We start from the raw sequence: 57,671 nt of genomic DNA on the forward strand, positions 1-57,671 counted from the left end.
GTCTGCGTGATGTTAGCCACATCCGCCAGGAGTAGTCAGCACCCTGGACGAGACCTTTCCGTGACCTCCTCGGCGGGGTGGCCGATAAACGACGGGCCCTGACCGCCGTATACAGCGGTCAGGGCCTCGAAACTCCCGGTCGGGGGGACTATCGCGTCGCGCGGTTGACGGCGGAGACGACCGCCTTCAGCGAGGCACGCGTCGTGTTCGCGTCGATGCCGATGCCCCACAGAACCTTGTCGCCGATCGCGCATTCGATGTACGAGGCGGCCTGCGCGGAGGCTCCCTCGCTCATCGTGTGCTCCTGGTAGTCCAGCAGGCGTACGTCGACGCCGATGGACTGCAGGGCGTCGAAGAAGGCCGAGATCGGACCATTGCCGGAGCCGGACAGGACGGTGTCGGCGCCGTCGACCGTCGCCTCGACCGTGAGGGTGTCCACGCCGTCGGTGTCGGTCGTCGACTGGCCCGTGCGGACCTGGATGCGGCCCCAGGGGTTCTCCGGGTTCGGCAGGTACTCGTCCTGGAAGACCGACCAGATGGCGGAGCCGGTGACCTCGCCGCCCTCGGCGTCGGTCTTGGCCTGGATCAGCTTCGAGAACTCGATCTGCATCCGGCGCGGCAGGTCCAGCTTGTGGTCGTTCTTCAGGACGTACGCGATACCGCCCTTGCCGGACTGCGAGTTGACCCGGATGACGGCCTCGTAGGAGCGGCCGACGTCCTTGGGGTCGATCGGCAGGTACGGGACCGCCCACTCGATGTCGTCGACGGTGACGCCCCTGGCGGCCGCGTCGGCCTCCATCGCGTCGAAGCCCTTCTTGATGGCGTCCTGGTGGGAGCCGGAGAAGGACGTGTAGACCAGGTCGCCCACGTACGGGTGGCGCGGGTGGACCTCCATCTGGTTGCAGTACTCCCACGTACGACGGATCTCGTCGATGTCGGAGAAGTCGATCTGCGGGTCGACGCCCTGCGAGAACAGGTTCATGCCCAGGGTGACCAGGTCGACGTTGCCGGTGCGCTCGCCCTGGCCGAACAGGCAGCCCTCGACGCGGTCGGCGCCGGCCATCAGGGCCAGCTCGGCGGCGGCGACGGCGGTGCCGCGGTCGTTGTGCGGGTGGACGGAGATCACGACGTGCTCGCGGCGCGAGAGGTTGCGGCTCATCCACTCGAAGCGGTCGGCGTGGGTGGACGGGGTGGAGCGCTCGACCGTGGCCGGCAGGTTCAGGATGATCTCGCGGCCCGGTCCGGGCTGGTAGACGTCCATCACCGCCTCGCAGACCTCCAGGGCGAAGTCCAGCTCGGTGTCGGTGAAGATCTCGGGGCTGTACTGGTAGCCGAACTCCGTCTCGGGGCCCAGCAGCTTCTCGGCGTACTCCATCACCAGGCGGGTGCCGTCGACGGCGATCTGCTTGATGTCGTCCTTCGAGCCGCGGAAGACCACCCGGCGGAAGACCGGGGCGGTGGCGTTGTACAGGTGGACGGTCGCCCGCCTGGCGCCCTTCAGGGACTCCACGGTCCGCTCGATCAGGTCCTCGCGGGCCTGGGTCAGTACGGAGATGGTGACATCGTCCGGGATCGCGCCCTCTTCCTCGATGATCGAGCGCACGAAGTCGAAGTCGGTCTGGCCGGAGGCGGGGAAGCCGACCTCGATCTCCTTGTAGCCCATCTTGACCAGCTGGTCGAACATCCGGCGCTTGCGCTCGGGCGACATGGGGTCGATCAGGGCCTGGTTCCCGTCCCGCAGGTCGGTGGAGAGCCAGCGCGGGGCGACGGTGATCCGGTTGCTCGGCCACGTGCGGTCGGCGATGTCGACCTGGTCGTACTGTCCGTACTTGTGGATCGGCATACGGCTGGGCTGCTGGCGGTTCGCCATGATTGCGGGGCTCCTCAGGATGTCCGGAAGGACGGCCGACGACGCAACACGAAGCTCCGCGGGGAGGGAGTCGACCTGGCTTACAGGCCCTCGCCGCGGCAGCTAAGGAGAAGCAGCCCGAAACGCATAGTGCTCCGCACTCTAGCCGAGCCGCCTGTGCCGCGCGGGTCCGTATCAGTATGCGGGACCGTCGTGAGCAACCCCAGCAAAAGGGGCAAAACGTGTGCCATACCACTCGGCCCGGCGAATCGGGTCCCTATGTCACCGTTTTTCACCAATCATGGTTGCGGGTGGTGACAGCGGGATAACACAGTGCAAGGGTGCCGGGCATGACGACGCACGGGGGCTTCGAGCCCGTCTTCTGCACGGTCGTTCCGCCGCATGTCCTGGACAGGCTGGCCAGGAACGACGACCCCGCACTCTCCGGTCCCGCCCGGCGCACCCTGGTGCGGGACAGCGAACTGCGCGCCAGGCGCCGGGTGACCACCGAGTTCAGCCTGGCGGCGGCCCCGGCGGTGAAGGCACCGTCGGACCAGCCGCTGCGCACCATCTACGACGCCGGGCACGGCACGGAACTGCCCGGCACCGAGGTCCGCGCCGAGGGCCGGGACCCCGGCCAGGACGCCACCGTCAACCGCGCCTATTCCGGGCTCGGCGCCACCTTCGACCTGTTCCTCAAGGCCTACCGGCGCCACTCGATCGACGGCGACGGACTGCCGCTGGACGCCACGGTCCACTACGACGAGGGCTACAACAACGCCTTCTGGAACGGCGAACAGATGGTGTTCGGGGACGGCGACGGCGAGATCTTCGTCGACTTCACCAACTCCATCGACGTCATCGGCCACGAGCTGACCCACGGCGTCACCCAGTACACGGCCAACCTGACCTACTACGGCCAGCCGGGCGCCCTCAACGAGTCGATGTCCGACGTCTTCGGCGCGCTCATCAAGCAGTACTCGCTCGGCCAGACGGCCGCCGAGGCCGACTGGCTGATCGGCGCCGGGATCCTCGCCCCGGACGTCACCGGCACCGCCCTGCGCTCCATGAAGGCCCCGGGCACCGCGTACGACGACGACGTCCTCGGCAAGGACCCGCAGCCCGCGACCATGGACGACTACGTCCGCACCGGCCGCGACAACGGCGGCGTCCACATCAACTCCGGCATCCCCAACCACGCGTTCTACCTGGCCGCCACCGCCCTCGGCGGCTACGCCTGGGAGAAGGCGGGCCTGATCTGGTACGACGTCCTGACCGGCGGCGAACTCTCCCCGAAGGCGTTCTTCACCGACTTCGCCGGGCTCACCGTCAAGGCCGCCCGCGAGCGCTTCGGCGACGGCGGGGACGAGTTCCAGGCCGTGGAGAAGGCCTGGGAGCAGGTGGGGGTGCGGATCCTGTAGTTCCGTACTACACAGAGACCCATGCGGATTCAGGTGAGGCGCACGGGCGGGTTCGCGGGCATCGAGCGGCACGCCGAGGTGGACACCTCGGGGCGGGCCGACGCGCCCGAGTGGCACGCCCTGGCCGAGCGGGTGCTCTCCGCCGGCCGGGGCGCGCCCCCGGCCGGCGTCCCGGACGGCTTCAGCTACGAGATCACGGTGGACGGCAGGGCGGTGTACGCGGCCGACCCCCGGCTCACCGAGGACCAGCGGAGGCTGGTGTCCAGGGTGCTCAAGGAAGGGGCGTAACTTCCGGTTCGCGCTTGGGCGTTGACTTCCTTACCAGCCGGTAAGGATGATCCCGCCCATGGCGACTGATCCGCGTGACGCGACGAACCCGATCCCCCGGTTCCCGGCCGGCTTCCTGTGGGGTGTGTCCACCTCCGCCCATCAGATCGAGGGTGCGGTGGACGAGCGCGAGCCGTCCGTGTGGGACACCTTCACCGCCGAGCCGGGACGGGTGAAGGACGGCTCGACCGCGGCGGTGGCCTGCGACCACTACCACCGCTACCGCGAGGACGTGGCGCTGCTGGCGGGCCTGGGCGTGGACGCGTACCGCTTCTCGATCTCGTGGCCCCGGGTGATGTCCCCCGGCGGTCTCGACTTCTACGACCGGCTGGTGGACGAACTGGGCGCGGCGGGCGTCCGCCCGGTGCCCACCCTCTTCCACTGGGACCTGCCGGCCGGCCTGGACTGGCTGGAGCGGGACACCGCGTCCCGGTTCGCCGACCACGTGTCCGTCGTCGTGGACCGCCTCGGCGACCGGGTGAACAAGTGGATCACTCTCAACGAGCCCGCCGAGCACACCCTCCTGGGCCATGCGCTCGGCACCCACGCCCCCGGCAGGCAGCTCCTCTTCGACGCGCTCCCGGTCGCCCACCACCAGCTCCTGGCCCACGGTCTCGCGGTACGGGCCCTGCGCGCGGCCGGTGCCGCGGACATCGGGGTCGCCAACTCCCACGGCCCGACCTGGCCCGCCTCGAAGGAGCCGGCCGACCTGGAGGCGGCGGCTTTCTACGACGTCCTGCTGAACCGCCTGTTCGCCGAGCCGCTGCTGCTGGGCGAGTACCCGGAGGGCCTGGGCGAGCTGATGCCGGGGGACGTGGCGTCCGACCTGAAGGTGATCTCCGAGCCCCTCGACTGGTACGGCGTCAACTACTACGCGCCGACCCGGGTGGGCGCCCCGCAGGGCACCGAGATCGAGTTCGGCGGGATCACCATGCCGGCCGAACTCCCCTTCTCCGTTCGGGAGATCGAGGGCGTACCGGTCACCGACTTCGGCTGGCCGGTGGTCCCCGAGGGCCTCACGGAGCTCCTGACGACCTTCAAGGACCGCTACGGCGACCGGCTCCCGCCGGTGGTGATCACCGAGAACGGCTGCTCCTACGAGGGGCTGGACGACCAGCAGCGGATCGCCTACCTGGACGGCCACATCCGCGCCCTGCACCGTGCGGTGCAGGCGGGCGTCGACGTCCGCGGCTACTTCGTCTGGTCGCTGCTGGACAACTTCGAGTGGGCGGAGGGCTACGCGCGCCGCTTCGGCCTGGTCCACGTCGACTTCGCGACGCAGGCGCGGACCCCGAAGGCGTCGTACGCCTGGCTGGCGGACGTGCTGCGGGCACAGGGATGACGACGGCGGACCGGCTCCCGGCCCACGCGCTGGCCGAGCCCGTCGAACGGGTGGGCCGGGGCTGGACGTCGGCCCTGTCACTGGCCAACGGGGCGATCTGGGTGGGCTGGTACGGCCCGCTCCAGATCCTGCTGGCCTCCCAGGCCGAGGACTTCGCGCCCGGCTCCGGCATGTCCAAGGAGACGATGCTGGCCTGGGTGACGGGAGTGGGCGCGGCGGTGTCGCTGGCCGCGAACCCGGTCTTCGGCGCCCTGTCCGACCGTACGACGTCCCGGCGGGGCCGGCGGACGCCGTGGATCGTGGCCGGGGCGGCGGGCGGGGCGCTGTCGTTGCTGCTGCTCGCGGGCGCCCGCGGGGTGTGGACGATGGCGCTTGGCTGGTGCCTGGTCCAGCTGACCCTGAACGCGGCCTTCGCGGCCGTCACGGCGGCCGTGCCGGACCGGGTGCCCCGGCTCCAGCGCGGCTCGGTGGGCGGCTGGCTGGGGGCCGCCCAGGTGCTGGGCGTGGTCGGCGGGACGGGCCTCGCCACGGCCGCCGGGGGCATCGGGGCGGGGTATGCGGCGTGCGCGGCGTTCACGGCGCTGGGTGTGCTGCCGTACGTGCTGCGCCACGAGGATCTGCGGCTGGCGGTGGAGGACCGGCCCCCGTGGTCCCGGCGGGGCTTCCTGAGGGGCTTCTGGCTCAGCCCGCGCACCTACCCGGACCTGGGGTGGGCCTGGCTGACCCGGTTCCTGATGAACCTGAGCAACGCGCTGGTGCTGCTCTACCTCCTGTACTACCTGCGCGACCGCCTCCACTACGACGACCCCGACGAGGGCGTGCTGATCCTGACCGCCGTCAACGGGCTGACGCTGCTCGCCACCGTCGTCGTCGGGGGCGCCTGGTCGGACCGGACGGGCCGGCGCAAACCGTTCGTGATCTGGTCGGGCGTGCTGATGGCGGTGGCGACGGCCATGCTCGCCGTCTGGCAGACCTGGCCGGGCGCGATCGTCGCGGCGGCGGTCCTGGGCATCGGCTTCGGCGTGTTCACCTCCGTGGACTTCGCCCTGATGACGGACGTCCTTCCGAAGGCCCTGGACCGGGGCAAGGACCTCGGCGTGATCAACGTGGCCAACGCCCTGCCCCAGGTCGCGGCACCGGCCCTCGCCGCGCCGATCGTGACGTATCTCGGCGGCTACCGGGTGCTGTACCTGGTGGCGGCGGTGATCGGGCTCGCCGGGGCGGTGCTGGTGGGGCGGATCCGCGGCGTGGAGTGAGGGCGGACGACAGCGGGAGGAAAGCCGGGTGAAAGATTTACGAAAGCTGCGATGGTAAATCGCGATCGAGGGTTCCGTGAGCTTCCGCACAGACAGGTGACAGTCGGCACACATAGTGTGACCGGCGACCAATTGGTCCTGAACAGGGGGAAGTTCACGTGCAGAATCGTCTGATGACGTTCAAGCGCAAGTCTGCCGTGGTGGCCGCGGTGGCCGCCTTCGCGGTGGCCGTTCCGACCGTCAGCGCGCTGGCGGCGGAGATCAACGGCAGCCGTTTGCCCTTCGCGATCGCCACGGCTGGCAGTGCCGAGGACAGCAACCGCTGGTCCGGCCCGGGCTCCGGCCACGTCAAGGCGTGCGGCGATGTCCCGGTCAACGACACGCGGACGTTCACCGCCTCCGTCTGGCGGGACATCTCGTGGTCTCCCGACAGCCAGATCACCACGGCGTCCCGCAGCTACTCGCAGGGCTACGGCTGCGGCGCGTACAAGGGCACCAGCACGTCCAACAAGTACTACACGAAGGTGAGCTGGGCCGCCGTCCCGGGCAGCCGCGGCGTCGGTTTCGCGGCCGCCGAGAACTGATCCGGCCACCACGGTTCACCGGCCGGGGCGCCCCGGCCGGTGAACCGGTAGAAGAGACGCACAGAAGAAACCGCACCGACGGAACCAGGAACACCGTGTCCCTTGGCAACGACCCCGCCGCAGTCGCGGCGGTCGAGCAGGTCACTGTCCGCTACGGCTCCCTGACGGCCCTCGACGGGGTCTCGCTCGGCTTCCCGACCGGCGTGACCGGGCTGCTCGGGCCCAACGGGGCCGGCAAGAGCACCCTGCTGTCCCTGCTCAGCACCGCCAACCGCCCGGACGAGGGCACCGTCACCCTGCTGGGCGAGACGGTCGGCGCCGGCGGCCGCAGAGCCGTGCGCTCGGTGCGCGAGCGGATCGGCGTACTCCCGCAGTCCTTCGGCCACTACCCGCGCTTCACCGCCCTGGAGTTCGTCGAGTACGCCGCCTGGCTGCGCAAGGTCCCCTCGCGCGAGCGCCGGGACCGGGCCCGTGAGGCGCTGCGCCAGGTCGCCATGGAGAAGCACGCCGGCCGGCGGATGGGGGACCTCTCCGGCGGCATGCTGCGCCGCGTCGGCATCGCCCAGGCCATGGTCAACCGGCCCGCGCTGGTACTGCTCGACGAGCCGACCGTCGGCCTCGACCCGGCCCAGCGCGTCGGCTTCCGCGATCTCATCAAGGGACTCGGGGAACACTCCGCCGTCGTGATGAGCACCCACCTCGCCGAGGACGTCGCCCACACCTGCGACCGGATCTCGGTGCTGCTGGAGGGCCGGGTCCGCTTCACCGGCACCCTGGCCGAACTCTGCGCGCTGCCCGGCGAGGACGGCACCGTGGAGTCGGGCTATCTGCACCTGGTCGGCCCCGAGGGGGCCGTGCTGTGATCCGCATGCTGTGGACCGAGATGCGGCGCGGCGAGTCCCGGTGGATCGCCGCCCTGATGACACTGATCGGCGCCTGGTACTTCCTCGGCGAGGACGCCGCGACCAGCGACTGGATCGGCTGGTGGACGCAGAGCTCCGTCGAGGTCCAGATCTTCGCCGTGATGGTGATGGGCCCGCTGGTGAGCACCGGCGCCGCCTGGACCGCGGGCCGCGTGCGCCGCCACCGCACCCTGGCCTGGGCGGAGACGACCGCCCGCAGCGGCTGGGAGCAGAGCGTCATGGTCTGGCTCTCCGCCATGGCGTGGGCGCTGCCCGTGTACGCGCTCTTCACCGCCATGGCCTTCTCCCGCACCGCCGGGGTCAGCGCGGTCACCGCGCCCGTGTGGTCGCCGCTGCTGACCGGCGCGGCCATGGTCGGCCTCCAGACCGCGGTCGGGGTCGTCGTCGGCGTCCTGTCGCCGTCCCGGATCGCCGTCCCCTTCGTCGGCCTCGGCTGGTACGCCACGCTGGTGGGCATCGCGCTGCTCTCCGACGAGCGGTCGGCGCTGCCCTGGGCGCTGGTGCCGGCGCTCGACGTGCACTGGGACATGGCGTTCCAGCCGAACAGCGGCCGGCTGCTGACCGCCGCCGTGTGGTGCCTGGCCTGCGGCCTGCTGGTCCTGGCCCTGCCGGGCCTGCTGCGCGGACGGGCCGTGCGCCCCGCCCTTCGCATCCTGCTGCCGGTGGCGCTGGCGGCGGTCGTCGCCGCCGGGGCGCTGTTCTCCTTCCGCGCCCCGCTGCCCGAGCTGTACTGGGCCGTGCGGACCCCGCAGCCCCAGCGGCCGGTGTGCGCCGTCGAGGGCGGCACCAAGGCCTGTCTGTGGCCCGACGACCGGCATCTGCTGCCCGAGGTCCGCATCGCGCTGCGCCGGGTCGAGCGCACCGTCGGCACCGTGCCCGGCCTGACGCGCACCTACTACGAGCGCGGGCTCGGCACACCGTCCGGGGCCGCGCCGACCGCCGAACTGCCCGTGTACACCCCGGGGATCGACCGGGAGGGGCTGACCCAGGACATGCTCGCCGCGTCCCTGCCGCAGCCGCCGCTGAACTGCGCGCCGCATCTGATGAAGGAGATCGGGGACTACCCGGACACCTTCCTCTTCGAGGCCGTGGTCCGCAGCCGCGCGCAGGTCCAGAACAGCTACTGGAGCGACGAGTTCGCCGCCGCGCTGGACCGCTTCCTGAAGACGCCCGTGACCGAGCAGGACCGCTGGCTGGCGGCCGCCGCCGACGACATCCGGTCCTGCCGCCCCGTCCCCGCGCCGCCGCGGTGAAGGGCCCCGACGGCGTGAAGCGCGTGTTCGCGTACTCCCCCGCGTCACCGGGACTGCGCGCGCTCCTCGGCTACGCCCGCAGCCGCAACGTGCCGCGCGCCGCACTGGTCGCGCTGGTCGTGGCGCTCGCCGCCACGGTGTACGCCGGGCAGCAGGTGCCGCTGCCCCAGCTGCGTCAGCTGACGGACTACAGCGTGCCGTTGGCGGCCGTGGTGCCCGTGGTGCACGCGGTGGTGCTGGCCACCACGACGTTCTCGCCGATGGCCGACCTGGAGCACACGGCCGCGCAGCCGATGCACCGGCACCGGGCGGTGCAGATGGCCGCCGTGCTGGTGTACGCGACGCTGCTGGCCGTGCTGCCGATGGCGGCCGGGGCGTCCGCGGAGGTCACCGTGGCCGCCGTCCGCAATGTCGCGGGGTATCTCGGGCTCGCCATGATCGGCGCCCGGCTGTTCGGCAGCGGGCTGGCCTGGCTGCCGCCGCTGGCGGTGTTCGGGCCCACGCTGCTGGCCGGGGTGCGGTGGGACAACACGCCGGAGCCCTGGGCGTGGTCCATCCACGGCCCGCACAGCGTCCCGGCCGCCGTGACGGCGACCGTGCTGTGCGCGGTGGGCCTGGTCCTGGCGGCCACGACGACACCACGCCGCGCGGAACGCGACGAGCAGGGCTGACGGCGGGGGGCGGCGACCGCTGACGGCGGGGGGCCGGCCCCCCGCCGTCGGTGCCTCAGAATCCCAGCTTGCGCAGCTGCTTGGGGTCGCGCTGCCAGTCCTTGGCGACCTTCACATGCAGGTCGAGGAAGACGGGCGTGCCGAGCAGCGCCTCGATCTGCTTGCGGGACTTGATGCCCACGTCCTTCAGCCGCTTGCCCTTGGGGCCGATGATGATGCCCTTCTGGCTGGGCCGCTCGATGTAGATGTTGGCGTGGATGTCGAGCAGCGGCCGCTCCGCGGGGCGGTCCTCACGCGGCAGCATCTCCTCGACGACGACGGCGATGGAGTGCGGCAGCTCGTCCCGGACGCCCTCCAGCGCGGCCTCGCGGATCAGCTCGGCCACCATCACCTGCTCGGGCTCGTCCGTGAGGTCGCCCTCGGGGTACAGGGCGGGGCTCTCCGGGAGCATCGGGACGAGCAGGTCCGCCAGCAGCTCGACCTGCTGGTCGCCGACCGCCGAGACCGGCACGATCTCCGCCCATTCGAAGCCCAGCTCCTTGCCGAGCTGGTCGATCGCGATGAGCTGCTCGGCGAGCGTCTTGGAGTCCACGAGGTCGGTCTTCGTCACGACCGCGACCTTCGGCGTCCGCTTGATCCCGGCCAGCTCCTTGGCGATGAACCGGTCGCCGGGGCCCAGCTTCTCGTTGGCCGGCAGGCAGAAGCCGATCACGTCGACCTCGGCCCAGGTGGTGCGCACGACGTCGTTCAGCCGCTCGCCCAGGAGGGTGCGCGGCTTGTGCAGCCCCGGCGTGTCCACCAGGATCAGCTGCGCGTCCGGCCGGTGCACGATGCCCCGCACCGTGTGCCGGGTGGTCTGGGGGCGGTTGGAGGTGATCGCCACCTTCTTCCCGACCAGAGCGTTCGTGAGGGTGGACTTACCCGCGTTGGGGCGGCCCACGAAGCAGGCGAAGCCGGCACGGTGCAGGGTCCCGGCCGGCTGCTCGGATGACTGGTTACGAACGCTCATGCCGCCCATTCTCCCTGATCCACCAACCCCTGCCGTACACACGAGCGCCCCCACTTGTCACCGTGAGCTTCCGGAAACCCGGACGCAACGAAACGTCACCGAAACACACCCGTACGCAACCGGAAACTCCCACCGGTGAATCTCTGACGAGCCCCCACCCCGTTGGAGACCCCGTGACGACTCTCGCCGCCGCACGCGTCGACACCGGCGACACCGCCTGGCTGCTCGCCGCCACCGCCCTCGTCCTGCTGATGACCCCGGGTCTGGCGCTGTTCTACGGCGGTATGGTCCGCACGAAGAGCGTCCTGAACATGCTCATGATGAGCTTTGTGTCGATCGCCCTGGTCACGGTGGTCTGGCTGGCCGCCGGCTACTCCCTGGCCTTCGGCGACGACGCGTTCGGCGGCCTGATCGGCACCCTGGACCACGCCGGGATGGCGGGACTCGGACCGGACAGCGTCCGGGGCACGGTCCCCACCCTGCTCTTCGCCACCTTCCAGCTGACCTTCGCGATCATCACGGCCGCCCTGGTCACCGGCGCGATCGCGGACCGGGCGAAGTTCGCGGCCTGGCTGGTCTTCGTGCCCGTCTGGGCGCTCCTGGTATACGTTCCCGTCGCCCACTGGGTCTGGGGCCCCGGCGGCTGGATCCTGACGGAACTGGGCGCCCTCGACTTCGCGGGCGGCCTCCCCGTCGAGATCGTCTCGGGCGCCTCGGGACTGGCGTTGTGCCTGGTCCTCGGCCCGCGGCTGGGCTTCAAGAAGGACGCGATGCGTCCGCACAACCTGCCCATGGTGATGCTGGGCGCCGGCCTTCTCTGGTTCGGCTGGTTCGGCTTCAACGCGGGCTCGGCGCTCGGCGCGAACGGCCTCGCCGCCGCCGCGTTCCTCAACACCCTCGCCGCCGGCAGCACCGGCCTGCTGGGCTGGCTCTTCGTCGAGCAGCGGCGCGACGGCCACCCGACCACGCTCGGCGCGGCGTCCGGCGCGGTCGCGGGCCTGGTCGCCATCACCCCGTCCTGCGGCTCGGTCTCCCTGCTGGGCGCGCTGGCCGTCGGGCTCGCCGCCGGTGTCGTCTGCTCGTACGCCGTGGGCTGGAAGTTCCGGCTGAACTACGACGACTCCCTCGACGTCGTCGGCGTCCATCTCGTCGGCGGTGTGATCGGCACGCTGCTCATCGGCGTCTTCGCGGTCGAGGAGATGACCGGCGGCCCCGAGGGCCTCCTGTACGGCGGCGGTCTCACCCAGCTCGGCAGGCAGCTGGCGGCCGTGGTCGTCGTGGCGGTCTACGCCTTCGGGGTCACGTACGGCATCGGCAGGCTGCTGGACCGCACGATCGGTTTCCGGGCGGACGAGGAGCACGAGCACACCGGCCTGGACCTTACGGTGCACGCCGAGACCGCATACGATCACGGCGTCCTGGGCCACGGCGCCCCGGTCAGCGCGTCCGTCCTGCCCTCCGCCCAGAAGGTCAAGCCCCAGGAATGAAGCTCATCACCGCGATCGTCAAGCCCTACCGCCTCGACGAGGTCAAGACGGCCCTTCAGGAGCTGGGTGTGCACGGCCTGACCGTGACCGAGGCCAGCGGTTACGGCCGCCAGCGCGGCCACACCGAGGTGTACCGGGGCGCCGAGTACCAGGTCGACCTCGTGCCCAAGGTCCGGATCGAGGTCGTCGTCGAGGACGCGGCCTCCGACGCCGTGATCGACGCGATCGTCCGCGCCGCCCACACCGGCAAGATCGGCGACGGCAAGGTCTGGGCCCTGCCGGTCGAGACCGTCGTACGGGTGCGGACGGGCGAGCGCGGGCCGGACGCGCTCTAGGCTCCGCCGGAAGCGCGGGTCGTCGTCCGCGGGTCCGCTGTGGCTGGTCGCGCCCCGCGGCGGAGCCGCAGAATGTCGGCGCCCCGCGTCCCTTCGGGGCGCGGCCGCACCGCACCCTTCCTGGCTCGGTGCCGCCTGATCAGCAGCCATGCCCCGGCGGCGAGGCCGGTCGCCACGACCGCCGTCACCAGCCACGGCACCGCGACGAAGGACGTACTCGCCGACTCCTTCGTGTCCTTGGCGCTGGCCGTCAGCTTCACGTCCGCCCAGTCGAGTTGGGGTGCGCCCTGCCAATGCTCGGTGAGGCGGACGCGCTGCCCGGGCAGCAGTTCCGAGGGGACCTTCGTCAGGTCGCGCGACAACAGGGTCCGGCCGAACAGGCCTCGCGCCTTCAGTTCCACCTTCGGGTCGAGGGTGACGTTCCCGGTGTTGTGCAGGGTGTAGGAGATCGTCGCCGTGCTGTCGCCGAGGCCGGGCACGAGCGGCTGGTGGTGGCTGATCCGGACGTCCTCCACGGCCAGCGCGGGCAGGGTGGGCCCGCCGACCTGGAGGTAGACGCGGGCCCCGACGGCCCGCTGCACACCGAGCGCGACCCCGCCGCCGCCCTCCTCGACCCGCTCGTCCAGGGCCACGATCGCCCCGGGATGGTCGCCGGGCTCGGCGTCCTCGGGTACCCGGATGGTGACCGGCACGGTGACCTTCCCGCGGGCCGGCACGGTGATCCGGTCCTTCGCGGGCTTCGCCCACGCGCCCACGCCGCGCATCCGCTCCCCCACCGACCGGACGGCGAACCCGCCGTCGCGCGCGGTGTTGTAGGCGTCGGCGGCGTACAGCCGGAAGGTGAGCGGTTCGCCGGTCCGGTTGGCGACGACGACCTTGTCCTCGATCGTCTGCCCGGGATCGGCGGTGACGTAGAAGTACGGCCGTGCGGCGACGGCCGTGGAGACGGGGTAGACGGACCAGCTGCCGTTGTCGGCGGCCCGGGCGGGCGCGGCGAACGGCAGAGACAGGAGAAGGGGCAGGAGAAGGGGCAGGAGGAGGACGTACGGCTTGCGCATGGGTGCGGACCCCCCGCGGGCGTCAGGGCACGGCGGGGTGGACGGGCGGGTGCGGACCCGCGGGGCGGGCGCCCGGCCACCGGTGGACGTGGATCAGGTGAGCGTGAGGGTCAGGACGCCGGAGTACGTGCCCGGAGGCGTGAACGCCGGTACGTCGAGGGAGAGGCGGGCGTCCGTGGTGAACTCGCCGCCGGTGAGCGTGCCGTCGGGGGTGGACGCGAGGGTCGCCCCCGCGCTGCCGACGGTGCCGGCCGACCCGGCCTGGCAGGTGCTGGGGCTGCCCGCCTTGGTCGAGCACTGCGGTGTCCAGCTCAGCTTCCCGCCGTCGATCTTGGCGCCGGGGCCGCTGAAGTCGGTGACCTTGCCGGTCAGGGACCAGCCCGCGGGTCCGCCGCGGAAGTCCTTGACGGTCACCGTGCGCAGATCACCGGTGGCGGCCCCGCCCTGGCCGAAGTCGACGGCCGACAGCTGGACCGCGTCCCCGGCCTGGGACATCGACAGGGTGCCGGCCTTCACGGTGGCCGTCAGTTTCTGACTGCCCTCGGGTACGGGCTGGTCGTCGAGGACGATGTACGCGACGGGCCCGGCGCCCAGGTCCGAGCTCCACGCGCCGCCCTCGTACGCCACCACACCGGTCGTGGTGAGGTCGTTGACGACGAGCGAGCCCGAGACGGCTCCCTGCGCGTTCGCGGTCACGGTCGCGGTGTCCGCGGTCTGGGTGGTCCCGGACCGTCCGGCCAGGGTGACCGTGGCGCCCGGCGTGAAGCCGGTGCCGGTGACCGTGACGCTCGCGCCCGGGCTGCCGGAGGCCGAACCCAGGCTGATGGCGCGGGTGTTGGCCGGCGGGTTGTCCGCGGCGGTGACCGTCTCGGACACCGGGGCGGGCGGGTTGGTCACCGTGCAGGGGGTGTCCAGTTCCAGGATGTAGCTGGTGTGGATGTTGTAGTCGCCGGGCGAGAGGGTGATCGCGCCGGGGGTGGTGACCGTGAAGGTGCCGGTCATGGAGAACGACGGGAAGACGCCCTTGCCGGGCACCGGGTCGTTCTTCTTCGGTCCCGCGACGGTGACGCTGCCGGTCTGCGCGCCGCCGAGGGTGACCTTGCCCGTCGGCGTCATGATGTCGGCCGGCAGGGCCAGGTCGGTGGGGTTGCTGGCGGCGGGCGCGACCACCGTGTAGGTCACGGTGACGGTGTCGCCGACCTTGGGGCCGGCGTTGTCCACCGTGATCTTCGCGGTGGTGGTGCCGTCGATCGGCGGGATGCCCGCGATCGGCGGCGGGACACAGTGCGTGGGGAAGTCCACGTTCACCGACGCGGCGCCGGCCGGGACCGCCAGCGCTCCGCCCGCGGTGACCGCGAGCGCGGTCGCCCCGAGCAGCGACGCCCAGCGCCGTCTCCGGGATCTTCGGGGTGTCGAACCCATGGTGCCCCCTCCTCAAGGGTGTGGGCGCAGCGGCTCTTCTGCGCCGACAGGGGGCATTGAGATGCGGATCGGACGAGAAGTCAATGGACGTGGCGATGTCAACTGATGGACCGTCAGCTTCCTGCTCCCGCAAAGAAACTGACGGCCCGTCGGCACTTTTCCCTCAGGGTTTTCAGTCGAACACGAACGGTCCCGGAGCCTGCGGCCCGGTCGCCGTACAGGTGACGGTGATCCCGAAGACGACCATCTTCAGCGAGCCGCCGTTGATGTCCAGACTGTCACCGGAGGCCACGGTCCCGCTGAGCGGCCCGACCGTGATCGGGGCGCCGGTGGCCATGGCGGGGTTCACGGCGCCGGTGAAGACCCGGGCGGCACCGGTCGAGTTCGCCATCGTGAGCGTGGAGCTGATGCTGTTCGCACTGATCGGGATCGGCGCGGTGATCGCCGTGGACGAGAGCTTGAGGGTGGCGGAGGTACCGCTCTGGGTGGCCTCGAGGGTGGCCGCACCGCCGCCGAACAGACCGCAGCTCGCGGTGAAGGTCGCCGTCGTCGGTGCGACGGCCAGGGCGGAGGGTGCGAACGCCAGCCCGGTGACCGCGAGGGCCCCGGCCAGCAGTGCCGCACCTGATCCGATTCGCTTGCCTCTCATGGGGAGTTCCGGCTCCTTTACGGGTGTGGGGAGACGGACGGCCGGACCGAACGGGACGAGTGGGTGCGGACACCGGTCCCGGTGGGGGGTGGATCTGACGGTCCGTCGGATTTTACGGTTCCATTGATGCGTGGGGGGCGGAAGCACGGCAAGGTGGAAAACCGGCCGAAGTGACGGCTCCGCCCCCGGGCGCGTCAGCCCGCGGAGACGGTGAGCCGTACGGTCCCGTCCGCGGCGGCGAGAAGCACCGGCGTCCCGGGTCCCCCCAGGTCCGCGACAGCGGCCCGGTCCGGCTCGGAGACGCCCTCGGCCTCGGTCACGACCGCCGCCGCCTCCAGCGACTTCGCCCCCGAGGCCACCGCCATCGCCACCGCCGTCCGCAGCGCGCTCAGTTTCAGCGACGGCAGATCGACCGTCCCGGCGACATACGTACGTCCCGTGTCGTCCCGTACGGCGGCCCCCTCGGGCACACCGTTGCGCGCCCGCGCGGAACGGGCCAGGGTGACGATCTTGCGGTCCTCGGGGTCGAGCGCGTTGCTGTCGGTCATGTGCCGAGCATACGGACCCCGGCCGGCGGACCCCTGATCAGGACCGGTCGAGCCGGAGCCGCTCGGCCCGGGGCAGCCCGGCCACCACCAGGTCGTAGGAGTCCTCGATCAGCTCACGGACCAGACGGTCGGGGAGGTCGCCGTCGACCGTCACCGTGTTCCAGTGCCGCTTGTTCATGTGGTAGCCGGGGGCGATCAGAGCGGGGTGCTCGGCGCGCAGCCGGACCGCGTCCTCGGGGTCGCACTTGAGGTTGACCTTCAGGGGCCGCTCGCCCGTCCAGCTGAGCGCGAACATCTTGCCCAGCACCTTGAACACGGAGATCTCCGGCCGGAACGGGAAGTCCTCCACGACCGCGTTGAACGACAGGCAGAAGGCGCGCAGCTCCTGAGGGGTCACTCCGTCACTCCGTCACTCCATCACTCCGTCACTCCGGTTTCCGCTCCTCCGGCGGGCCCGCCGGGGCCAGCGGCTCCACCAGCACCGTCACGATCTTGTTCCGGCGGCCGGCGGCCGCCTCCGCCGTCAGCCGCAGGGACCGCCCGTCGGGCAGCTCGACCACGCTGGACGCCCCGGCGATGGGGACCCGGCCCAGGGCCTTGGCGAGCAGTCCGCCGACGGTCTCCACGTCCTCGTCGTCGTACTCCTCCAGGCCGTACAGCTCGCCGAGGTCGGTGATGTCGAGGCGGGCGGTGACCCGGTGGCGGTCGTCGCCCAGCTCCTCCACCGGCGGCAGCTCACGGTCGTACTCGTCGGTGATCTCTCCGACGATCTCCTCGAGGATGTCCTCGATGGTGACGATGCCGGCCGTGCCGCCGTACTCGTCGATGACGACGGCGACGTGGTTGCGCTCCTGCTGCATCTCGCGCAGCAGGTCACCGGCGTTCTTGGTGTCGGGGACGAAGGCGGCGGGCCGCATGGCCGTCGACACCAGGTCGGACTCGGCGTCCCGGCTGATGTGCGTCTTGCGGACCAGGTCCTTCAGGTACACGATCCCGACGATGTCGTCCTCGCTCTCGCCGGTCACGGGTATCCGCGAGAAGCCGGAGCGCAGGGCGAGGGTCAGGGCCTGGCGGATGGTCTTGTAGCGCTCGATGACGATCAGGTCGGTGCGCGGGACCATCACCTCACGCACGAGGGTGTCGCCCAGCTCGAAGACCGAGTGCACCATCCGGCGCTCGTCGTCCTCGATCAGCGACTCCTTCTCGGCGAGGTCGACCAGCGCCCGCAGCTCCGCCTCGGAGGCGAACGGGCCGCGCCGGAAGCCCTTGCCGGGGGTGAGCGCGTTGCCGATGAGGATCAGCAGCGAGGGGATCGGGCCCATGATCCGCGCCAGCGGCAGCAGGACGTACGCGGCCGCCGTCGCCGTGTTCAGCGGGTGCTGGCGGCCGATGGTGCGCGGCGAGACCCCGACGGCGACGTACGACACGAGGACCATGACACCGATCGCGGCGAGCAGGGCCGGGGCCGTGTCGTCGATCTCCTGGAGACAGGCGTAGGTGACCAGCGCCGCGGCCGCCATCTCGCAGGCCACCCGGACCAGCAGGGCCACGTTCAGGTAGCGGGTGGGGTCGGCGGCGATCTGCGCCAGCTTGGCGCTGCCGCGCCGGCCGGACCGTACGGCCTCCTCGGCGCGGAAGCTGGAGACGCGCGCGAGGCCCGCCTCCGCACAGGCGGCGAGCCACGCGACGACGACCAGCGCGATCGCGCCGGAGACGAGGGTGGGGCTCATGAGACGGTCGGAGCCGGGGACGGGCCGGTCAGGCCCTTCTCCGCGCGCCAGCCGTCCACGATGGCCGCCTGGAGGCCGAACATCTCGGCCTTCTCGTCCGGCTCCTCGTGGTCGTAGCCCAGCAGGTGCAGCACGCCGTGGACGGTGAGCAGCTGGAGCTCCTCGTCCATGGAGTGCTGCGTCGGCGCCTCCTTGCCCTGCCGCTCGGCGACCTCGGGGCAGAGCACGATGTCACCGAGGAGGCCCTGCGGGGGCTCGTCGTCGTCCTTCGACGGCGGACGCAGTTCGTCCATCGGGAAGGACATGACGTCCGTCGGCCCCGGCAGGTCCATCCACTGGATGTGCAGCTGCTCCATGGCGTCGGCGTCCACGACGATCACCGAGAGCTCGGAGAGCGGGTGGATGCGCATCCGCGCCAGCGCGTAGCGGGCGATGTCGAGGATCGCCTGCTCGTCGACCTCGGTTCCGGACTCGTTGTTGACGTCGATCGACATGGTGCTGGTTCGTCTACTTCCGCTTGGTGCGGCCGCCCTTGTGGGTGCCGTTCTCCGTACCGTTCTCGCTGTCGTACTTCTCGTACGCGTCGACGATACGGCCGACCAGCTTGTGCCGGACGACATCCTGGGACGACAGCCGGGAGAAGTGGACGTCGTCGAGGCCTTCCAGGATGTCCTGGACCTGACGCAGACCGGACTTGGTGCCGTTCGGCAGGTCGACCTGGGTCACGTCGCCCGTGATCACGATCTTCGAGTCGAAGCCGAGCCGGGTGAGGAACATCTTCATCTGCTCGGGGCTCGTGTTCTGGGCCTCGTCCAGGATGATGAAGGCGTCGTTGAGCGTCCGACCGCGCATGTACGCCAGCGGCGCGACCTCGATCGTGCCCGCGGCCATGAGCCTCGGGATCGAGTCGGGGTCGAGCATGTCGTGCAGCGCGTCGTACAGCGGGCGCAGGTAGGGGTCGATCTTCTCGTAGAGGGTGCCGGGCAGGAAGCCGAGCCGCTCGCCCGCCTCGACCGCCGGGCGGGTCAGGATGATGCGGTTGACCTGCTTGGCCTGTAGGGCCTGGACCGCCTTGGCCATCGCCAGGTACGTCTTGCCGGTGCCGGCCGGGCCGATGCCGAAGACGATCGTGTGCTTGTCGATCGCGTCGACGTACCGCTTCTGGTTGAGGGTCTTGGGGCGGATGGTGCGGCCGCGCGAGGACAGGATGTTCTGTGTCAGTACCTCGGCCGGGGTCTCCTGGCCGTCACTGGTCCCGTTCTCACTCGCCCGCAGCATGGCGATCGAGCGTTCCACTGCGTCCTCCGTCATCGGCTGCCCGGTGCGGAGCACCAGCATCATCTCGTCGAACAGGCGCTGTATGAGGGCGACTTCCCGCGGGTCGCCGACCGCGCTGATCTCATTGCCCCGGACGTGGATGTCGGCCGCCGGGAAAGCCGTCTCGATCACGCGCAGAAGGGAGTCGCCGGATCCCAGCACGGTCACCATGGGGTGCTGGGCGGGAACGGTGAACCGTGCTCTCGCCTTGCCCTGCGCGGGCGTCTGAGCTGTGGGTGTCTGAGTCATAGGCCGGCCCGAGGGCCTCTACGTCCTCCCGGATGCGTCTCGCCTGCCACGAGGGCGGCCTGGCGAGTTCAAGGGTACGCCAGGGCACTGACAACGCCGTAGGGCTTTTCCGGGGGCGGAGGGACGGGGCCGACGCCCCCTAGGCGGAGCGGCGGAAGCCGATCGTCGGGACCGCCCGGCGCAGGGGCCAGGGGGCGGTCTCCTGCGGCGGTACCCGGCCCTCCAGGAACGCGTACCGGCGCAGCGCCTCGGGGTCCTGGCCCTCGACCGACTGCACCTTGCGCCACCAGGCGCCGATCTCGGACCAGCCGGGTGCGGAGAGCGAGCCGCCGAACTCCTGGACGGAGAGCGCGGCGGTGAGCCCGGCGAAGGCGAGGCGGTCGGCGAGCGGCCAGCCGGCCAGGGTGCCGGTGACGAAACCGGCCACGAAGACGTCCCCGGCGCCGGTGGGGTCGAGGGCCTCGACGGCGATCGCCGGGACCTCGGCGGTCTCGCCCGTGCGCCCGTCCACGGCGTACGCGCCCTGCGCGCCGAGCGTCACGACGGCGAGCGGTACGTGCTCGGTGAGGGCGCGGGCGGCGGCGCGGGGGCAGTCGGTGCGCGTGTAGCGCATGGCCTCCTCGGCGTTCGGCAGGAACGCCTCGCAGTGCGCCAGGTCGGGGAGGCCGGCCAGGTCCCAGGCGCCGGTGTCGTCCCATCCGACGTCGGCGAAGACGCGGGTGCCGCGGCCGGCGGCCCGGGCGATCCAGGGGTCGCGTCTGCCGGGGGTGAGGGAGGCGACGGCGGCGCGGGCGGGCGGCGGGCTGGCGGGGGTGCCGTCCTGGACGAGCACGGCCTCCGGGGGCGGTTCGTGCCCGTGGGAGACCATGGTGCGCTCGCCCTCGTAGGCCATGGAGACGGTGACCGGGGAGTGCCAGCCGGGCACGGTGCGCGAGGTCGTCAGGTCGATGCCCTCGCCCTGTTCGAGGGCGTCCCAGCAGTACTCGCCGTAGTGGTCGTCGCCGAACGCGGCCGCGAGGGAGGTGCGCAGGCCGAGCCGGGCCAGGGCGGTGGCCATGTTGGCGACGCCGCCGGGGCTGGACCCCATCCCGCGTGCCCAGGACTCGGTCCCGCGCACCGGGGCGGAGTCGAGCCCGGTGAAGACGATGTCCAGGAAGACCGTGCCGGTGAGGTAGACGTCCCAGGGCGGGTCGCCGGGGGCGCGCAGGGCGGCCAGGGGGTCGACCCGGTCGGCCCGGGCGGCCCGGCGGGTCCGGCGGTGGTGTCCCTCTCCGGTGGACGCGGTGGACGCGGTCACGAGACGCTCCCTGACGTGGTGCGGATCTGGCCAGTGTGCACCACGCCACCGACAACACGCCGTGCGTCCCGTGCGAACCACCCCCGTGCCGGGGAGCACCGGGGGCGGCGCGCGCCCTCACCAGCGGGGAACGGCCGGGGTGACCCAGTCGGGGTCGGCGACGCGCATCGCCGCCGCGTCGTCGCGGTCACGCAGCGTGCCGTCGTCGTCCAGCCAGCGCCGGTGCAGCGTCCGCAGCTTCTCGGGGTCGAGCGTGACGCCGAGGCCGGGCGCGTCGGAGACGGTCGTGCGGCCGCCCTCGAACGTCAGCCGCTCGGTGAGCACGTCCTCCGACTGCCAGGGGTAGTGGGAGTCGCAGGCGTGGTGGAGGCCGGGGACGGTGGAGGCGACGTGGGTCATCGCGGCCAGGCTGATCCCCAGGTGGGTGTTGGAGTGCATGGACACGCCGACGCCGAACGTCCGGCAGATCGCGGCGAGTTGCTGGGTGTTGCGCAGCCCGCCCCAGTAGTGGTGGTCGGAGAGGACGACCTGTACGGCACCCTGGGCGAACGCCTCCGGGATCTCGGCGAAGGTCGTCACGCACATGTTGGTGGCGAGCGGCACGTCGGTCGCGGCGGCCACCTCGGCCATGGCGGCGGTGCCGAGCGCGGGGTCCTCCAGGTACTCCAGGACGTCGCCCAGTTCCCGGGCCACCCGCAGCGAGGTCGGGACGGACCAGGCCCCGTTCGGGTCGAGGCGCAGCGGATGCCCGGGGAACGCCTCGGCCAGCGCGCGGACGGCGGCGATCTCCTCGTCCGGCGGGAAGACCCCGCCCTTGAGCTTGAAGGAGGTGAAGCCGTACCGCTGCGTGAAGCGCCGGGCCTGCTCGACGATCCCGGCCGGGTCGAGGGCGGCACCCCAGTCGTCCTTCTCGCAGGGCACGCCCTCGGGGTGGTCGGCCCTCTTGTAGAAGAGGTACGCGCTGTACTCGACGGTGTCGCGCACCTTGCCGCCGAGCAGCGCGTGCACGGGCAGGCCGAGCGTCTTGCCGAGGGCGTCGAGGCAGGCGACCTCGAAGGCGGAGAGGACGGACAGCCGCAGCTTGTCGGCGCTCTGGACGCCGCGCAGCCCGCCGACGTCGACCTGTCCGGAGATCCGGGCCCGGTCGACGGCCAGCTCCTCCGCGACCGTGGACAGCCCGTTCAGGTCGCTCACCCGGCGGCCCTTCAGCCGCTGCGCGAACGGCCCGGCCAGCTCCAGGTACTTGGCGTCGCCGTAGGTCTCGCCGATGCCGGTGGTGCCGTCGGAGGTGACCACCTCGACGATCAGCCGGGGGGTGTACGGCTGGTGCACGCCCTGTGTGTTGAGCAGCGGCGGGTCGGCGACCAGGATCGGGGTCAGCCGGACGTCGGCGACGGTCGGGTTCGCGGTGTCGTTCACAGGGCGGCTCCTACGAGGGCGAGTCCGGTGGCGAGCAGGGTCTTCAGGTCGGCGAGGTCGGCGGCCGACGGGTCGGTGAGCGGGGCGCGGACCGGGCCGACGGGGGCGCCGCGCAGCCGGGCGGCGGCCTTCACCAGGGACACGCCGTACCCGGGCACCCGGTCGCGGAGTTCGACGAGCGGGACGTAGAAGTCGCGCAGCAGTGTGTCGAGGGTGCCCCGGTCGCCGTCGTTCAGTGCGGCGAAGAAGGCGTTCGCGATCTCGGGGGCGAAGGCGTGGACGGCGGAGGAGTAGGCGGGGACGCCGACGGTGGCGTAGGCGCGGGCCTGGATCTCGGCGGTGGCGGCGCCGTTGAAGAAGAGGAAGTCCGCGGGGGCGGCGAGGGTGAGGCGCTGGAGGCGGTCGAGGTCGCTGTGGCCGTCCTTGAGGCCGATGACGGTGGGGAGGGCGGCGACCCGCTTCAGGGAGGCCGCCGTGAGGGCGACCTGGCCGCGCTGGTAGGCGATGAGCGGCAGCCGGGTGCCGGCGGCGATCCGTTCCAGCTGGGCGACGAGGCCGTCCTGGGGGGCGGCGACGAGGTAGTGCGGGAGGACCAGGAGGGCGTCGGCGCCCTCCTCCTCGGCGATCCGGGCGAAGCGCAGGGCCTGTGCCCAGCCGTAGCCGGTGCCGGCGACGACGGGGACGCGGCCGGCCGTCTCCCGGACCGTGATCCGTACGACCTGCCGGTACTCGTCCTCGTCGAGGGAGAAGAACTCGCCGGTGCCGCAGGCGGGGAAGACGGCGCCGGGCGCGGCGGCGAGCCGGTCGGCGAGGTGGGCGCGGAAGCCGTCGGGGTCGAGTGCGCCGTCCTCGCGAAAGCTGGTGAGCGGGAAGGACAGGACGCCTGACGCCATGCCCTCCCTCAGTCGCCGGACCGTGTCGGTGTCGAGGCTCACCTCGGTCATCTCCCATCTCCCCATGTAGATGTTGTCCACGTATGGAAATGGAGGTTAGATACACGAACGTCGAGCGTCAACAGTCCGGGCCGTCCCGCTTTACGATCGGCACATGTCGGAGACAGGCGGTGTCCGTGAGGTGAAGTCGGCCGCGCGCACGGTCGAGCTGCTGGAGCTGCTGGCGGCGCGCGGCGACCGTCCGGCCCGGCTCCAGGAGCTGGCGGACGAGCTGGGCGTGCCGCGCAGCTCGATGTACGCGCTGCTCCAGACCCTGATCGGCCGGGGATGGGTCCGCACGGACGTCACCGGCTCCCTCTACGGCATCGGCATCCACGCCCTGCTGACCGGCACCAGCTACCTCGACTCCGACCCGCGCGTCCGGCTGGTCCGGCCGTATCTCGACGAGGCGTCCCAGTCGCTGGGCGAGACGGTCCACCTGGGGCGGCTGGACGGGCGGGACGTGGCGTACCTGGCGACCCGGGAGTCCCACGAGTACTTGCGCACGATCAGCCGCGTCGGCCGCCGGCTCCCCGCGCACGTCGGCGCGCTCGGCAAGGCCCTGCTGGCCGAACGGCCCGACGGGGAGCTGCCCGAGGGGCCGTACGAGGCGCTGACCCCGAGGTCGCACACCAGCCGCGCGTCGCTGCTCGCCGATCTGGCCGGGGTGCGCTCGCGCGGCTACTCCGTGGACCGCGAGGAGGGGGTCACCGGCATCGTCGGCTTCGGCTTCGCGCTGCGCTACGACCGTCCCGCCCAGGACGCCATCAGCTGCTCGGTGCCGGTGGCCCGGCTGACGCCGGAGCACGAGGAGCGGATCGTCGCCGTGATGCGCGAGGTCAGGACCGGGATCGAGGCGACGGCACCGGGGGCCGGCGGGGGCGCGGACTGGCGCTAGCGGGACACGCCCGAGCCCGCCTCGCCCGAAGCGGGCGGGCGGGCCCGGGAAGCACCGTCGACGGCTAGGGCCTGTCGTTTGGATCAGGTCGGCTATGCGTGACGGTGCCTTGTCGCCACCCCGCGGCGCGCGGCATGATCCAAACGACAGGCCCTAGGAGACGTCCTCCCTCACGTGTGCGGCGCGGCGGCGGACGTACCAGCCCGCCGCCGTGAGCAGGAGGGCCAGGCCCGCCGCCGTGCCGACCGTGGCGCCGGTTGCGGCGAGACTGCCGGGGCCGGTGGTGGTCGTACCGGTGCCGCCGGTGGCGGAGCCGGACGTGCCGGAGGCCGAGCCGGACGTGGATCCGGACGTCGAGCCGCCGGTGGTGGTGCCGCCGTCCGTACCGCCGTCCGTACCGCCGGTGTCACCGTCGTCGTCGGTGTCCACCGGGTCCTGGCCGACGAAGGCGACCGGGACCTTCACGTCCTGGGAGCGGTCGCCGGACAGGGTGTGGTCGGCGCGGGTGGCCAGCACGCAGGTGGCCCGGAAGCAGTCGGTGAACTCGTCCTCGGCGTCCACGGTCAGCTCGACCTCGAAGGTGCCGCCGTCGCCGTACGGGGTCGCCAGTTCCTCGCCGTAGTCCGGCGGGTTCGAGGAGATCCACGCCGAGCTGTGCGAGGCACCGGTCATGTCGACGCCTCCGACGCACGGGGTGGGCAGTTCGCCCTCGCCGTTGTCGACGCACAGGGCGACGTAGATGCCCTTCTCCTCGTCGTAGCCGGAGCCGGTGATCTTCAGGACCTGGTCCTCGGTGGCGAGGTGGTTGACCGGGGTGACGGTGAGCTTCTGGCCCTGCGCACCGGTGACGGTCCTCGTGCCGGACGGGGTCTCGTCGCCGCCGTCGCCGTCGCCGCCGTCGTCGCCGGCCTCCTCGACCGTCAGGGTGAACTCCGTGCTGCGGGTCGTTCCGGCCGCGTTGGCGAAGACCACGCGGTAGCGGTAGCCGTCGTGCGCGGCGCGCGCGGTGAAGGAGTACGTGTTCCGCGTGGCGCCCGTGACGGTGGACCAGGTCTGGCCGCCGTCGGGGCTGACCTCCCAGGTCAGGGTCGGTACCGGGGTGCCCTCGGCCGCCGCGACGAAGGTGACCTCGTCGCCGGCGCGGACGGTCCGGTCGGTGGGGGTCTGGGTGACCTTCGGGGAGACCCGCCGGTCGTACTTCAGGACCTTGCTCTCGCTGCCGTCGGTCAGATAGACCGTGCCGCCGCCCGGGGCGACCGCGACGCCCGCGTAGGCGTTGACGCGGTTGCCCGGCAGGGACGCCGGGGTGGACGCCGGCCGGAAGGTGCCGCTGTCGTACACCTCCAGCAGGCCCTTCTGGTCGGCGCCGTCGGCCTCGTTGCCGTAGTCCTCGCGCAGGACGAAGGCCTGGTGGGAGGTGGCGTCGAAGGCGATCGCCGTGGGCATGTCGGTGCCCTTCAGCTCGGCCAGGGACGTTCCGTCCTTGTCGAACACGTGCACCGAGTGGCCGGAGCCCACCCAGACGTTGCCGGTCGCCGGGTCCACCGCGGTGACATAGGCGGGCCCCGCGGCCAGGTCGAGGGTGGCGGTGAGGTCCAGGGCCGTGCCGCCGGCGGTGCTCAGCCGGAACAGCTTGCCGTTGACGGCGTCGGACACCCAGGCGAGGCCTCGGGCGGGGTCCGTGCCGAGGTGGCCGCCTCCGCTGGGCAGTGTGGTCGTCCGGACGGTCTTCCCGGTGGCGTACTCGATCTCGGAGATCACCGCGCCCTGGGCGATCAGAATCGTCCGGTCCGTGGTGCCGGGGCCGGTGCCGGTGATGGTGCCGCCGGCCGGCCAGACGCCGGTCGCCGCGGTGTCGCCGGCCTTGGCGACGCCGATGCCGCGCACCGGGTACTGGAAGACGACACCGTCGTCCGGCAGTGCCTTGACGAGGCGCTGGACGACCCGCTGGGCGAGGGTCCCGGTGGTGCCGGGCGCCTGCGGGACGTAGCCGAGCGCCGTTCCGTCGGCGGGGTCCAGGGCGTACAGGCCCGACTCGTTGACGGTTCCGGTGTCGACCGTGTTGCCGGAACCGACGTACAGCTTCCCGGAGTCGGGGTGCAGCAGCAGGGCCAGCGGCATGCCGGCGGCGGTGAACTCGGCCGCGCGCACATAGCTCACGGTGCCCGGCGGCACGTCCTCGCCCTCGCCGCCGTCCCCGTCGCCGGGTTCCTGGCCCTCGAAGGTCACGGGGATCCGGACGTCCTGGGAGCGGTCGCCGGTGCCGTTGTGGTCGACGCGGGTGACGACCGAGCAGGCGACCTCGGTGCAGTCCAGGCCGTTGTCCTCGGCCTCGACCGCCAGGTCGACGTCGAAGGTGCCGCCCGCGCCCCAGACCTCGGCGACCCCGGCGGGTGCCTCGGTGGAGCCCGCCGGGACGATCCACTTCGAGGCGCCGCTGCCCCCGGTCTGGTCGGCACCGCCGAGGCAGGGGCTGGGGATGCGGTTGTCGCCGTTGTCCTTGCAGAGAGCGACGTAGACGCCCTTGGTGACGTCGTAGCCCTCGCCGGTGACCCGCAGGGTCTCGCCGTCCGGGTCGAGGCGGGCGGAGGCGGAGACGGAGAGCTTCTGGCCCTGCGCGCCGAGGGCCGTCCTCGGCGTGTCGGCGGCCTGCGCGGCCGGACCCACCGTGAGCGCCGTGGCCGCGGCGGCCACCAGGGCGACGGCGCCGAGCAGCGCCGCCGGGCGTCTGTGCTGCATGGGAGTGTTCCTCACTGGTCGCGTGCCCGCGACGCGCCGCCGAACGCCGCGGGGGCCGGACCCCGCCGCGCGAGGTCCGGCCCGGCCGCGTTCAGCCGGCCGTCACTGGAAGGTGATCGGGGCGTGGACGTCGTACTTGCGGTCATTGGTGTCGAAGTGGTCGGCGCGGGTCACGATCGCGCAGGTCACGTCCTCGCCGCAGACGCTGCCGTCGTCGAGCACGGCCTTGACGTAGATCTGCGCGCTGAAGGTGCCGCCGGTGCCGAACTTGGAGCTGTTGGCGAACAGGCCGCCGAAGACGTTGTTGACCCAGTGCGAGGCGCCGGTGGAGCCGCTCTCGTCCTGGCCGCCGAGGCAGGGGGTCGGCTTGTTGGCGCCCTGGACGCCGTCGACGACACAGAGGCCGACGTAGATGCCCTGGCCGGTGTTGTAGCCGGAGCCGGTGACGGTGATGACCTGGCCGGCGGCGGAGGCGGTGTCGGGCGCGGTGAGCGACAGGTTGTAGGTCGTGGAGCCGTCGACGATCGTGCGGGTCGCGGTGGCGGCGGAGGCGGAGGTGGCCAGGCCCAGGGTCAGCGCGGCGGAGGCGCCGACGGCGAGCGCGGCGCGGGCGGCGGTGCGGGGGGTGGAAACTCTCATGGCGGGACCTTTCCTGTCGGAAGTCCGAACTTCGCCAGCTCGAACTTAGGTAAGGCAAACCTAAGTATGAACTCCGGCCGTTTGTCAACGGAGTGCAAAAATCGCCAACCACCCTGCACCGCAAGGGATTTCGGGCATACGAAGGAGCGGACCGGACGGCCCGCTCCTTCCAGCGACTGGGTGACCGGCACGCCGGTCAGTCCGGGACACCGACCCCGAACCGGGCGCCGGCGACGCCCGGTTCACCGCCGACGGCGGTCAGCTCCACGGTGTGCTCGCCCTCGGCGGCGTTGGCGTACACCGGGAAGGTCCGCTCGATCCGGCCCCGGGCGTCGGCCACCGCCTGATAGCGCGTGTCCCCGTCGATCGCGACGAGCACGACAGCCCCCGGCGCGAACCCCGTTCCGGTCACCGTCTGTTCGGCGCCCGCCGTGAGGGCGGGACGGGCCAGGGCGGCGGCGGGTCCCCGCTGCGGCGCGACGGCCCCGGGCCGCTCCTCGGCGCTCGGGGAGGCCCGCGGGGTCTCGGGTCCGGCGGACTCCTCGGCCGTCTCGGTCCCGACACTCACGTCGAACGCACCGAGCGCGTCCCCGGCCGCGAACTCCGCCCCGCTCCAGGCGGACAGCAGGGCCGCCCCCTCCTCGGTGAGCGACGCCCGCAGCCCGGTCCAGGTCACCGCCTCGGCCCGTACCGCGGGTTTCGCGTCGGCCACCTCGGCCAGCGCCAGCTCGCGGGCCCGCCCGTCGACGACCGTACGGGCGTACAGGGCACCCTCGTCACCGGCCAGCCGCAGTCGCAGCCCGGCGAGGACGAGGGGCTGCCCGGCCGGACCGCCGAGACGGGCGACGCCGCCCAGCTCCACCTCGGCGGCACCGGTCCCGGGGACGGCGTCGCCGCCGAGGGCGGGGAAGGAGGCCCGGCCGGCCGCGGTCCGCACGGCGGGCGCGGCGACGTCGAGCGTGACGTCACCGGCGGCCAGGGTCCAGTCCGCGTGCCCGCCGGAGACCTGCGCGAGCGGCTCCTGGCCGGCCGCCGCGGCCGGTGCGCCCAGCACGAACAGCGCGCCGGCCACCAGGGCGACGGCGCCGGTTCTCTTCGCCATGTTCGGTTCTCCCTCGGGGATATGAGGTCGTGTCACTCGCGCCGGCGCCTGCCGGTTCGGGTCCGCCGGTACCGCTTCAGCTCGCGTTCGCGTTCGCGTTCGGGTGCGCGGGCCCGGATCGCCGACGGCGTGCCCAGAACCAGGCGCCGGAGCCGGCCGCCAGGAGTCCGGCGGCGGTGAGCCCGACGGGCAGCGCGAGGCCGGATCCGGTGGCGGCCATCGAGCCGTCGGCGGCCTTGTCGGCCGCCCCGGTGGTGCCGGAGCCGCCGGTCGTCGCGGTCGTCGAGGCAGCGGCGCTCGCGCCGGGTGCGGCCGAGGAGCCCGAGCCGCCCGTCGTGGCGCCCGCCGACCCGAAGGTCACCGGGATCCGCACGGTCTGGCTCTGGTCCCCGCCCCGGGTGTGGTCGTTGCGGGTGATGACGGCACAGGTCACCCCGGACGCGGTGCAGTCGGTGTTGGCGTCCTTGGCGCGCACCTTGATCCGCGCGCTGAAGGTGCCCGCGTGCGCGCTGCCGCCGTAGGGCCGGGCCAACCCCTCACCGTAGGAAGGCGGGTTGGAGGAGATCCACACGGACGCACCCGACTCGCCGGACATGTCGACGCCGCCGACGCAGGGCGTGGGTGTCCTCCCGGCGCCGTTGTCGACGCAGAAGGCGATGTAGATGCCCTTCTCGGTGTTGTAGCCGGAGCCGGTCACGGTGACCGTCTCGCCCGCCGGATCGAGGCCGGACGACCGGGACACGGTGAGTTTCTGTCCCTCGGGCCCGGTCGCCGAGCCACCCGCGGCCACCGCCGGCGAGGCCGCCGGAAGCAGAAGGGCGGACGCCGAGGCGACTGCCAGGAGAACGCCAACTCCCCGTCCGCGCAAGCCACTTGGCCCTGTCATGGAAAACCCCCACCACGCGACACTAAGGGAAGCCTAACCTAAACTAATACTCAACTGTGTGCCAGCCGAACGGAAAGGAACTGCCATGCGCGCACCCCGGGGAGGCCGGCCTGTCGGACGCGGGACGAGGAGGGGGCTCACCGCCCTCGGGCTGGCCCTCGCCCTGCTGACCGGGGCCTGCGCCCAGGGCTCCACGGGGAGCGCGGACACCTCCGAGGCGAGCGCCCCGTCCGCGGGCGCGCGGGCCGCCGCGGCCCAGGAGCGGCTCGCGAAGAACACCCTCGTCCCCCTCGAAGGCGAGGCGCCCGCACCGGAGTTGCCGGTGACCGTGGACTCCTCCGACGGACGGAAGGTCACCGTCACGGACACCTCGCGCATCCTCCCGCTCAACGGCGGCGTCGCGGAGATCGTGTTCACGCTGGGGCTCGGCGACCGGGTCGTCGGCCGGGACATCACCGCCACCTTCGAGGAGGCGAAGAAGCTCCCCCAGGTCACCAAGGCGCACGACGTGAGCGCGGAGAGCGTGCTGTCGCTGGAGCCGACGGTGGTGCTGGCCGACACGGACACCGGCCCCGGGGAGGCGATCGACCAGATCAGGGACGCCGGGATCCCCGTCGTCGTCCTCGACCCGGCGACCGAGCTGTCCGACGTCACCACCCGCACCACCCGGATCGCCGAGGCGCTCGGCGTCCCGGCGGCCGGCCGGGCGCTCAACACACGGATGAGCGACGAACTCGCCGCCGCCCGGGCGGCCGTGCCCGAGGGCAGCAGGCCGAAGGTCGCGTTCCTCTACATGCGCGGCAGCGCGGCCGTCTATCTGATCGGCGGCAGGGGATCGGGGGCCGACTCGCTGCTGGACGCGGCCGGCGCGGTGGACGCGGGCACGGACGCGGGCCTGGACCGCCCCTTCACCCCGATCACCACCGAAGCCCTCGCCCAGGCGCAGCCGGACGTGATCCTGATGATGACCAAGGGCCTGGAGTCGGTCGGCGGCCTCGACGGCCTCCTCCGGATCCCCGGCATCGCCCAGACCCCGGCGGGCATGAACCGCAGGATCGTCGACCTGGAGGACGGCGTGCTGCTGAGCTTCGGCCCGCGCACACCGCTCGTCATCGACATTCTGGTGGACCGCGTCCACCGGAAGTGATCAGCCGCCGGGGCCGGCCGGAAGGTGCGGGCGCCGGTCAGAAGACGTAGGCGTCGACCTCCGCGAGACAGCGGGCCCGCCGCTCCTCGTCGTCCTCCAGGAAGGAGGCGGTGAACGAGTTGCGGGCCAGCTCGCGCAGCCGGTCCTCGCTCAGCCCGAGGGTGGTGCCGACGGCGTCGAAGTTGTCGCCCGCGTAGCCGCCGAAGTAGGCGGGGTCGTCGGAGTTGACCGTGCACAGCAGCCCGGCGTCGAGCATGGCGGGCAGCGGGTGGTCGGCGAGGGTGTCGACCGTGCGCAGCCGGACGTTGGACAGCGGGCACAGCGTCAGCGGTATCCGCTCCCGCACCAGCCGCTCCACGAGCGCGGGGTCCTCCATGCACCTCAGGCCGTGGTCGACGCGTTCGACGCCGAGGACGTCGAGGGCCTCGGTGATGTACTGCGGCGGCCCCTCCTCCCCCGCGTGCGCCACCCGCCGCAGCCCCAGCGCGGCGGCCGCCTCGTACACCTCGCGGAACTTCGCCGGCGGATGCCCGACCTCGGCGGAGTCCAGCCCGATCCCGGTGATCCGGTCCAGATAGGGCTTGGCCGCGTCGAGCGTCTGAAGGGCCGACTCGGCGGACTCGTCCCGCAGGAAGCACAGGATCAGCCGGGTCGAGACACCGTGGCGGGCCTCGCCGGTGCCCAGCGCGCGCCACAGCCCCTCCACCACCGTGCCCATGTCGACGCCCCGGGCGAGATGGGCCTGCGGGTCGAAGAAGATCTCCGCGTGCCGTACGCCCTGCGCGGCGGCCCGGGCGAGGTAGGCGTCGGCCAGGTCCGCGAAGTCCTGCTCGGTGCGGAGCACCGCCATCAGCTCGTAGTACAGGTTCAGGAAGGACTGGAGGTCCTCGAACCGGTACGCCTCGCGGAGCGCGTCGGTGTCGGCGTAGGGCAGGACGACCCCGTTGCGGGCGGCCAGCTCGAACGCCAGCTCCGGCTCCAGGGTGCCTTCGATATGCAGGTGCAGTTCAGCTTTCGGGATGGGCATCAAAGTATCGTACGGCTGTTTTACCGACGTTTCGGCAGCGGTACCCGCAGCAGGTCGTGCGCGACGGTCAGCTCCCCCTCGAAGCCGGCGGCCCGTGCCTGCCGCTCGAACTCCTCGGGGTCGGTGTAGCGCTGGCTGAAGTGCGTGAGCACGAGATGCCGCACCCCGGCGTCCCGGGCCACACCCGCCGCCTGCCCCGCCGTGAGATGCCCGTGCTCGATGGCGAGCTGTATCTCCTCGTCGAGGAAGGTCGACTCGATGACGAGCATGTCGGCGTCCTCCGCCAGCGCGTGCACGCCGTCGCACAGCCGGGTGTCCATGACGAACGCGAACCGCTGCCCGCGCCGCGCCTCGCTGACGTCCTCCAGCAGTACGTCCCCGAGAGCCCCCTCCCGCTGGATGCGGCCGACGTCGGCGCCCCGGATGCCGTGCGCGGCGAGCCGCTCGGGCAGCATGCGGCGCCCGTCGGGCTCGACGAGCCGGTAACCGTAGGACTCGACGGGATGGGACAGCCTGCGGGCCTCGAGCGTGTACGAGGCGCCGGTGGCCAGGGGCCCGTCCTCGGCCACCGGCGCCTCGGTGACGCCGACGGTCTCGCGGTAGGCGGTGGCGTACCGGAGCCGGTCGAAGAAGTGCTGGCCGGAGCGCGGGTAGTGGGCGGTGACCGGGTGCGGCACCTGGTCCAGGTTGATCCGCTGGATCACGCCGGACAGGCCGAGCGAGTGGTCGCCGTGGAAGTGCGTCACACAGATCCGGTGGAGATCGTGCGCGGCGACACCGGCCCGCAGCATCTGCCGCTGGGTGCCCTCGCCCGGGTCGAAGAGGATGCCCTCGGCGTCCCAGCGCAGCAGATAGCCGTTGTGGTTGCGGTGCCGGGTCGGGACCTGGCTGGCGGTGCCCAGGACCACCAGTTCACGTACGGACATCGCGCGCTACCCGGGGGGCCACTGCATGCCGCGCCCGCCGAGGACGTGCGCGTGGGCGTGCCAGACGGTCTGTCCGGCGCCGCTGCCGGTGTTGAAGACGATGCGGTAGCTCTCCAGCTTGTCCTCGTCGGCGACGGCCCGGGCCTCGCGCAGCACGTCCGCGGCGATCGCGGGTTCGGCGGCGGCGAGGACGGCGGCGTTCTCGTAGTGCACCTTCGGGATCACCAGGACGTGGGTGGGCGCCTGCGGGTTGATGTCCCGGAAGGCGACCGTCGTCTCCGTCTCCCGCACGATCGTCGCCGGGATGTGCCCTTCCACGATCTTGCAGAACAGACAGTCGTCCTGCGGCTCGCCTGCCATGCGGCTCTCCTTTGCGCGGGTGATCTCTTGCGGGAATCGTAGCGAGCGGTGCGGCCGGGTCAGGGCACGGTGGGCGGTACCTTCGCCGGCGTCTCCCGCAGCGCGGCCAGCGCCAGCGCCACCGCCTCGTCGAGCTGGACGTCCCGCCCCGCCGCGTGGTCCTGCGGCCGGCAGACGACCTCGACGTCGGGGTCGACGCCGTGGTTCTCCACCCCCCACCCGTAGCCCTCCAGCCAGATGGCGTACTTGGGCTGGGTGACGAGCGTCCCGTCGACCAGCCGGTACCGGCTGTCGATGCCGATCGTGCCGCCCCAGGTGCGGGTACCGACGACCGGACCGATCCCGAGCGCCTTGATCGCCGCGTTCACGATGTCCCCGTCCGACCCGGAGAACTCGTTGGCGACGGCGACGACGGGCCCGCGGGGCGCGTCCTCGGGGTAGCTGGACGCCCGCATCCCGCGCGGCACGTCCCAGCCGACGATCCGCCGCGCCAGCTTCTCCACCACCAGCTGCGAGGTGTGCCCGCCCCGGTTCTCCCGCACGTCGACGACGAGCCCCTCCCGGGCGACCTCGATCCGCAGGTCCCGGTGGATCTGGGCCCAGCCGGGCGCCTGCATGTCGGGCACGTGCAGATAGCCGAGCCGGCCGCCGGACGACTCGTGGACGTAGGCCCGCCGGTCGGCGACCCACGCGTGGTAGCGCAGGGCCTCCTCGTCGGCGATCGGTACGACGACCGCGTGCCGGGGCTCGCCCCCGCCGGACGGCGAGATCGTCAGCTCCACCGGCCGGCCCGCCGTACCGACGAGCAGCGGTCCGGGACCGGTCACCGGGTCCACCGGCTGTCCGGCGACGGCGGCGATCGTGTCGCCGGGGCGCACCGCGACACCGGGGGCGGCCAGCGGGGAGCGGGCGTCGGGGTCGGAGGTCTCCGAGGGCAGGATCCGGTCGATGCGCCAGCCGCCGTCCTCGTGCCGGGAGATGTCCGCGCCGAGCAGCCCCTGGCGGGCACCTTGGCCGTAGCCGCCGCGCGGTGACACGTACGCGTGGGAGGTGCCCAGCTCGCCGTGCACCTCCCAGAGCAGGTCGACGAGGTCGTCGTGGGTGGCGACCCGGTCCAGCAGCGGCCGGTAGCGGTCCAGGACGCCGTCCCAGTCCACGCCGCCGAGGTCCGCCCGCCAGAAGTTGTCCCGCATGACGCGGCCGGTCTCGTCGTACATCTGCCGCCACTCGGCGGCCGGGTCGACGGTCTGCCGGATCCGGGCGAGGTCGACGGTGATGTTGCTGTCGCTGTCCTCGTCGCCGGAGGCGCGCCGGTCGCTGGGGACGACCTTCAGCTTGCCGTCGGCCCACAGCAGCAGCCGTTTGCCGTCGCCGCTGACCTCGAAGCCGTCCGCGTCGGCGGCGAGGTGCTCGAAGCGCTGCTGGGCGAGGTCGTAGCGCTCCAGCTCGGTGTCCGGGTCGGGGTCGTCGGGGGTGGCGCGCGAGGCGCCGAGGACTCCGCGGACCGGGTGGCGCAGCCAGAGCACGCCGTCCTTGGCGGCGGCGAGCCCGGAGTAGCGGCCGGCCTCGACGGGGAACGGGACGATCCGGTCGGCGAGGCCCTCCAGGTCGATCCGGGTGGCCGGGGTGCCCTCGCTGTCGGGGGTCTCGTCCTTGTCGGGCGCCTCGAAGGGGCGGCCGTGCCGCTGCGGGCCGAACGGCGACGGGGTGGTGGCGGCCAGGGTGATCAGGTGCGGGCGGGCACCCTCGACGAAGGAGAGGTCGAAGGCGTGCTCGTCGTAGACCGGGTCGAAGGCGCGGGTGGACAGGAACGCCAGGTGCCGGCCGTCGAGGGTGAAGGCGGGCGCGTAGTCGTGGAAGCGCAGCGGGGTGGCCTCGGTGACCGACAGGTCGGTGACGTTGGCGAGCTTGAGCTGGGCGAGCGGGCGCGGTCCGGGGTGCGACCAGGCGAGCCAGGCCGAGTCGGGCGAGAAGACCAGGTCGCCGACCTCGCCGTCGGCGCTGCGGTCGACCTCGCGGACCTCGCCGCTCTCCCGTTCGACGAGCAGCAGCCGTCCGTCGTGCGCGGCGACGGCGGCCCGGCTGCCGTCGGGCGCCATGGCCAGTTCCAGGACCCGTCCGAGCCGGCCGGCGGCGAGCCGGCGCGGGGTGGCGCCCGGGGCCGGTCCGGTGGCCGGCGCGAACTCCAGGGCGTCCTCGCCCTCGGCGTCCGTCACCCACACCACCCACTCCTCGCCCTCCGTGCGGAAGGTGCGCGGCAGCCGTGCCCGCACACCGGGCCGGGCGGCGAGCGCGCGGGCGGGCCCGGCGCGGTGGGTGATCCAGTGGATGGCGCCGCGCACCTCCACGGCGCTGCCGCGGGCGGTGTGGTCCGGGGCGGCCCCGCCGAGCCACCGGGAGGCGGTCACCGGGTGCGGTCTGCGGTCGGTGCGCTGGCCGCCGAGCCGTACGTCGAGCCGGCGCGGCGCGGCGCCGTCGAGGTCGTCGAGGATCCACAGTTCACCGGCGGACATGTACACGATCCGCGTGCCGTCGCCGGCCGCCTGCCGGGCGTAGAACCCCGCCCCGCTCTCGGCCCCGTCCGGGCCGGAGGTGTCCCCGAGCGGGGTGTGCCGCCGCAGGTCGGACCCGTCGGCGAGGGAGGAGTACAGCGCGCCGGTGCCCTCGTGGTCGGAGAGGAACGCGATCCGCTCCCCGGCCCAGACCGGGTACTCGATGTTCCCGTCGAGTGCCTCGTGCAGCCGGACGAACCCGCCGTCGCCGTCCCGGTCGATCCACAGCTTGCCCGCCGTGCCGCCCCGGTAGCGCTTCCAGTGGGCGGCCTCGCGGCCCATCGGCGCGGACAGCAGCACGGTGTGCGGGCCGTGGGCGACGCCCCCGACCGGGCCGTACGGCAGGGTCGTGGCGGGTCCGCCGTCGAGCGGGACGGCGCGGGCCCAGGTGCGGCGCGGGCTCGCCTGGTCGTGGGCGGCGAGCGCGAGGATCCGGCCGTCGGGGGTCCAGCCGGACACCCGGGTGCCCGCACCGCCCCAGTAGGTGAGCCGGGTCGAGGGTCCGCCGTCGACGGGGGCGATGTGCACCTCGGGGGCGCCGTCGCGGGTGGAGGTCCAGGCGACGGTGGTGCCGTCGGGCGAGATCCGCGGCCGGGAGACCGGAACGTTGTCGGCGCTGACCCGCCAGGCGCGTCCCCCGTCGAGGGGCGCGAGCCACACGTCGTCCTCGGCGGCGAAGGCCACCAACTCGCCGTGCGGGTGCGGGAATCTGAGGTATGCGGCAGGCGTCGCGGACTGGGTCACCGCATCACTGTATGCAACGGCGGGACCGCAGGTCAGGGGTTTCGATCAGTTGTCTTTCGCTCCCTTTGCGCCGCTCACTTGCCCTCGACGGGACCGCACCCCGCCTTCCCCGCCCGGCACCACACCGTCTCGGTGACGGTCACGGTGACGGTGGGCCGCGGCCCGGATCCGGCGGTGTCGGGCGGGTCGACCGGCGAGGGCGTCGCGGACTTGCAGTCGCCGAGCCCGCTGACCCGGAACACCTGCTTCTTGCCGACGTCGGCCCGCAGATCGCCGCGGACACAGGCGCCGCCGACGCCCCGGGTGACCTTGCCGGTGACGGTGATGTCCCGTCCGTCGCCGGTCTCGCCGGTGCAGTCGACGGCGGCGATCCGCTGCGCCTGCCGGTCGCCGTCGTACTTCGCCGTGCAGGTCAGCCAGCGCACGTCCACGTCCCGGCGTCCGAGCTCGGCCGTCGCGGCCTCGTCGGTGGTGTACGCCACCGACATCGTGCTCAGCCCGCCCGGCTCGCACGCCACGAGCCCGCCCACGGCCACGGCCGCGAGTCCTGCCACGGCGGCCGAGCGCAGCGCGCCCGGCCGACCCCGAATCTGCCGTAATGCCCCCATGAGGGGCAGCCTGCCATCGTCCCGGCGGCCGCGGTAGGGCTCATACGGCCACTCCTTGCACGCGCACGCCACCCTCGCGCCCGGCCGCGCGCCGGAAAACCCCGCGCCCCGCCGGGGTTCGGCCGCCTAGCCTGCTCCCATGCGTGACAGCCGCCGTACGAGAACACTCGTCGTCGACGAGAACACCGCCTACCGGTGGAGAGTGCGCCACCGGCACGGTGACGGCGCGCCCTGCGCGGAGGTGCTCACCCTGCACCGTGACGGCGTCCGCACCCGGATCGTGTTCCGGGCCGGTGCCGGCCGGTACGCGGGCGACGGCGGGCCCGGCGGGCACTCCGGCGCGGTGGGCGACCGCGAGCACCACCTCAACCTCCACGAACCCGGCGCCGTACGCGCCCTGGTCGACGAGGCCCTCAGGCGCGAACTGCTGCCGTACGACGGCGAGGTGGACGGCTGGGACCTGCTCCCCGGTGCGGCCCTCAGCCGCGCAGCAGCAGCCACTCCTGAAGCTCCACCAGGTTGCCCTCCGGGTCCTTGAGGTGGGCGACGCGCATCCGGTCGGTCATCGGGGCGGGCCCGTGGATCAGCTCGGCGCCCCGGGCGGTGATCTGCGCGCAGTAGGCGTCGAGGTCGTCGACGCGCAACGCCACCAGGGAACGGTGGCCGTTGGCCGGCTCGCCCAGTTCGCCGAGCACCTCGGCCATCATGGCCCGGTCCTGGACGGCGATCCCGGCCGAGCCTGCGGCGGGGCCGAACTTCTCGTACGGCCCGTGCACCGCCCCGGACTGCGGTACGAGGCCGAGGACGTCGGCGTAGAAGCGGTAGCAGGCGGCGAAGTCGGTGACCAGCAGCCGTACTTGGGCGAGTTCCACGGTGCCTCCTCAGCGGTCCTCGAACGTCAGGACCAGCGGCCGGTGCGTCCCAGGAGCAGGGCGGTGGCGGCCGTACCGGCGGTCGAGGTGCGCAGGACACTGCGGCCCAGCCGGTACGCCTTGGCGCCCGCCTCCTCGAAGAGCGCCAGCTCCTCGGGGGAGACGCCGCCCTCGGGTCCGACGACGAGCACGATCTCACCCTCGGCGGGGAGTCCGGCGGCGGCGAGGGGTTCGCTGCCGTAGTCACGGTCCTCGTGCAGGACGGCGGCGAAGTCGGCGCGGGCCAGCAGGTCCGCCACCTGTCGGCTCGTCGCCGCGTCGGCCACCTCGGGGAACCGGACCCGGCGGGACTGCTTGCCGGCCTCGCGGGCGGTGGCCCGCCACTTGGCGAGCGCCTTCAGGCCGCGCTCGCCCTTCCACTGGGTGATGCAGCGTGCGGCGGCCCACGGCACGATCGCGTCGACGCCGGTCTCGGTCATCGTCTCCACGGCCAGCTCACCCCGGTCCCCCTTGGGAAGGGCCTGCACGACGGTGATCCGCGGCGACTCGACGGGCTCCTCGACGACGTCCCCGACACCGACCACCAGCCGGTCCTTGCCCTCGGCGGCGACGACCTCGCCCGCCGCCCAGCGCCCGGCGCCGTCGGTCAGGACGACCGCCTCACCGGCGCGCAGCCGCTTCACGGACACGGCGTGCCGCCCCTCGGGGCCGTCGAGCACGAACTCGGTTTGCCCGGAGGGAAGTTCGTCGACGACGAAGACCGGCGCGGTCATCGGACGTCACCCCCGTCGGCCTCGGACAACGCTGTCCGCGCGTCGTCGAGTTCGGCCATCAGCAGCTGCACCAGCTCGCCGGCCGGCAGCTCCCGGGCCATCCGGTGCCCCTGTCCCGCCCACAGCGCCATGCCCTGCGCGTCGCCCGCCTTGGCGGCCGCCTTGCGCAGCGGCGAGGTGAGGTGGTGGACCTCGGGGTAGGCGGCGGGGGCGTAAGGGCCGTGCTCACGCAGGAACCGGTTGACCAGGCCGCGGGCCGGGCGGCCGGAGAAGGCCCGGGTCAGCTCGGTGCGCACGTACAGCGGGTCGGTGAGCGCCTGCTTGTGCACGGCGTGCGCGCCCGACTCCGGTGTGGCGAGGAACGCGGTGCCCAGCTGGGCCGCGCTCGCGCCGGCCGCGAGGACCGCGGCGATCTGGCTGCCGCGCATGAGGCCGCCGGCGGCGACGATCGGCAGGCTCACGGACTCGCGGACCTGGGCGATCAGGGAGAGCAGGCCGATAGCGGAGCCGTCGGTCTCGGGCAGGTCCTTGTGGGTGCCCTGGTGACCGCCGGCCTCCACGCCCTGCACGATCACCGCGTCGGCGCCGGCCCGCTCCACGGCCAGGGCCTCCTCGACGGTGGTCGCGGTGACCAGGGTGAGGGTCCCGGCGCGGCGCAGGGCCTCCAGCGCCTTCGGGCTGGGCACGCCGAAGTGGAAGGACGCCACCGCCACCGGGTTGTCCAGCAGTACCGCGAGCTTGGCGTCGTAGCCGTCGTCGCGGCCGCTGTCCGGGTCGCCGAGTTCTGTCTCGTACCAGGCGGCCTCACCGGCGAGCTGATGGGCGTAGACCTCCACCGCGCCCGCGTCGAGGGGCGCGGCGCCGGCCGCTCCGGTGGAGCCGGCGCCCGCACCGGGGTACTCCGGCTGCGGCATGAAGAGGTTCACGCCGAAGGGGCGGCCGGTGAGCCCTCGGAGCTGCTTGATCTCCTGGTACATGCCGTCGGCCGTCTTGTACCCGGCGGCCAGGAACCCGAGCCCGCCGGCCTCGGCCACGGCGGCGGCGAGCTGAGGAACGGAGACACCGCCCGCCATGGGGGCCTGCACGATCGGATGAGGGAAGAGATCGGTCAGCGCGGAGGACATGACGGCATGTTGTCACGTCCTCCGAACAAGTCCGAATCCGGCCTTCCATTGGCATAGTCCAGTGGCAGGCGTGGTCCCGTCGCTCGCGCGACGGGCCGATCAGCGCCCGTTGAACGCGTCCTTCAGCCGCGAGAACAGCCCCTGCTGACCGGGCTGGAACTGCCCCAGAGGCCGCTCCTCGCCCCGCAGCTTGGCCAGCTCGCGCAGCAGCCGCTCCTGCTCGGGATCCAGCTTCGTCGGCGTCTGGACCTCGACGTGCACGATGAGGTCGCCGCGCCCGCCGCCGCGCAGATGCGTGACGCCCCGGCCGTGCAGCGGGATCGACTGGCCGGACTGGGTGCCGGGCCGGATGTCGACCTCCTCCAGGCCGTCCAGCGTCTCCAGCGGCACCTTGGTGCCCAGGGACGCCGCGGTCATCGGGAGCGTGACCGTGCAGTGCAGGTCGTCGCCGCGCCGCTGGAACATCGCGTGCGGCAGCTCGTGGATCTCCACGTACAGGTCGCCGGCGGGACCGCCGCCGGGGCCGACCTCGCCCTCGCCCGCGAGCTGGATCCGGGTGCCGTTGTCGACACCGGCCGGGATCTTGACCGTGAGCGTGCGGCGCGAGCGGACCCGCCCGTCGCCCGCGCACTCCGGGCACGGCGTGGGGACGACCGTGCCGAAGCCCTGGCACTGGGGGCAGGGGCGGGAGGTCATGACCTGGCCCAGGAAGGACCGGGTCACCTGCGACACCTCACCGCGGCCGCGGCACATGTCGCACGTCTGGGCGGTGGTGCCCGGGGCGGCGCCCTCACCGCTGCACGTGGTGCAGACGATCGCCGTGTCGACCTGGATGTCCTTGGTCGTGCCGAAGGCGGCCTCCTCGAGGTCCACCTCCAGCCGGATCATCGCGTCCTGGCCGCGCCGGGTGCGCGAGCGCGGGCCGCGCTGGGACGCCGTCCCGAAGAAGGCGTCCATGATGTCGGAGAAGTTGCCGAAGCCACCGGCCCCGAAGCCGCCCGCACCGCCGCCGCCCGCCTGCGAGAGGGGGTCGCCGCCGAGGTCGTAGACCTGCTTCTTCTGCGGGTCCGACAGCACCTCGTAAGCGGCGTTGATCTCCTTGAACCGCTCCTGGGTCTTCGGATCCGGGTTGACGTCCGGGTGCAGCTCGCGAGCGAGCCGCCGGAAGGCCTTCTTGATCTCTTCCTGCGACGCATCGCGGCGCACGCCGAGAACGGCGTAGTAGTCCGTGGCCACCTACGACTCCGCCAGGATCTGTCCGACGTACCGTGCCACTGCGCGTACCGCTCCCATCGTTCCCGGGTAATCCATGCGGGTCGGTCCGACCACGCCGAGCTTGGCGACTGCCTCGCCGCCCGAACCGTAGCCGACCGACACCACAGAAGTGGAGTTGAGTCCCTCGTAGGCGTTCTCGTGACCGATGCGTACGGTCATGCCCGAATCCCCCGCCTCGCCCAGGAGCTTGAGGAGCACGACGTGCTCCTCCAGGGCCTCCAGGACGGGCCGGATGATGAGGGGAAAGTCATGTCCGAAGCGGGTGAGATTGGCGGTTCCGCCGATCATCAGCCGCTCCTCGTTCTCCTCGACGAGTGTCTCCAGCAGGGTGGAGAGCACCGTCGAGACCGTGCCACGGTCGTCGGCCTCGAAGGCGTCCGGCAGGTCTTCCACCAGCCGGGGCACATCGGTGAACCGGCGGCTCGCGACCCGGCTGTTGAGCCGCGCGCGTAGATCCGCCAGGGCGGCCTCCCCGAAGGGCGCCGGGCAGTCCACCATCCGCTGCTCGACCCGGCCGGTGTCCGTGATCAGCACGAGCATCAGCCGGGCGGGCGCGAGCGACAGCAGCTCGACGTGGCGCACGGTGGACCGGGTCAGCGACGGGTACTGCACGACGGCGACCTGCCGGGTGAGCTGCGCGAGCAGCCGCACCGTGCGCGCCACGACGTCGTCGAGGTCGACGGCGCCGTCGAGGAAGTTCTGGATGGCGCGCCGCTCGGGAGCGGTCATCGGCTTGACGCCGGCCAGCTTGTCGACGAACAGCCGGTAGCCCTTGTCCGTGGGGATGCGCCCGGCGCTGGTGTGCGGCTGGGCGATGTACCCCTCGTCCTCCAGGGCGGCCATGTCGTTGCGGACCGTGGCCGGGGAGACGCCGAGGTTGTGCCGTTCGGTGAGGGCCTTGGAACCCACCGGCTCCTCGGTGCCCACGTAGTCCTGGACGATGGCGCGCAGCACCTGAAGCCGTCGCTCGCTCAGCATCGCGCACACCTCCAGATCCAGTCCGCCGGTCCCCCGGGCGCCTCGCCTGGCACTCTTCATATACGAGTGCCAGCGTTCCCCCGCCAGTGTACGGCTGTGGGGTACACCCGGGGCAAGGTCGGCGGCCGGTGGGAGGCCGTACCGTTAGCGTCGCGGTATGACGGTGACTTGGGAAGAGCTGGGGTGGGAACGGGTCGCGGCCGGGGTCGGACGGTGCCGGCTGCCGGGCTGGGACTGCACGGCGGGGCTGGTCGTCGGGGCGGGCTCGGCCCTGTTGGTGGACGCCGGTTCGAGCCTGGCGGAGGGGTCGCGGCTGCGGGCCCTGGCCGAGGAGCTGACCGGCGGCCGTGTGACCCATCTCGCGCTCACCCACCCCCACTTCGACCATGTCTTCGGCGCGGCGGCGTTCGCGGGCGCGGAGATCTTCGGCGCGGTCGGCATGGACACCGTGCCGGCGGAGGAGCTGCGGGCGGACGCGGTGCGGGGCGGCCTGGACGAGGCGACGGCGACGGAGGCCGCGGACGTCCTGGTGCGGCCCCGTCACCTGGTCTGCGGTGAGTGGACCCTCGACCTCGGCGGCGGCCGGCAGGTGCTGCTGGCGAACGTCGGCCCGGCGCACACCGCCCACGACCTGGTGGTCCTCGTCCCCGGCGCCTCCGGTTCGCCCGAGGTGGTGTTCTGCGGCGACCTGGTCGAGGAGTCCGGCGAACCGCAGGCCGGCCCCGACGCCGTCCCCTCCCACTGGCCCGCCGCCCTCGACCGTCTGCTCGACCTCGGCGGCGAGGACGCGCTGTACGTGCCGGGTCACGGGGCGGTGGTGGACGCGGCGTTCGTCCGGGCGCAGCGGGACGCGCTGGCGGCCCGTTTCGGCGTGTCGCGGTGATCCCGGGGTGATCCGGCCGGGATTTCTCCTATCGTCGTCCGAATGCGCTCGTACTCCGCCGACCTGACTCCTCCCTGGAAGAAGCCGAAGCCCGTCCCCGAGGTCCCGGCGGAGCCCGGCCTCGTGGTGGAGGAGCCTGGCACCGGATTCTGCGGCGCGGTGATCCGCTGCGAGGCGGGCACGGTGACCCTGGAGGACCGCTTCGGCAAGCACCGGGTGTTCCCGCTGGAGCCGCGGGGCTTCCTGCTGGAGGGCCGGGTGGTGACGCTGGTGCGGCCGTCCGCCGCTCCGGTACGCCCCAGCCGTACCGCCTCCGGTTCGGTCGCCGTCCCCGGCGCCCGCGCGCGGGTCGCGCGCGCCGGGCGCATCTACGTCGAGGGCCGGCACGACGCCGAGCTGGTCGAGAAGGTGTGGGGCGACGATCTGCGCATCGAGGGCGTGGTCGTCGAGTACCTGGAGGGCGTGGACGACCTCCCGTCGATCGTCACCGGCTTCGCCCCCGGCCCGGACGCCCGCCTCGGCGTCCTGGTGGACCACCTGGTGCCGGGGTCGAAGGAATGGCGCATCGCGCAGGCGGTGACGAACGACCACGCCCTGGTCGTCGGCCACCCGTACATCGACATCTGGGAGGCGGTGAAGCCGTCGGCCCTCGGTATCGCGGCCTGGCCGCGCGTCCCCCGCGGCCAGGACTGGAAGACGGGCGTGTGCCGGGCCCTGGGCTGGCCGGCGGAGAACACCGGGGCGGTCTGGCAGGCGATCCTGGCCCGGGTGGGGTCCTACAAGGATCTGGAGCCGGAGCTGCTGGGCCGGGTCGAGGAACTGATCGACTTCGTCACGGCGTAGCGGTGAGCGGCGGAAGGGTTCCGAACCGGCTCGTATCGAGATCGATGCCGATGATCGGCAGTGGCACCGGATCCCCGAACTTACGGGTCCGCCCGCTCTGGTAGTCCGCCGTCGGACCCGTGCCGACAGGTTCCGTCATCACCAAGCATGTGGCCTTGAAGGGGTCGATGAGCAGGTAGACGGGCACACCCCCGGCAGCGTAGATCGACCGCTTCTCCACGTAGTCCCGGTGCACACTGGTCCTGGAGACGACCTCGACGAGCATCGTCACGGCCGGGGACGGCACGAGACGGCCGGGACCGTCGTCGGCACCGATCTCCAGAACGACCAGATCGGGTTGAGGCTCGCTCTCCTCGCCGGGGAAGGCCACGTCCTGGGTCTGGAGCCGCTCCCACCGGTCGGAGGGGACCTGGTCCTGCACGGACTGCACGATGCGGTTGTGGACCTTGTCGGGTCCGGCCGTCATCACGATTTCCCCCCGGATGAGCTCAGCCTTGAAGCCTTCGGGAACCACGAGGTTCTCGAAGACGTCATGCACCCGGCGATCATCCACAGCGGTCATCTCCGTGGCCCTCCGAATCCGCCGCGTCCTTGTCGGCGGCAGCCTACGAACCAGGTTAGGGACCGAACACCGGTTACGGGGGGATTCACCCGCCGGGGTGATCAGTCCACCAGATCCCGTACGACCGCGTCGGCCAGCAGCCGCCCCCGCAGGGTCAGGACCGCACGTCCCTCGTCGTAAGGCTCACGCTGGAGCAGCCCCTCCGACAGCGCCCGCCGGGAGGCCGCGAGGCCCTCCGGCCGCAGCAGGGACAGCGGCACGCCCTCCCGCAGGCGGAGCTCCAGCAGGATCCGCTCGACCCTGCGGTCCTCCGCCGACAGCACCTCGCGCCCCGCCCCGGGGGAGCGCCCGGCGGCCAGCGCCGTCGCGTACGCCCCCGGGTGCTTCACGTTCCACCAGCGCACGCCGCCCACGTGCGAGTGCGCGCCGGGGCCCGCGCCCCACCAGTCGGCGCCGCGCCAGTACAGCTCGTTGTGCAGACAGCGGCCGGCGTCGGAGGTGGCCCAGTTCGACACCTCGTACCAGTCGTAGCCCGCCGCGGCGAGGGTCTCCTCGGCGATCAGATACCGGTCGGCGTGCACGTCGTCGTCCGTCATCGGCACCTCGCCCCGCCGGATCCGCCGGGCGAGCTGGGTGCCCTCCTCGACGATCAGGGCGTACGCGCTGATGTGGTCGGGCCCGGCCCCCAGCGCCGCGTCCAGCGTCGCCCGCCAGTCGTCGTCCGACTCGCCCGGCGTGCCGTAGATCAGGTCGAGGTTGACATGGTCGAAGCCCACCGCGCGGGCCTCCGCCACGCAACGCTCGGGCCGGCCGGGCGTGTGCGTGCGGTCGAGGACACGGAGCACGTGCTGCCGGGCGCTCTGCATGCCGAAGGAGATCCGGTTGAAGCCGCCCTGCCGGAGCGTGGCGAGATAGGCCGGGTCCACGGACTCCGGGTTCGCCTCGGTCGTCACCTCCGCGTCGGCCGCCAGCCCGAACTCGTCCCGGATCGCGCGCAGTGCCCGTACGAGGTCGGAGGCGGCCAGCAGCGTCGGCGTACCGCCGCCGACGAAGACCGTACGGACCTCGCGGGGGTCGTCGCCGAGGGTCTTGCGGGCCAGCCGGATCTCGTCGACCAGGGTGTCGGCGTAGTTCTCGCGGGAGGCGAGCACACCGCCGGTGCCGCGCAGCTCGGTGGCGGTGTAGGTGTTGAAGTCGCAGTACCCGCAGCGGGTCGCGCAGTAGGGAACGTGCAGGTAGAACCCGAGGGGGCGGTCGGCGGCGCCGGCGAGGGCGTGCTCCGGGAGCGCGCCGTCGTCGGGGACCGGCTCGCCGTCGGGAAGTGCGGAAGGCATGGGTCCATTGTCCAGGACCGGCGGGATTACTCCGCCTGGAGGACCAGCAGCGCCAGATCGTCCTCCGGCGGCCGCTCCCCGAAGTCGTGCACCAGGTCACGGATCCGCTCGGCGATCATGTCCGCGTCGAGTCCGGTGCAGCCGGCCAGCGCGGTGGCGAGACCGTCGCCGTCGTCGAACTGGCGGGAGCCCGAGCGCCGCTCGGTCACCCCGTCGGTGACGCACAGCAGACTGTCGCCCGAGCGCAGCTCCAGGGTGTCGCAGGTGTACGTGACGTCCTCGACGACCCCGAGCAGGGTCTGCGGGCGCGCCCCCGTGGCGACGGAGCCGTCGGGCCCCAGCAGCAGCGGCAGCGGGTGCCCGGCGGAGGCGAGGGTGCAGCGCACCCCGCCCTCGAAGGGGGCCAGCTCCCCGTAGAGGAGGGAGAGGAAGCGGGTCTGCGGGCCGTCGGTGGGTCCGGCCGGGCCGACGAAGGCGCGGGCGGCGGCGTCGGCGGCCTCGGTGGCGTCGTCGAGGAGGAGCTGGTTGAGGCGGTCGAGGACGTCGGCGACGCCGTAGCCCTCGCGGGCGAGCAGGCGCAGCCAGGGCCGGGCCAGGCCGATCACGACGGCCGCCTCCGGGCCCTTGCCCTGCACATCGCCGACGGCGAAGCACCAGCGGCCGTCGCCGGCCGGGAACAGGTCGTAGAAGTCGCCGCTCGGCCCGCCCTGCTCGCGCGGCTCGTACACCAGGGCGCTGCGCACGCCCGGGATCTCGGCGACCGCGCCGGGCAGCAGCCCGCGCTGGAGGACGGCGCTGATGGTGGCCTGGCGGGCGTACTGGCGGGCCGCGCCGATGGCGAGCGCCACCCGGCGGCCGAGATCCTCGACGAGCCCGGTGACCTCGTCGGGGAAGCCGTTCGGCCCCGCCCGCCCGATGACCAGGGTGCCCAGCGGGCGGCCGCCGGCGATCAGCCGGTAGGCGAGGGCCGTGCCCTGCGGGCCGAGGACCGCGCCGGGCCAGGGGAAGGGGGCGGGCCCCGAGCTGAGCCCGTCGGGCGGACGCGGCGGGTCCTTCTCCAGGGCCCGGCGCAGCTCCTCGACACGGTTCTCGCTGCCGTGCCAGGCCCGGGCGAGCCGGGGTCCCGGCCAGCCGGGCCACTCGCCGCCCGGACCGCTCAGCTCGTCCTCCAGCCACACCGCGCACCAGTCGGCGAGCCGGGGCACCAGCAGCTGGCTGGTGAGCGCGGCGACCAGATCCTCGTCGAGCTGCCCGGCGAGCAGGTCGGAGGCCTCGGCGAGGAAGGAGAGGGCGCCCCGGTTGAGCCAGTCCCGGCCGTCCTGGCCGCAGGGGCCGTCCTGGCCGTCCGGTACGGCGGGCCGGGGGTCGGGGGCGAGGGCCTCCAGCAGGCCGAAGGCGGTCCCGGGCACGCCGTCGGCGTCGTACGGCTCGGCCGGCACCAGCCGCGCCCAGACCGTCTTCGCACCCCGGCGGTACGTCACTCCCCAGGCGTCGGCCAGCGCCGCGACCAGCCGCAGGCCACGGCCGTACTCCGGGATCTCGTAGGACGGTTCGGGGCTGCCGTCGCGCGGGGCGCGGGAGGGGTGGTGGTCGGACACCTCGACGACCACGGCACAGCCCTCGGGCCCCGCCTCCAGCCGGCAGAGCAGCCCGACGTCCGTGCCGGCGTGCACCACGGCGTTGGTGACCAGTTCGCTGACGACGAGTATCGCGTCCTCGGCGAGGCGTTCGGCGAGCTTCTCCGCGCCGGGGAGGCCGAGCCCGGCCCACTCCACGAGCGTGGCCCTCACCAGGTCCCGGGCGGTCCCGGGCGCGAGCGAACTCCCGGTCAGGGTGACCTCGGTGTGCGGGGAGGGGGCCACCCGAAAGGCATGGGCCGACGCGTCACCGGCACAGGAGTAGAACTCCCGCTGGGTCGGAATGGCCCCCATGCACAGCTCCCCTGCACGTTCGGAGGACGACGCCTCGATCAGTGCCGCCAGAGTGACAGAACGGCCCCGTCCATAAGCAAGGGGTTACCGAATGGGCCGCGATGAGGGAGAACCGTGCTACGGGTGTGTCCGAAGACGAACGGTTCGACGACGGATTCCGAGCGTCCGGACTATGCCCTCTGCTCATCCATGCCGGGAACGTGCCGCTCGGTGCTTGGTCGGTGCCTGCTCCGTCCTTTCGGTGCGCCTCGGTGCCGGGTCGGTTCGCGGGTGGCACCGCCCGGTGCTCGGGCGGTGCCACCCGTCAGTCCTTCACGTACCGGACGACGACGCGCATGCCGGTGCCGCGCTCCGTCCGCCAGCGCACCTCGTCGCCGACCTCCCGCCCCATCAGCGCCCGGCCCAGCGCGGAGTCGGGACTGAGCCGTTCCGCCTCGTCGCCGGCGAGCATCGCGATCTCGTACGTCGTGATCCCGGGGTCGTCCGGGTCCTCCACGCCGACCAGGCAGCCGGGCGCCACCGTCGTCCCGCCCGTCAGGGTCGAGTCGGGCGTCACCCGGTCCAGCAGGTCCCGCAGCAGGCTTCGGCGCTCGCGCAGCGCCGTCCGCCGTCGGTCGAGGTCCGCCAGCTGCGCCTGCCGCGAGGACGAGTCGACGGCCACGATCTCGGGCAGGGGCCGCTCCAGCTCGTCCTGGACCCGCCCCAACTCGCGGTGCACCCGGCGGTGGGCGGCGGGACTGAGCCGCTCCACCCCGGAGCCGGTGGAGGAGGCGGGGAGGGGGACAGGGACAGGGTCGGGCGTGACAGTGGGGGCAGGTGCGGGTGCGGGTGCGGTGGTGCGTACCGGCTGGCGCGGTACGCCGGGCAGCGGGCCGTCCGCCGTCCGGTCCGTGGCCCGGCGCACCCGCAGCAGCTCCGTCGTACGGCCGTCGGAGGCGCCGGCGGAGCCGGGCGCGTGGTAGCGGGCCAGCCCGGTCTGGCCGGTGTGGCCCAGGACCGGTACGTCGGCATGGGCGATCGCGGCCCGGATCATGGCCTGTATCTCGGCGTGGGCGACCCGTACGACCGCCCGGCCGCCGCGCGCCACCTCCACGACGTCGGCCCCCGGGAACCCGGGTACCCCCACGCCCGCGAGGAACCGTGCGGTGCTCTTCACGGAACGGCCCATGCTGAACGCGTGCTGGGCCGCGTTGACCTCGTCCCGGTGCAGCCGCACGACGGAGACGAACTCCGGCGTCCCGTCCCCGCCGCGGTCGGCCGCCGAGGCCCGCCGGACGTCCTGCCGCCCGTCCGCGCCGGAACGCGCCGACCGGCCGTCCGCCGCGGGAGCCGCCGCAGGGGCCGCCGGCGCGGTGCGGACGCCCTTGCGGGAGTCCTCCGCAGGGGCCGACACCGGCCCGGTCCGCGACCCGGCCTCGCGCGTGGCGCTGGACTGCTGCGGCGGCGTGGCCGTGGGCGGCTGCGCCGCGGGGCGCCGGACACCGGTGCCGGCCCGCGGCCCGGCGGGCTCGGCCGTGCCGACGGACTCCGGAGCACGGTCGGCCGGCTCCGGGGCATGGGGCCGAGAGATGGCCGGCGGGTCGGCCGGACGGCGCTCGGCCGGCCCGCCCGCACCGGCAGCCGTACGCCCGTCGCCGCCCGCCGTGCGGCTGCCGGGCCCCGGCAGCCGTGCCGCCGTCTCGATCCCGAGCCGCTCGATCTGCTCCCACAGCGGTTCCAGCGCGCGCTCGGGGTCGAGGAAGAACCGGCTGCCCCGGATCCGGACGAACGTCCAGCCCACCCGCTCCAGTTCGCGCTGGCGGGCCGCGTCCGCGTCCGCGTTCTCCTCGGTGTGGAAGGCGTCGCCGTCGCACTCGACCGCCAGCCGGCGCGTCCCGCCCTCGACGACGAGGTCGATACGGAAGCGCCCGGCGGGGTACTGCGGCCGCACCCGGTAGCCGCGCGCCCGCAGCGCCAGATAGACACGCTGTTCGAAGAGGCTGTCGAAGGCCTCGTGCGGAACGTCCGGCCGGACCTCGCCGAGCACCGCGCCGTCCTGCTCCTCGGCGGGGCGGGAGAACCAGTCGAGGTAGGCGCGCCGCAGATCGCTCTCGCCCAGTTCGGTGAGCGCGACGCTGTGGAACAGCCACACCTGGTCGCGGGCCCGGGACGCGGCGACGTTGATGTGCTGCCGGTACAGCGCGCTGTTGTAGGAGCCGATGCGGCGCGGCCCGTCCGGCCCGGTGAGCGAGGTGACCAGGCCGACGAGGACGACATCCCGCTCGTCGCCCTGGAACTCCTCCGCGTTGCCCACCCGCAGCCGCCGCCGCTGCCGCTCGTCGAGCGGGATGCGGTCCGCCAGCAGATCCTCGATGAGGAACTTCTGGCCGGCCCCGAGCAGGGTGATGACCCCCATGGTGCGGCCCGCGTAGGCGGGGTCCGCGATGCAGCGGGCCACCGTGTCGACGAGGGCTTCCGCCTCGGGCCGGTTGATCTGCTTCTGTCCGCTGCCCTCCACGAAGCCGTCGGCCACATGGACCGACCGCAGCGGAGGCAGCCGGTCGGCGCCGTACTGCCGCAGGGGCTGGAGGCGGCCGCCGTAGCAGAGTTCGTTGGAGAAGCCGATGATCTCCGGCATGCAGCGGAAGTGCTCCTGGAGCATCAGCCTGCCGCGGCCGCCGGCGAGTCCGGACGCGATGTCGAAGAGGCTCGCGGTCGGGGTGAAGAGGTTGCGCCGGGCGGCGGGCAGTTCGCCGAGGAGCCGCCGCTGGAGGGCGAACTGCTCGTCGTGGTCCACCCCCACCTGCGCCGGGCTGACCTGCTGGTCGTCCCCGACGACGATCACCTTCGCGCCGAGCCAGGCGAGCAGCAGCGCTTCGGGGCCGGACTGGCTCGCCTCGTCGATGATCACGACGTCGAAGCGTCCGGCCCGGTCCATCGGCACGGTCTCGGTCACCTGGTGCAGCGGCATGATCCAGGCCGGCACCGCCTCCTGGCTGGCCTGGAGGCTCTCGCGGGCCTGACGGCGGTAGGTCGCCGCGTACTTGCCGGTGCCCTTGCCGAGCCTGCGGACGTTCTGCTGGTAGGAGGTGAGGGCCACGGCCTGGTCGTCGGTGAGCCGGGACAGACAGGTGTACCAGGCCCGGTCGGCCGCCAGCCGTTCCAGGCTGATGCGGATCTCGGCGTCGGCCTCGGTGAGCTGCCGCTGCTGCCGGTTCTCGGCCTCGGGGTCCGTCAGTTCCGTCATCCGCGTGTGCCAGGCCGACCAGGCCCAGGCGGCGTCGAAGTCCGCGAGGCGGGTGTCCCACGCGGGGTCCTGCGGGCCGGACTCCAGCGGGTCGGCGACGTCGGGGAGGACCGCGGCCACCCGCCGGTAGGCGTCGTCGCAGGCCGTCTTGCGGGCCAGGGCCTCCCGGAGGTCGTCGAGGTCCGCGACGGCGGCGGCGTACGCGTCCGGGTCGCGGGCCTCGACGGCGGCGCGGGTCCGGTCGACGGCCGGCGGGACACCGCGCCGGTGCGCCGAGGCCCGCAGCACGTCGAGGGCGTCGTCGATCAGGGCGCGCGCGGGGTCGGCGGCGCGGCGGGCCGCCCGCGCCCGCAGCACACCGCGGACGGTGTCGACCGTCGTGGGGTCGCTCCAGTCGGCGCCGGCGAGGCCGGGGGCGTCGGCCGCGGCCAGCACGACGTCCCGCCGCAGATCGGCGAGGGCGGTGAGCGTGGCCAGGGTGGCGGCGTCCTGGCGGAGGCGGGCGATCCGGCGGGGGCCGGGCTGCCAGGCGCCGACGCCGTCGCCCCACTCCCGCTCGATGTCCTGGAGGTGCCGCTCCAGGGTGATCCGGTGCAGTACGGCGGCCGCCGCGGCCTCGGTCTCCACGGTGCGGCCGTCGGCCCGGACCGCCTCCGGGAAGTCGCCGACGGCCTTGCGCAGCCGGGTCTTCATCCCGAACGTGCCGCGCAGCCGCTCGCCGGCCGCGAGACCGTCGCGCAGGGTGGTGGCGAGACCGAGCGCGGTCGGGACGTCGTACGCCTCCAGGCCGCTGACCAGGGTGGCGCCCAGGGCGTGGGCCGCCTCCTCGATGGCGGCGAGGGCGGCCGTGGTGCGCTCGTGCCGGCTGCGGATGCCGATGTCCTGCCCGGCGAGCACCTCGCGGCGCGGCCCGGCGGCCCAGTCGGCGGGCAGGGCCGCGGCCGCCGCGTCCTGGGCCGTGAAGCGGTCGAGTACGGCGGCCAGCCGCTCCTGCCGGTCGGCGCTCAGGGCGGCCACCGCGTCGTCGACGCGCGTGCCGGAGCCGTGGGTGCGCAGCGCGGTGAGGTCGGCCTCCGCGGCGCGGAGCGTGCCGACCGCGTCGGCGAAGGCGAGGTGGGCGGGCAGCCGGCCGGGCTCGGGGAGCGCGGCGGTGACGGTGGCGGCGAGCGCGCGGTGCCGGTCGGTGAAGGCGAGGGCCGCGCGCCGCAGCGCGGTCAGGTCGGCCGGGGCCAGGGTGGGGGTGGGGCCGGGCACGGGGCCGATCCAGGCCAGCCGCGGCCGTTCGTCCGCGAGCCGCTCGGCGATGCGGGCCAGCGTGCCCTCGTAGTCGCCGATCTCGGCGGGGTGGCGGAAGGTCTCCTGCTCGCGCAGGGCCCGCAGGGTCTTCAGGGCGCGGGCCTGGGCGGAACGGGCGGAGCGCAGACGCTCCTCGTGCTCCTGGATGCGGCGCCGGTAGAACTGCGGGTCGAAGTCGCCCTGGCGGTCGAGGATCGCCTTGACCGACTGCTCCAGCTCCTGCTGTCCGGTGCCGTCGTCGGTACGGCTGACGCACAGCTCGCGCACGCTGGCGGGGAGTTTGTCCCGCAGCACCTTCAGGGCGCGGGCGGTGTGGCTGGTGATCAGCACCCGGTTGCCGTGCGCCAGGAGGTCGGTGACCAGGTTGGCGATGGTGTGCGTCTTGCCGGTGCCCGGCGGGCCCTGGACGACGACGAGGTCGCGGTCGCGCAGCCGCTCGGCGATGGTGCGCTGCTCGTCGTTGGAGGGCAGCGCGAAGTACAGCTCCGGTGAACCGCCGCGGGCCTGCGGCGTGCCGGGCTCACCGAGCGGGCGGTCGCCGCCGGCTCCGGCGACGGCCCGCAGCAGCGCGGTGGGTTCGGCCCCCTGCTCGATGCTCACGGCGACGCCGCGCAGCGCCTCCAGCATGCTGCGCCGGGTGCGCTCGCGCAGGAGCAGCGCGGGAGCGAAGCCCACGACCGGCACGGTGGGGTCGCCGGACGCGCGCTGCCGGGCGGGCGCGGGGTCGTAGCGGCCGGCCTCGTGGGCGGCGATGGTCCAGGTGGTCAGGGCGCGGTGGAGCTGGTCGGCCAGGGCGGGGTCGGTGGTGTCGCCCGCGGCCTCCAGTTCCTGGCGGACGAGGGCGCGGATCTCGGCGCGGGCCTTCTGCCCGGCGTCGAGCATGGACTCCTCCAGGACGGGGCCGCCCTGCTGCGGGTCGGGTCCGGCGGTGATCGCGCCCGTGTCGGGGTCGATGGAGACGACGGCCCGGCAGGTGAGCAGATGGCGGCGGACCGGTTCGTCCTGCGCGGACCAGGTCAGATGGCCGAAGGCCATGACCAGTTCGTAGCTCTCGCCGAGTTCGGAGGCGTCCACGCAGAGCCGGTACAGCCGGTCGTAGGCGCGCACGAGCGGCTTCATGGCGCGGTCGCGTCGCGCCCAGCCCTCCCATGCGCGGGCCCAGGCGCGGTGCTGCTCGCGCACCAGGTCGCGCTGCGGGAAGTCCTCCAGTGCGACGGTGACACGGCCGGTGCGCAGGGTGCCGCCCGCCGAGACCTCGTCGGCGGGTATCTCGGCGTGCTGCCGCGGTGCGGGCGCGGTCTCCCGGGCGGAGTCGCGGACCTCCCGGCCGTCGATCCAGTGGGTGAGGGGTGCGGCGGGGGTGGGCGGGTCGTGCCGGAGCGGGCGGGGTGCGCGCAGCCACAACGGGGTGTCGCCGGGGACGACTTCGGTGAGGAAGGAGTCGAACTGCGCGGGCAGGTCGGCGAACCAGACCTGGTGCCGGGCGTCGTCGAGGGTCCGCACCGGCCTGGTGCGGCTCTCACCGACCTCCGCCAGATAGCGGAAGACATGGCGGACGATGTCGTCGGGCGTCGCGACGGAACCGGGCACGAGCACCTCGCTGAACCAAGGGGAAAGGAAGTGTGGAGATGGTGTGCGCATCCTATGCGGCACGTCTGACATCGCGGCCCATAGGTCGATTTCCGCACCCTTGCCCCGCCCTGACACTCCGTTCCCGGACGCCCCTGCCGCGGACACCCCGTTCCCGGACGCCGCGCCCCGGGACACTCCGGACGCACAGCGACCAGGCTCCCGGGACGCACGGCGGCCGGCCCCGGACGCACGACGGCCCCGGAAGGCCGGATCGCCTTCCGGGGCCGTCCTGCTGTCACGCCTCGCGGGATCCCGCGTACATCTCGTCGATCAGGTGCTTGTACTCCCGCTCCACGACCGGGCGCTTCAGCTTCAGGCTCGGGGTGATCTCTCCGTGCTCCACGTCGAGGTCACGGGGCAGCAGCCGGAACTTCTTGATGGTCTGCCACTTCTGGAGACCCTCGTTCAGCTGCCGGACGTACCCCTCGACGAGGGCGACCGTCGCCGGCGCCGCGACGATCTCGGCGTAGGACTTGCCCTCGAGGCCGTTGTCCTTGGCCCAGTCCAGCAGGGACACCTCGTCGAGCGCGATGAGCGCGGTGCAGAAGTTCCGGTCGGCGCCGTGCACCAGGATGTTGGAGACGTACGGGCAGACCGCCTTGAACTGGCCCTCGACCTCGGCGGGCGCGATGTACTTGCCCCCGGAGGTCTTGATGAGGTCCTTCTTGCGGTCGGTGATCCGCAGATAGCCGTCGGGCGACAGCTCGCCGATGTCGCCGGTGTGGAACCAGCCGTCGGCCTCCAGGACCTCCGCCGTCTTCTCGGGCAGCCCGTGGTAGCCCTCCATGATGCCGGGGCCGCGCAGCAGGATCTCGCCGTCCTCGGCGATCCGCACCTCGGTGCCGGGCAGCGGCTTGCCGACCGTGCCGGTGCGGTAGGCCTCGCCGGGGTTCACGAAGGAGGCCGCGGAGGACTCGGTGAGGCCGTAGCCCTCCAGGATGTGGATGCCGGCGCCGGCGAAGAAGTAGCCGATCTCCGGGGCGAGGGCGGCGGAGCCGGAGACACAGGCGCGCAGGTTGCCGCCGAAGGCCTCGCGGATCTTCGCGTAGACGAGCGCGTCGGCGACCTTGTGCTTGGAGGCGAGCCCGAACGGCGCGGTGCGGGTGCCGGTGCGCTTGAAGTTGTCCTGGGTGACCTTGGCGTACTCGCGGGAGACCTCGGCCGCCCACTGGAAGATCTTGTACTTGGCGCCGCCGCCGGCCCGGGCCTTCGCCGCGACCCCGTTGTAGACCTTCTCGAAGATGCGCGGCACGGCGGCCATGTACGTCGGCCGGACCACCGGAAGGTTCTCGATGATCTTGTCGACGCGGCCGTCGACGGCGGTGACGTGCCCGACCTCGATCTGGCCGGAGGTGAGCACCTTGCCGAAGACGTGCGCGAGCGGCAGCCACAGGTACTGCACGTCGTCCGCGCCGACCAGGCCGGTCGCGGCGATCGCCTTCGCCATGTACGACCAGTTGTCGTGCGGGAGACGGACGCCCTTGGGGCGGCCGGTGGTGCCCGAGGTGTAGATGAGGGTGGCGAGCTGGTCCTTGGTGATCGCGCCGACCCGCTCCTTGATCAGCTGGGCGTCCTTCTCCAGCCGGGCGGCACCGCGCTTCTCCAGCTCGTCGAGGGTGAGGATCCAGTCGGTGCTCTCCACGCCGGCCGGGTCGATCACCACCACATGCGTCAGGGCGGGCAGCTCGGCGCGCTTCTCGACGGCCTTGGCGAGCTGGGCGGCGTCCTCCGCGATCAGCACCCGGCTCTCGGAGTCGGAGAGGATGTACGCCGACTCCTCCGCGTTGGTCTGCGGGTAGACGGTGGTGGTGGCCGCGCCGGCGCACATGATGCCGAGGTCGGCGAGGATCCACTCGAGCCGGGTGGAGGCGGCCAGCGCCACCCGCTGCTCGGGCTGCACCCCCAGCTCGATGAGCCCGGCCGCGATCGCGTAGACCCGCTCGGCGGCCTGCGCCCAGGTCAGCGACTTCCAGTCGTCGGGCCCCTGACCGGACGCGGCGGGCACCGGATACCGGTACGCCTCCGCGTCGGGCGTGGCGGACACGCGCTCCAGGAAGAGGCCCGCGACGGACGGCGGACGGTTCTCGATCAGTGTCTGTGTGTCGCTCACGACATCCTCCGGGGCCCGCGACGGTGCGGCTGGCTCATTGCGGCTGTTTTCACTCACGACTACTTCGCTCGCGACCTTGTTTAACTCGCGAGTAACTACCGAGCAGGGATCAGAGTAGAGGGCGACTGGCCAGCGCGTAAGGGGCCACGGAGGGTTACTTTCACCTGACCACGCACACAGGGCCCGCCGCGCCGAAGCGCGACGGGCCCTGTGTGGCGGTCCGCACGTGACTACTTCTTGCCCTTGGCGGAGCCTCCGCTGTCGTCGCTGCTCAGTACCGCGATGAAGGCTTCCTGCGGAACCTCCACGGAACCCACCATCTTCATCCGCTTCTTGCCTTCCTTCTGCTTCTCCAGCAGCTTCCGCTTACGGGAGATGTCACCGCCGTAACACTTGGCGAGGACGTCCTTGCGGATGGCGCGGATGGTCTCGCGGGCGATGACCCGGGAGCCGATGGCGGCCTGGATCGGCACCTCGAAGGCCTGCCGCGGGATCAGCTCGCGCAGCTTGGCGACCAGCCGCACCCCGTACGCGTACGCGGCGTCCTTGTGGGTGATCGCCGAGAAGGCGTCCACCTTGTCGCCGTGCAGCAGGATGTCGACCTTGACCAGGCTGGAGGTCTGCTCACCGGTGGGCTCGTAGTCCAGCGACGCGTAGCCGCGCGTCTTCGACTTCAGCTGGTCGAAGAAGTCGAACACGATCTCGGCGAGCGGCAGGGTGTAGCGGATCTCGACCCGGTCCTCGGAGAGGTAGTCCATGCCGAGCAGGGTGCCGCGCCGGGTCTGGCACAGCTCCATGATCGAGCCGATGAACTCGGTCGGCGCCAGGATGGTGGCCCGCACGACCGGCTCGTACACCTCGGTGATCTTCCCCTCGGGGAACTCGCTCGGGTTGGTGACGATGTGCTCGCTGCGGTCCTCCATGACCACCCGGTAGACCACGTTGGGCGCGGTGGCGATCAGGTCGAGACCGAACTCGCGCTCCAGCCGCTCACGGATCACGTCGAGGTGCAGCAGGCCGAGGAAACCGACGCGGAAGCCGAAGCCGAGGGCCGCGGAGGTCTCCGGCTCGTAGACCAGCGCGGCGTCGTTCAGCTGGAGCTTGTCGAGGGCGTCCCGCAGCTCGGGATAGTCGGAGCCGTCCAGCGGATACAGACCCGAGAAGACCATCGGCTTCGGGTCCTTGTAACCGCCGAGCGCCTCCGTGGCCCCCTTGTGCAGGGTGGTGATGGTGTCACCGACCTTGGACTGGCGGACGTCCTTCACGCCGGTGATCAGATAGCCCACCTCGCCGACACCGAGGCCGTCGGCCGACTTCATCTCGGGGGCCGAGACGCCGATCTCCAGCAGCTCGTGGGTCGCGCCGGTGGACATCATCCGGATCCGCTCACGCTTGTTGAGCTGGCCGTCGATGACACGGACGTACGTGACCACGCCCCGGTACGAGTCGTACACGGAGTCGAAGATCATCGCGCGGGCGGGCGCGTCGGCGACACCGACCGGGGCGGGGATCTCGGCGACGACCTTGTCGAGCAGCGCCTCGACACCCAGGCCGGTCTTGGCGGAGACCTTCAGCACGTCCGAGGGGTCGCACCCGATGAGGTTGGCGAGCTCCTCGGAGAACTTCTCCGGCTGGGCGGCCGGCAGGTCGATCTTGTTCAGTACGGGGATGATCTTGAGGTCGTTCTCCATCGCCAGGTAGAGGTTGGCGAGGGTCTGGGCCTCGATCCCCTGGGCGGCGTCGACGAGCAGGACCGTGCCCTCGCAGGCCGCGAGGGACCGCGACACCTCGTACGTGAAGTCGACGTGCCCGGGGGTGTCGATCATGTTGAGGATGTGGGTGTTGCCCGGATCCTCGGAGGGTGCCCAGGGCAGCCGGACCGCCTGGGACTTGATCGTGATGCCGCGCTCGCGCTCGATGTCCATGCGGTCGAGGTACTGGGCGCGCATCTGCCGCTGATCGACCACCCCGGTCAGCTGGAGCATGCGGTCGGCGAGCGTGGACTTGCCGTGGTCGATGTGCGCGATGATGCAGAAATTGCGGATCAGAGCCGGGGCGGTACGGCTCGGCTCGGGCACATTGTTAGGGGTCGCGGGCACGCAGGGTCCTGTCTCTTGAGGCGCCTT

48 protein-coding genes are annotated in these 57,671 nt (G+C 72.7%); 15 read left to right on the forward strand and 33 right to left on the reverse strand.

Annotated features, from left to right (window positions below; translation table 11 throughout):
- Positions 1–148 precede the first annotated feature (148 nt).
- The gene (gene leuA, locus IE275_RS07255) at positions 149–1,870 is read right to left on the reverse strand and encodes a 2-isopropylmalate synthase (RefSeq protein ID WP_189708884.1); all 1,722 of its coding nucleotides are present in this window, start codon (positions 1,868–1,870) and stop codon (positions 149–151) included.
- Positions 1,871–2,199: 329 nt separating this feature from the next.
- Here leuA and IE275_RS07260 point away from each other — a divergent pair, with 329 nt between their 5' ends.
- The 8 genes from IE275_RS07260 to IE275_RS07295 all read left to right on the forward strand — a co-directional run bounded on the left by IE275_RS07260 (position 2,200) and on the right by IE275_RS07295 (position 9,626).
- The gene (locus IE275_RS07260; RefSeq protein WP_189708886.1) at positions 2,200–3,270 is read left to right on the forward strand and encodes a M4 family metallopeptidase; all 1,071 of its coding nucleotides are present in this window, start codon (positions 2,200–2,202) and stop codon (positions 3,268–3,270) included.
- A 21-nt stretch (positions 3,271–3,291) separates the two neighbouring features.
- Complete coding sequence (locus IE275_RS07265) at positions 3,292–3,558, forward strand: protealysin inhibitor emfourin (protein WP_189708888.1); 267 nt, start codon at positions 3,292–3,294, stop codon at positions 3,556–3,558.
- Between the two features lie 58 nt (positions 3,559–3,616).
- The gene (locus tag IE275_RS07270; protein ID WP_189708890.1) at positions 3,617–4,939 is read left to right on the forward strand and encodes a GH1 family beta-glucosidase; all 1,323 of its coding nucleotides are present in this window, start codon (positions 3,617–3,619) and stop codon (positions 4,937–4,939) included.
- Positions 4,936–6,195, forward strand: coding sequence for an MFS transporter (locus IE275_RS07275; RefSeq protein ID WP_189708892.1), 1,260 nt, complete (start codon positions 4,936–4,938; stop codon positions 6,193–6,195). Before IE275_RS07270 ends, IE275_RS07275 begins: the two co-directional genes overlap by 4 nt.
- Before the next feature lie 173 nt (positions 6,196–6,368).
- Positions 6,369–6,779: a hypothetical protein gene (locus IE275_RS07280; protein WP_189708894.1), complete on the forward strand. Its 411-nt coding sequence runs from the start codon at positions 6,369–6,371 to the stop codon at positions 6,777–6,779.
- Positions 6,780–6,874: 95 nt separating this feature from the next.
- Positions 6,875–7,642, forward strand: coding sequence for an ATP-binding cassette domain-containing protein (locus IE275_RS07285; RefSeq protein WP_229870148.1), 768 nt, complete (start codon positions 6,875–6,877; stop codon positions 7,640–7,642).
- On the forward strand, positions 7,639–8,955 hold the full coding sequence (locus tag IE275_RS07290; protein WP_189708896.1) for a hypothetical protein: 1,317 nt from the start codon (positions 7,639–7,641) through the stop codon (positions 8,953–8,955). The genes IE275_RS07285 and IE275_RS07290 overlap by 4 nt, the downstream gene beginning before the upstream one ends.
- Positions 8,956–8,969: 14 nt before the next feature.
- Positions 8,970–9,626, forward strand: coding sequence for a hypothetical protein (locus IE275_RS07295; protein ID WP_189708898.1), 657 nt, complete (start codon positions 8,970–8,972; stop codon positions 9,624–9,626).
- 55 nt (positions 9,627–9,681) lie between these two features.
- On the opposite strand, the gene era is transcribed toward IE275_RS07295, so the two are convergent.
- Positions 9,682–10,635, reverse strand: coding sequence for a GTPase Era (gene era, locus IE275_RS07300; RefSeq protein ID WP_189708900.1), 954 nt, complete (start codon positions 10,633–10,635; stop codon positions 9,682–9,684).
- A 173-nt stretch (positions 10,636–10,808) separates the two neighbouring features.
- On the opposite strand from era, the gene IE275_RS07305 reads away from it, so the two are divergent.
- Complete coding sequence (locus IE275_RS07305; protein ID WP_189708902.1) at positions 10,809–12,122, forward strand: ammonium transporter; 1,314 nt, start codon at positions 10,809–10,811, stop codon at positions 12,120–12,122.
- Positions 12,119–12,457 (forward strand): P-II family nitrogen regulator, encoded by a 339-nt coding sequence (locus tag IE275_RS07310; protein ID WP_189708904.1) that lies wholly within the window; start codon positions 12,119–12,121, stop codon positions 12,455–12,457. The genes IE275_RS07305 and IE275_RS07310 overlap by 4 nt, the downstream gene beginning before the upstream one ends.
- Here IE275_RS07310 and IE275_RS07315 read toward each other — a convergent pair.
- The 11 genes from IE275_RS07315 to IE275_RS07365 all read right to left on the reverse strand — a co-directional run bounded on the left by IE275_RS07315 (position 12,454) and on the right by IE275_RS07365 (position 23,090).
- Positions 12,454–13,515, reverse strand: a complete 1,062-nt coding sequence (locus IE275_RS07315; RefSeq protein WP_189708906.1) for a WxL protein peptidoglycan domain-containing protein — start codon at positions 13,513–13,515, stop codon at positions 12,454–12,456. The genes IE275_RS07310 and IE275_RS07315 overlap by 4 nt on opposite strands.
- Positions 13,516–13,608: 93 nt before the next feature.
- Positions 13,609–14,937 (reverse strand): beta-xylosidase, encoded by a 1,329-nt coding sequence (locus tag IE275_RS07320; RefSeq protein WP_189708908.1) that lies wholly within the window; start codon positions 14,935–14,937, stop codon positions 13,609–13,611.
- A 172-nt stretch (positions 14,938–15,109) separates the two neighbouring features.
- Positions 15,110–15,586 carry a hypothetical protein gene (locus tag IE275_RS07325; protein WP_189708910.1) on the reverse strand — a complete coding sequence of 159 codons (477 nt, stop codon included), beginning with the start codon at positions 15,584–15,586 and terminating at the stop codon, positions 15,110–15,112.
- A 194-nt stretch (positions 15,587–15,780) separates the two neighbouring features.
- A complete protein-coding gene (locus tag IE275_RS07330) occupies positions 15,781–16,134 on the reverse strand; it encodes a cytidine deaminase (RefSeq protein WP_189708912.1) in 354 nt (117 codons plus the stop codon).
- A 37-nt stretch (positions 16,135–16,171) separates the two neighbouring features.
- The gene (locus tag IE275_RS07335; protein ID WP_189708914.1) at positions 16,172–16,531 is read right to left on the reverse strand and encodes an MmcQ/YjbR family DNA-binding protein; all 360 of its coding nucleotides are present in this window, start codon (positions 16,529–16,531) and stop codon (positions 16,172–16,174) included.
- A gap of 28 nt (positions 16,532–16,559) precedes the next feature.
- Positions 16,560–17,864 carry a hemolysin family protein gene (locus IE275_RS07340; protein WP_189708916.1) on the reverse strand — a complete coding sequence of 435 codons (1,305 nt, stop codon included), beginning with the start codon at positions 17,862–17,864 and terminating at the stop codon, positions 16,560–16,562.
- Positions 17,861–18,358, reverse strand: coding sequence for an rRNA maturation RNase YbeY (gene ybeY, locus IE275_RS07345; RefSeq protein WP_189708918.1), 498 nt, complete (start codon positions 18,356–18,358; stop codon positions 17,861–17,863). Before ybeY ends, IE275_RS07340 begins: the two co-directional genes overlap by 4 nt.
- Before the next feature lie 13 nt (positions 18,359–18,371).
- Complete coding sequence (locus tag IE275_RS07350) at positions 18,372–19,430, reverse strand: PhoH family protein (protein WP_189708920.1); 1,059 nt, start codon at positions 19,428–19,430, stop codon at positions 18,372–18,374.
- Between the two features lie 139 nt (positions 19,431–19,569).
- Positions 19,570–20,727: a carbohydrate kinase family protein gene (locus IE275_RS07355; RefSeq protein ID WP_189708922.1), complete on the reverse strand. Its 1,158-nt coding sequence runs from the start codon at positions 20,725–20,727 to the stop codon at positions 19,570–19,572.
- 117 nt (positions 20,728–20,844) lie between these two features.
- Positions 20,845–22,146 (reverse strand): glucarate dehydratase family protein, encoded by a 1,302-nt coding sequence (locus IE275_RS07360; protein WP_189708924.1) that lies wholly within the window; start codon positions 22,144–22,146, stop codon positions 20,845–20,847.
- Positions 22,143–23,090: a 5-dehydro-4-deoxyglucarate dehydratase gene (locus IE275_RS07365; protein WP_189708926.1), complete on the reverse strand. Its 948-nt coding sequence runs from the start codon at positions 23,088–23,090 to the stop codon at positions 22,143–22,145. The genes IE275_RS07360 and IE275_RS07365 overlap by 4 nt, the downstream gene beginning before the upstream one ends.
- A 103-nt stretch (positions 23,091–23,193) precedes the next feature.
- Between IE275_RS07365 and IE275_RS07370 the strand changes: the two genes are divergently transcribed.
- Positions 23,194–23,976 (forward strand): IclR family transcriptional regulator, encoded by a 783-nt coding sequence (locus IE275_RS07370; protein ID WP_189708928.1) that lies wholly within the window; start codon positions 23,194–23,196, stop codon positions 23,974–23,976.
- Between the two features lie 153 nt (positions 23,977–24,129).
- On the opposite strand, the gene IE275_RS07375 is transcribed toward IE275_RS07370, so the two are convergent.
- The 4 genes from IE275_RS07375 to IE275_RS07390 form a co-directional block, all read right to left on the reverse strand.
- On the reverse strand, positions 24,130–26,715 hold the full coding sequence (locus IE275_RS07375) for an immunoglobulin I-set domain protein (protein WP_189708930.1): 2,586 nt from the start codon (positions 26,713–26,715) through the stop codon (positions 24,130–24,132).
- 102 nt (positions 26,716–26,817) lie between these two features.
- Positions 26,818–27,354, reverse strand: coding sequence for a hypothetical protein (locus tag IE275_RS07380; protein ID WP_189708932.1), 537 nt, complete (start codon positions 27,352–27,354; stop codon positions 26,818–26,820).
- A 196-nt stretch (positions 27,355–27,550) separates the two neighbouring features.
- Positions 27,551–28,456 (reverse strand): HtaA domain-containing protein, encoded by a 906-nt coding sequence (locus IE275_RS07385; protein ID WP_189708934.1) that lies wholly within the window; start codon positions 28,454–28,456, stop codon positions 27,551–27,553.
- A gap of 76 nt (positions 28,457–28,532) precedes the next feature.
- On the reverse strand, positions 28,533–29,198 hold the full coding sequence (locus tag IE275_RS07390) for a hypothetical protein (protein ID WP_189708936.1): 666 nt from the start codon (positions 29,196–29,198) through the stop codon (positions 28,533–28,535).
- A gap of 229 nt (positions 29,199–29,427) precedes the next feature.
- Here IE275_RS07390 and IE275_RS07395 point away from each other — a divergent pair, with 229 nt between their 5' ends.
- Positions 29,428–30,489, forward strand: coding sequence for a heme/hemin ABC transporter substrate-binding protein (locus IE275_RS07395; protein ID WP_189708938.1), 1,062 nt, complete (start codon positions 29,428–29,430; stop codon positions 30,487–30,489).
- 37 nt (positions 30,490–30,526) lie between these two features.
- Here the strand turns inward: IE275_RS07395 and IE275_RS07400 are convergent, their stop codons facing one another.
- From IE275_RS07400 to IE275_RS07420, 5 genes are all read right to left on the reverse strand, one after another.
- Positions 30,527–31,516, reverse strand: a complete 990-nt coding sequence (locus IE275_RS07400) for an adenosine deaminase (protein ID WP_189708940.1) — start codon at positions 31,514–31,516, stop codon at positions 30,527–30,529.
- Between the two features lie 20 nt (positions 31,517–31,536).
- A complete protein-coding gene (locus IE275_RS07405; RefSeq protein ID WP_189708942.1) occupies positions 31,537–32,442 on the reverse strand; it encodes a ribonuclease Z in 906 nt (301 codons plus the stop codon).
- Positions 32,443–32,448: 6 nt separating this feature from the next.
- On the reverse strand, positions 32,449–32,802 hold the full coding sequence (locus IE275_RS07410) for a histidine triad nucleotide-binding protein (RefSeq protein ID WP_189708944.1): 354 nt from the start codon (positions 32,800–32,802) through the stop codon (positions 32,449–32,451).
- Between the two features lie 59 nt (positions 32,803–32,861).
- Positions 32,862–36,098: a S41 family peptidase gene (locus tag IE275_RS07415; RefSeq protein WP_189708946.1), complete on the reverse strand. Its 3,237-nt coding sequence runs from the start codon at positions 36,096–36,098 to the stop codon at positions 32,862–32,864.
- A gap of 74 nt (positions 36,099–36,172) precedes the next feature.
- A complete protein-coding gene (locus IE275_RS07420) occupies positions 36,173–36,652 on the reverse strand; it encodes a hypothetical protein (RefSeq protein ID WP_229870149.1) in 480 nt (159 codons plus the stop codon).
- A 193-nt stretch (positions 36,653–36,845) separates the two neighbouring features.
- Here IE275_RS07420 and IE275_RS07425 point away from each other — a divergent pair, with 193 nt between their 5' ends.
- Positions 36,846–37,244, forward strand: coding sequence for a hypothetical protein (locus IE275_RS07425; protein WP_189708950.1), 399 nt, complete (start codon positions 36,846–36,848; stop codon positions 37,242–37,244).
- Here IE275_RS07425 and IE275_RS07430 read toward each other — a convergent pair.
- The 5 genes from IE275_RS07430 to hrcA all read right to left on the reverse strand — a co-directional run bounded on the left by IE275_RS07430 (position 37,186) and on the right by hrcA (position 41,728).
- Positions 37,186–37,578: a VOC family protein gene (locus IE275_RS07430; RefSeq protein WP_189708952.1), complete on the reverse strand. Its 393-nt coding sequence runs from the start codon at positions 37,576–37,578 to the stop codon at positions 37,186–37,188. The two genes, IE275_RS07425 and IE275_RS07430, sit on opposite strands and share 59 nt — an antisense overlap.
- Positions 37,579–37,604: 26 nt before the next feature.
- Positions 37,605–38,351 carry a 16S rRNA (uracil(1498)-N(3))-methyltransferase gene (locus IE275_RS07435; protein ID WP_189708954.1) on the reverse strand — a complete coding sequence of 249 codons (747 nt, stop codon included), beginning with the start codon at positions 38,349–38,351 and terminating at the stop codon, positions 37,605–37,607.
- Positions 38,348–39,475: a nitronate monooxygenase gene (locus tag IE275_RS07440; protein ID WP_189708956.1), complete on the reverse strand. Its 1,128-nt coding sequence runs from the start codon at positions 39,473–39,475 to the stop codon at positions 38,348–38,350. The genes IE275_RS07435 and IE275_RS07440 overlap by 4 nt, the downstream gene beginning before the upstream one ends.
- A gap of 99 nt (positions 39,476–39,574) precedes the next feature.
- The gene (dnaJ, locus tag IE275_RS07445; RefSeq protein ID WP_189708958.1) at positions 39,575–40,711 is read right to left on the reverse strand and encodes a molecular chaperone DnaJ; all 1,137 of its coding nucleotides are present in this window, start codon (positions 40,709–40,711) and stop codon (positions 39,575–39,577) included.
- Positions 40,712–41,728 (reverse strand): heat-inducible transcriptional repressor HrcA, encoded by a 1,017-nt coding sequence (hrcA, locus tag IE275_RS07450; RefSeq protein ID WP_189708960.1) that lies wholly within the window; start codon positions 41,726–41,728, stop codon positions 40,712–40,714.
- A gap of 157 nt (positions 41,729–41,885) precedes the next feature.
- Between hrcA and IE275_RS07455 the strand changes: the two genes are divergently transcribed.
- On the forward strand, positions 41,886–42,611 hold the full coding sequence (locus tag IE275_RS07455; RefSeq protein WP_189708962.1) for an MBL fold metallo-hydrolase: 726 nt from the start codon (positions 41,886–41,888) through the stop codon (positions 42,609–42,611).
- Positions 42,612–42,653: 42 nt separating this feature from the next.
- The gene (locus IE275_RS07460; protein ID WP_189708964.1) at positions 42,654–43,454 is read left to right on the forward strand and encodes a DUF3097 domain-containing protein; all 801 of its coding nucleotides are present in this window, start codon (positions 42,654–42,656) and stop codon (positions 43,452–43,454) included.
- Here the strand turns inward: IE275_RS07460 and IE275_RS07465 are convergent.
- From IE275_RS07465 to lepA, 6 genes are all read right to left on the reverse strand, one after another.
- Positions 43,444–44,016 (reverse strand): Uma2 family endonuclease, encoded by a 573-nt coding sequence (locus IE275_RS07465; RefSeq protein WP_189708966.1) that lies wholly within the window; start codon positions 44,014–44,016, stop codon positions 43,444–43,446. The two genes, IE275_RS07460 and IE275_RS07465, sit on opposite strands and share 11 nt — an antisense overlap.
- Positions 44,017–44,117: 101 nt before the next feature.
- Positions 44,118–45,350, reverse strand: a complete 1,233-nt coding sequence (gene hemW, locus IE275_RS07470) for a radical SAM family heme chaperone HemW (protein ID WP_189708968.1) — start codon at positions 45,348–45,350, stop codon at positions 44,118–44,120.
- Between the two features lie 26 nt (positions 45,351–45,376).
- On the reverse strand, positions 45,377–47,281 hold the full coding sequence (locus tag IE275_RS07475) for a SpoIIE family protein phosphatase (RefSeq protein WP_189708970.1): 1,905 nt from the start codon (positions 47,279–47,281) through the stop codon (positions 45,377–45,379).
- Positions 47,282–47,585: 304 nt separating this feature from the next.
- Positions 47,586–53,393: a PDDEXK-like endonuclease domain-containing protein gene (locus IE275_RS07480; RefSeq protein WP_189708972.1), complete on the reverse strand. Its 5,808-nt coding sequence runs from the start codon at positions 53,391–53,393 to the stop codon at positions 47,586–47,588.
- A 277-nt stretch (positions 53,394–53,670) separates the two neighbouring features.
- The gene (locus IE275_RS07485) at positions 53,671–55,545 is read right to left on the reverse strand and encodes an AMP-dependent synthetase/ligase (RefSeq protein WP_189708973.1); all 1,875 of its coding nucleotides are present in this window, start codon (positions 55,543–55,545) and stop codon (positions 53,671–53,673) included.
- 230 nt (positions 55,546–55,775) lie between these two features.
- A complete protein-coding gene (gene lepA, locus IE275_RS07490) occupies positions 55,776–57,644 on the reverse strand; it encodes a translation elongation factor 4 (RefSeq protein WP_189708975.1) in 1,869 nt (622 codons plus the stop codon).
- Positions 57,645–57,671 lie beyond the last annotated feature (27 nt).

The sequence above is a fragment of the Streptomyces phaeofaciens genome, assembly GCF_014648915.1.
Taxonomy (GTDB): domain Bacteria; phylum Actinomycetota; class Actinomycetes; order Streptomycetales; family Streptomycetaceae; genus Streptomyces; species Streptomyces phaeofaciens.

Bases quoted from the DNA above. Each gene is read 5' to 3' on its own strand.
- leuA (WP_189708884.1), bottom strand. From the start codon at position 1,870: ATGGCGAACCGCCAGCAGCCCAGCCGTATGCCGATCCACAAGTACGGA.
- IE275_RS07260 (WP_189708886.1), top strand. From the start codon at position 2,200: ATGACGACGCACGGGGGCTTCGAGCCCGTCTTCTGCACGGTCGTTCCG.
- IE275_RS07265 (WP_189708888.1), top strand. From the start codon at position 3,292: ATGCGGATTCAGGTGAGGCGCACGGGCGGGTTCGCGGGCATCGAGCGG.
- IE275_RS07270 (WP_189708890.1), top strand. From the start codon at position 3,617: ATGGCGACTGATCCGCGTGACGCGACGAACCCGATCCCCCGGTTCCCG.
- IE275_RS07275 (WP_189708892.1), top strand. From the start codon at position 4,936: ATGACGACGGCGGACCGGCTCCCGGCCCACGCGCTGGCCGAGCCCGTC.
- IE275_RS07280 (WP_189708894.1), top strand. From the start codon at position 6,369: ATGACGTTCAAGCGCAAGTCTGCCGTGGTGGCCGCGGTGGCCGCCTTC.
- era (WP_189708900.1), bottom strand. From the start codon at position 10,635: ATGAGCGTTCGTAACCAGTCATCCGAGCAGCCGGCCGGGACCCTGCAC.
- IE275_RS07310 (WP_189708904.1), top strand. From the start codon at position 12,119: ATGAAGCTCATCACCGCGATCGTCAAGCCCTACCGCCTCGACGAGGTC.
- IE275_RS07315 (WP_189708906.1), bottom strand. From the start codon at position 13,515: ATGCGCAAGCCGTACGTCCTCCTCCTGCCCCTTCTCCTGCCCCTTCTC.
- IE275_RS07320 (WP_189708908.1), bottom strand. From the start codon at position 14,937: ATGGGTTCGACACCCCGAAGATCCCGGAGACGGCGCTGGGCGTCGCTG.
- IE275_RS07325 (WP_189708910.1), bottom strand. From the start codon at position 15,586: ATGAGAGGCAAGCGAATCGGATCAGGTGCGGCACTGCTGGCCGGGGCC.
- IE275_RS07330 (WP_189708912.1), bottom strand. From the start codon at position 16,134: ATGACCGACAGCAACGCGCTCGACCCCGAGGACCGCAAGATCGTCACC.
- IE275_RS07340 (WP_189708916.1), bottom strand. From the start codon at position 17,864: ATGAGCCCCACCCTCGTCTCCGGCGCGATCGCGCTGGTCGTCGTCGCG.
- ybeY (WP_189708918.1), bottom strand. From the start codon at position 18,358: ATGTCGATCGACGTCAACAACGAGTCCGGAACCGAGGTCGACGAGCAG.
- IE275_RS07350 (WP_189708920.1), bottom strand. From the start codon at position 19,430: ATGACTCAGACACCCACAGCTCAGACGCCCGCGCAGGGCAAGGCGAGA.
- IE275_RS07365 (WP_189708926.1), bottom strand. From the start codon at position 23,090: ATGACCGAGGTGAGCCTCGACACCGACACGGTCCGGCGACTGAGGGAG.
- IE275_RS07370 (WP_189708928.1), top strand. From the start codon at position 23,194: ATGTCGGAGACAGGCGGTGTCCGTGAGGTGAAGTCGGCCGCGCGCACG.
- IE275_RS07375 (WP_189708930.1), bottom strand. From the start codon at position 26,715: ATGCAGCACAGACGCCCGGCGGCGCTGCTCGGCGCCGTCGCCCTGGTG.
- IE275_RS07380 (WP_189708932.1), bottom strand. From the start codon at position 27,354: ATGAGAGTTTCCACCCCCCGCACCGCCGCCCGCGCCGCGCTCGCCGTC.
- IE275_RS07385 (WP_189708934.1), bottom strand. From the start codon at position 28,456: ATGGCGAAGAGAACCGGCGCCGTCGCCCTGGTGGCCGGCGCGCTGTTC.
- IE275_RS07395 (WP_189708938.1), top strand. From the start codon at position 29,428: ATGCGCGCACCCCGGGGAGGCCGGCCTGTCGGACGCGGGACGAGGAGG.
- IE275_RS07400 (WP_189708940.1), bottom strand. From the start codon at position 31,516: ATGCCCATCCCGAAAGCTGAACTGCACCTGCATATCGAAGGCACCCTG.
- IE275_RS07405 (WP_189708942.1), bottom strand. From the start codon at position 32,442: ATGTCCGTACGTGAACTGGTGGTCCTGGGCACCGCCAGCCAGGTCCCG.
- IE275_RS07410 (WP_189708944.1), bottom strand. From the start codon at position 32,802: ATGGCAGGCGAGCCGCAGGACGACTGTCTGTTCTGCAAGATCGTGGAA.
- IE275_RS07425 (WP_189708950.1), top strand. From the start codon at position 36,846: ATGCGTGACAGCCGCCGTACGAGAACACTCGTCGTCGACGAGAACACC.
- IE275_RS07435 (WP_189708954.1), bottom strand. From the start codon at position 38,351: ATGACCGCGCCGGTCTTCGTCGTCGACGAACTTCCCTCCGGGCAAACC.
- IE275_RS07440 (WP_189708956.1), bottom strand. From the start codon at position 39,475: ATGTCCTCCGCGCTGACCGATCTCTTCCCTCATCCGATCGTGCAGGCC.
- hrcA (WP_189708960.1), bottom strand. From the start codon at position 41,728: ATGCTGAGCGAGCGACGGCTTCAGGTGCTGCGCGCCATCGTCCAGGAC.
- IE275_RS07455 (WP_189708962.1), top strand. From the start codon at position 41,886: ATGACGGTGACTTGGGAAGAGCTGGGGTGGGAACGGGTCGCGGCCGGG.
- IE275_RS07460 (WP_189708964.1), top strand. From the start codon at position 42,654: ATGCGCTCGTACTCCGCCGACCTGACTCCTCCCTGGAAGAAGCCGAAG.
- IE275_RS07465 (WP_189708966.1), bottom strand. From the start codon at position 44,016: ATGACCGCTGTGGATGATCGCCGGGTGCATGACGTCTTCGAGAACCTC.
- hemW (WP_189708968.1), bottom strand. From the start codon at position 45,350: ATGCCTTCCGCACTTCCCGACGGCGAGCCGGTCCCCGACGACGGCGCG.
- IE275_RS07475 (WP_189708970.1), bottom strand. From the start codon at position 47,281: ATGGGGGCCATTCCGACCCAGCGGGAGTTCTACTCCTGTGCCGGTGAC.